We start from the raw sequence: 56,281 nt of genomic DNA, 5'->3' as shown, positions 1-56,281 counted from the left end.
TCCGGATCCTGCGGCTTCTCGAGGAACTCCCTGATCCGCGTGGGCTCCTCCGGGTCGATGTCGATGACGCCGAACTGGTTGGCGAGCGAGATGGGCTGGCGGATGGCCGCGACCGTGGCGTCGGCACCGGACGCGATGTGCGCCTCGATCATCTGGTCGAAGTCCATGCGGTACACGTGGTCGGCGCCGACGACGACGATGTAGTCGGGATGCTCGTCGTACACGAGGTTGAGGCTCTGCAGGATGGCGTCGGCCGACCCCTGGAACCACCTCTTGCCGAGGCGCTGCTGAGCGGGCACGGACGCGATGTACGACCCGAGGAGGCCGTTCATGCGCCACAGCTGCGAGATGTGGCGGTCGAGGCTGTGCGACTTGTACTGCGTGAGCACGACGATCTGACGCAGACCGGAGTTGATGAGGTTCGACAGCGCGAAGTCGATGAGACGGTACTGACCCCCGAACGGCACCGCGGGTTTCGCCCGGTCCTCGGTGAGCGGCATGAGCCGCTTGCCTTCGCCGCCTGCGAGAACGATGCCGAAGATCTTGGCCATGGCCTCAACCTAGTGGGCGCCGCGCCCCAGCGACAGGCTCGAATCGCCGTTCGTCATCCGCAATTCAGGCGCCGATCGCTGAGGGCGTGCTCCGGGCGCTAGGTTGGGCGCATGCGAGTCGATCTCCTCTCCCGCGAGTACCCGCCGGAGGTCTACGGCGGCGCCGGCGTGCACGTCGCCGAGCTGGTCACGGCGCTCCGGCGCGACGTGGACGTCGTCGTGCGCGCGTTCGGCGCGCCCCGCGACGAGCCGGGCGTGATCTCGTACGCCGCGCCGGCCGATCTCGCCGGCGCGAACGGCGCGCTGCAGACCATGGGCACCGACCTCGCGATCGCGCGCGACGTCGCCGGTGCCGATCTCGTGCACTCTCACACCTGGTACGCGAACTTCGCGGGGCGCGTCGCACAGCTGCTGCACGGCATCCCCCACGTCGCGACGGCGCACAGCCTCGAGCCGCTGCGCCCGTGGAAGGCCGAGCAGCTGGGCGGCGGCTACCGGCTGTCGAGCTGGATCGAGAGGGAGGCGCTGACATCGGCCGACGCCGTCGTCGCCGTGAGCGAGGGCATGCGCCGCGACCTGCTGCGCGTGTACCCCGAGCTCGAACCCGACCGCGTCCAGGTCGTCTACAACGGCATCGATCTCGACGGATGGCACCGTGTCGACGACGGCCAGGCGGTGCGCGCCCTCGGCGTCGACCCCGATCGGCCGTCGATCGTCTTCGTCGGCCGCATCACGCGGCAGAAGGGCCTGCCGTATCTGCTGCGCGCGGCACGATCGCTGCCCGCCGGCGTGCAGCTCGTGCTGTGCGCCGGTGCTCCGGACACCCCCGAGATCATGGCCGAGGTCGAGGAGCTCGTCGCCGAGCTGCGCGCGGAGCGCGACGGCGTCGTCTGGATCGACCGGCACCTGCCGCGCCCCGAGCTGTGCGCCCTGCTCAGCGCCGCGACGACGTTCGTCTGCCCATCGGTGTACGAGCCGCTCGGCATCGTCAACCTCGAGGCGATGGCCTGCGGCGCCCCCGTCGTCGGGACCGGCACGGGCGGCATCCCCGAGGTCGTCGCCGACGGCGTGACGGGTGCGATCGTGCCGATCGAGCAGGTCGACGACGGCACGGGCACCCCCCTCGACCCCGACCGGTTCGTCGCCGACCTCGCGGCCGCCCTCACCGAGATGGTGTCGGACCCCGACCGTGCGCGGGCGCTGGGCGCCGCGGGCCGCGCGCGCGCGGAGCGCGAGTTCTCCTGGGGCGCGATCGCCGACCGCACGCGGGCGCTGTACGCCTCGCTGCTCGCCTGAGCCCGTTCCGGCCGCCGCCCGGAACGGGCGAAGCCCCGTCCGGATCGGACGGGGCTTCGAGAGCGGAAATCACGCAATGACTTTCGAACCCACCGTGGGAAACGAAGCGTTTGTTGGACTGGGCTCGCAAACTCACACGTGAGTAGTGGCTGGTCGGTTCCGAGCCAGGCATCGGCGTCCACCCGTCGTTGGAACCGAGCCGGTCCGATTTTGCGCGGACCTTCAGAACCGCTGCGTGCGCCGATTAGTGATCGCCGTTGGCGCGACCTGCCCACTCGATGAACTGATCCAGGAACGCCCGGTACCGGTAGTTCTCCAGGTCAGCGTCGACCATGGTTCGGATTGAGAAGCCTTCCAACTCGAAGAAGTAGACCCCGTCTTCCTTGGTTATGTAGCCCCTTTCGACTGAGAAGTCATGAGCTTTTCGACTCGCGCGTCCCTTAGCGAGAATCGTGTCCATGACATCCGCCGGGTAGTTCGGCGACCCCTTCACCATCGACTTCTTTATGTACCATCGAGCGTTCCCTTGAAACTCCATCGCAGCCTCCCATTGCATCGCACTGACGGACGCGCCAGAAGGTCGAACCGACCTGAATATCGACCATGGATATGCGGTTTCGGAGGTGATCAGCTTCAGCAGTTCGGGTAAGTTTGGTGTAACGCGCCGAGTCACTCCGCTGACGAGGCCAGTCTGGATGAAGGAGGGTCGCTCGTCGAGACCTCGGCGCAGCCGGAGTTCAGGAGACTCCGACGCGAACTCGGCGCAAGTAACGTCCGCAAGCGGGCCCAGAGAGAATTCCTGCGCACCCTCGCCCGCCACCACTCGATGGCTCGGCACGTCGAGCTCGGTGCGTGCGATTCCCTGGAGCAGGTAGATCGACTCGCCACTTATAATTCGAGTTCGCACACCGTGGATTTCCTGCCCACCTTCGATAAGGCGTGCTTTGACTTCGATAGCAGGATCGTCCGAAGGTTCCGCAACCTCCTCGATCTCTAGGAAGACATCCTCCCTGAACTCTGCCGCCTGCGAGGCGACCAAGAGAGTGAGGGCGGTGGAGTTCACCACGTCAAGGCCCATTTCGGCCGAAAGGGCGAGGCGCATCAAGATCGGAGAAGGCGCCACTCTCGGCGCGCACCAGTGGTCTCGGATCACACGCGCGCGCAGATCGTCAGCATCGCTGAGACTGGCAGCAACGACGTAGTCGCGAAAGGCCGAGTTTGTGAACCTGAGAAGCGGGTTGGTTTCGGCCTCCGATCGGCCCACCACGAAAGGATGAACACGGAACTGCTCATGCACTTGCGTCTCAAGTTCATCCCACCAAGTCTCGTCGGCGGGCTCAACCTCGGGCGTCACAGGCATATCCATCGGAGAGTCCGCTAACAGAAGAGCAAGCTGGAGACGTTCGGTGTAGCACTGTCGCCCATACTCGATCTTCGCCTCGTTGCCGCCACCAAAATTGGTGGCGAACTTTTCCGTCTCGCGCCCGAGCACCTCACGAATGATGCGGATTAGCAACCCCCAAACGTGCGCCGTAGTGCCGGAGCTTTCAATGTTTTTCAGGATCGCCATCATGTTGACCGCGGGATCGTAGAAGGTAGCCAAAGCATCCAGCACAGGGGCATAACCAACGAAAGAGTCGGCATCTGACCACTCCTGAGCACCCAACGCTTTCAGCACCACGGCAAAGAACTCTGTCAGAAAGTCATCCAGTTCGCGAGCGGGACCGTTTCCATTCATTTCGAAAGCTTTGAATCGAACGAATTTTCTCGCCTGGTCTTCGCCAAAGAAGGCGACCTCGATGCGAGTCGTACTCATGCCGCGTTGGTTGAGCACACGCGCCGTTTCATCGATTGTGTCCGGCCGCCCGAGTATGACGGCTGCGGGACCACCCTCGGTGCCTACGTCGATGAGGTCCGCGAGATCTTGTACCGCAACCCCGTAGTCCTGAGGACCGTTGCCAACGAGGGCCTCATCGGCGGCATCTATGATCAGGGTTGCCCGGTCTGCTTCGACTTCCCCGATGAGCCCCAGCGCCGCTTGACCGCCCAGCTGACGCGCGAGCCATCCCATGAAGAAGGCTTCTCCTACCCTCCGTCCAGCGAGATCTATTAGCGGATTGCCAGTGCGCCGCGCCAACTCCCGCGCGAGCACTGACTTTCCGACTGCGGCCGGTGCGGAGATGAGGAGAACACCGCCGACGCTGATGTCAGATACCGGCGCGTCCGACAGGAAACTTGGTTCGATGAAGTCCACACGCGCGTTCGTCTCCACCAAGCTCGCGGCCAGCGATGTGGCTCTCTTGCTGGCGGAGCCGACCAGTGCCAGCAGTTGATCGAACGAGATGCCGTAATCCGTCATGGCTTGCGCTCCTTCGAATCCAGATTTCCAGCGATCCGCCCAGCCACCATCCATCCTGTCAGGGCTAGCAGCAAGCCCACTGCGGCCACCACGAGCGCCGCCCACCATGTTTGCAGCGGGATCCCCCTGAAGACGTTAGGCAGCAGATTCATGCCTAGATACGAAAACCAAACTGAAGGCAGGAGTAGAGCCGCACCTATTCTCGCGATCAGGCGGTCGCGTTCTTGAGCACGCGCCGCCTCGGCGGATCGCGCGTCGTTTGAACGCTCAATCTGTTCTCTGAGCTGGACGCTCGCCACTGCTGCGAGCGCGGAAATTGTCGCGTCGGCGCCCGAGATTGCGGACTCCAGCTGAAGTGTGGCATCGTCGCGCACGCTCTCGTGACGAAGGAGAAACAGTGTCCGCTGAAGTCGCACGCGCGCGGCCACAGCATGCCGGAATTTCGCTCCCCGCTCCTCGCGCTGCGCCGCGGAATCTTCCGGATCGACACCCGCAAGAGAATGCACGATGGTGTCCGATGTGGCGTCGATCACGAGTGCGCTGGCGTGTGCCATCTCAGCAATCAGCGCTTCCACAACGCGGGACCAATCTGGGGCGCTGTCGATCAGACGCGCCTGACGTAAGACCATCGAACGAATCGACTCCGGAGCAAGTGTGGGCGCAGAAGGATCCCACGGGGTCGGCAGGCGTCCCACCTTGGACACCACGACGAAGAGAAGCTGGGGACGGTCTACTACATGGATGACGTGCAGGGCATCGCGGGCGGCACCCATAAGTCCGAGCATCGAAACCGTTGTACGGCGACTAGTCGCTGGGCTGAGGCCTAGACGGGACTCCAGAGCTTGCAGATGAGATTCAAGGTCCTGACTGCCCAACGCATTGTCGAAATGCCGCAGCACGATAGCCGACTCATCGGGCAACGGTGACCGCGCGCTGAGGGCATTCGCCGAGACCTCTCGGACGCCACCCTCGGATAGTAGGTAGGTGCTACCAGCAATCATGGCCTAAACCTAGCCGAACTCAGGTCAGCGCGTCGTTCAACGCGATGACTCCGTGAATGTCCGAAGAAGACCCCAAGTAGTCTTGGCCTTGGCCGACCTCCATTACCGGGACCACAGCCCTTCGTCGACCTGGTGTAGCAGCTGAGCCGCCAGGCCCCGCCCGCCGACACATTGCGATCCCGTCCGAAGGTGGGCGCTGCACTCCCTCCGCATCTCGTCGTACTCGTCGTCGGTGATCGAACGAAGCAGGGCAACAGCATCGCCCGACCAGACATGCGTGACGCTCGTACCATGCTTCCAGGCATACTTTGGATCGTCTCGCAGGCGTCGTTTCCAGCAGACAGGCTGATGGTCACGGCTCGTGAGAGTGCGGCCCTTGCGCTTCTTGTTCACCTCCACGAGCAGCTGCGTCATGTTATGCGGATGCGTCTAGTTTGCATCGATCTTCCGTTCGACGACTTTGCCGTCCGCATCGGCAGATGCGACCACGAGATCGGCGCCCGTCAGCTTCTTCACCGATTGCATGTTGACATCGTAGACCGTAGCTACTCGCGCCAGATCACTTCCTGCCGACTCGACCTCATCCATGAGGCCACGTAGACGACCGATGAAGTCGTACACTTCGGCAGCCATGCTCGACTGCGTGTCGACGCGCATGAACTGCACTGCGTCAGCAGGTGCAGTGGCGCCAAGGGGTAGAAGCTGCCAAGAGATCCTCTTCGCTAAGTCCTTCCGGAACATCGCCACCATATAGTCCCGATAGTTCAGAACGTTCTGTTGGAGGAATGGGTAGTTGACCGCACCAAGCCCGGGCGCGTTGTAGAGGTGGATAGCCCGGCCCCTGTATTCCGACAACGATTTGACGTTCGCTGTCACCGCAACGCCATCGATGCCGGCTGGCCAGAGCCCGTTCGCGGCGATACGGCCGATCGCGTCGTCGAGGGTGAGCGAGCGGTAGCGTTCACCCCGCTTCTTGGGATAGTAGATAGATCTGTTCTTTTGCCTCAGAGTGGCCTTTAGCGCCAGCTCCCAAGCGTTGACCACCAAGATCACCGTAACCTCATCGCGATAGGCCATTTGGGGCTTATTGTAGACCTCAATGGCCGGCAGCATTGCTGAGAGCGAGTTCTCGACCATTCTCCTGATCGAAACGTATGGTGCCCCACCCCGACCCCCTCGCTGCCAGCCTCAACAGCAGTATGCCGCCGGAAGGCCAGACTAGATCATGGCTCCGACAACACCGCGGCGAGAGCCCCACGTCGGCGTCAGCTTATGCCGGGCACGTGAGGCGCAAGTTCAAAGAGTCCTTCTGCCAACTTCATGAGCGGCTCGTCAGGAGCATCGTCCGGCGCGAAATCGACCATCCAGAGCTTCGATGTACCAACAAACCTTCGTGCCGAACGGAAACACACCCGCAACGTCACCCGGTGTTGAGAGCTTCGCAGATCGCCCGAACTCGGGTCTGCTGCGCGGGTAGGTGACATCTGGTCTGGCACGATTCGTCCCGCGCTGACCACGAGCTACTCGGTGGGGACTGCTCGCTGTGGTTGCTTCAAAGTGAGGGCTTGGAGCGCCTGCCCGTGGAGTTCTTGGCGAAGCGCAGAACTGCCCCCATTTTGGTATGCGGTCAACGTGCTCTGATCGAGCAGTACGATCTGTATCGCTGTGTTGGCGGCGGCTTGCCGAGCGTAGTCCAACACGGAACGCGCGAAACCGCCGGTACTCACGATGACAACGACCTGCGCCCGAAGGAGCGTCGCCATTCCGACCTCCTTGGCAAGGACTTCCAATCTCACAGGGGAGCCGGTGTTTTTGCACTGGAACAGCCATCGCGAGAAGTGAAGGTGCGCACCCTCGGCCACGAGATCCACTTCGGCCCCACCGGTCGCGATTCCGCGAGCGCGAAGTTCTACTGGGAAGAGACCGCACTCTGCCACGAGGCGCAGCGCAAGCAGTTCCAGCGCGATGCCTTTCGTATGAGTGTCGCTAGAAGGAAGGTCGCGGAAGATATTAGCGAGAGGTGTCGCAAGTTGTTCTCGAAGGTCTGCGGGCAACGGCCCGAACTGTAGGTTTTCGATCTTCTCGACATCGAGCGCAAGGGTCTTCTCTGTAGGGACTATCCGCGCAACGAGACGCGCACGGCCACCGCCGGTTCCCTCCAGGACAATCCATCCCGCGTTCGCGAGCGGGTCGTACACGTCTCTGCGTAGCTGGCCTTCGTCGAACGTCAAACCGCGGAGCCGGAACAGGGCCACTAAGTCACGTGCGGCGATGGGGGTCTGGTCTGACTCGGCGCGAACGCGGAGGGTCGTGAGCACCTGGCGCTGAAGTTGGCTGAGCGCACTCCACCCAGCTATTCCCTCGGCGCTCACACCAGCTAGTTCTTCGAACCGCGTTTCATCAATATTCCAGCTGGAGTCCACCACGCCAGCCGCCGCCAACCAGTCACGTAGACGGCTGTAGTTGACGTTGTTGTTCGCGATGTCAAAGCCGAAAGAACGAAGTTGCTCAACGACGGTGCGCTTCGAGACCACGCCGTCCCGACGACGCACGAACCGAGCAGCTTCTAGTAGTTCGATTCCATACCGCTCTCGTAGAAGATGTGCCGCGAAGGCCTTCAGCGCCGATTCCCGGCCCTCTTCTTCGTCGATGCGCGCAACCTCGTCACCCAGCGCTGATCGAGTCGGAGCACTCGTTGATGTAGTCACCAGCCCCGCCTGGCGCATTCCCGAGATGACGTTCCCAGCTAGCTTTTTCTGCATCGCGATTCGGTTCGACGGCTCAGACGCGAGCGACGAAGCCGCCTCATCAAACCAGCGTGCCCGGATTGACTCGATCAAGGAGGCTCGGTCGAGACCCGCGGCGAGCAGATTTAGCAACTCGAACAGCGAATCAGCACCACCCAACGTCTCCGGATTGAACTCGATTAGAGCCGGGAGCTTCGGAGCGTCTGTCAACTCTGACATTTCTAAGCGGCCATATCCTCTGAGACCGAAATCGCGTCAAGGTGCGATGCCACCGCTCTCCCGAGCGCTTCAGCAAGTACGGGCGGCACGGCGTTACCAATCTGACGCCACTGCTGTTCGACCTTCCCACCCAGGTACCAACCGTCAGGAAACGTCTGCAGCCGCTTGACCTCCTCGATACGCAGAATCCGGTTGCGCCAGTGAAGCGGCCCCATATTGTTCGATCGGCGGGCCTGAATTGTCCACGCGGGCATATCCGGCGACAGCTTCAGGAGAAATGACCAGTATCGACTGCGCCACTCGAACTGCGGGTTCGGATGCCCACGCTTGGCCGTAAAAAAGAGGTAATTATCTCCGGGAGGAATCTGCTCCAGAAGGCTCCGGTGCTTACCGCCCGCGACGTGCCCGGCATCGCTGGCATTCTCTTCTGTGTCCAAATCGCTGAGAACGGAACCGGCAGTTCTCCATGCGGGCAGTCCTCCCTCATCCGCCAACTTCGGATCAGCGTTGGTCGCCGTAGGCCATTCGAACTCGCTGCCGTCCAGCGTCCCAACTATGAAGAATCGCTGACGGATCTGTGGCACGCCATAGTCGGCCGCATTGAGAACGCGAGTAGCCGTCGTGTACCCAAGCGACTTTGCCGTGGCAAGGATGTGATCGAGCGTGTCCTTGTGCACCTTGAAGGCCATGCCTGCCACGTTCTCCAGAACGAAGCTGCGCGGGCGGAGCCAACTGAGCGTGTCGAGGTAGCCGGTTATCGTCACCTCTCCCACCGGGTCATCCATTGCACGCGGCTTATCCGTCAGGTAGAAACGACTCTTCGAGAATGGGGGGCATGGTGGACCGCCCACCAGGAGGTCTACGTCCTCTAGCGCCTCCGCGCCCACTAGGGCGACAGCCTTCTCCCGGGTGAAATCGGCGATGCTGCCGTGGAAGAACTTCGAGCGCGGAAAGTTGACTGCATGACTCTCGGCCGCAAACCGGTCGGTGTCCACGCCCACCAGGATCTCGAACCCGGCGTTCTGAAAACCCAAGTCAAGACCGCCGCATCCAGAAAAGAGACTCACAGCCGTGCGTCGCCCGCCAGTCATGCGGCGACGCTCACAGCACCAAGAGACGCCGTAACCGACTCCACCATGGCCTGACCCATTACAGAAGGCACCGCATTCCCGATCTGCCGAACCTGCTCTCGGCGCGGTCCCGCGAATACATAACCACGAGGAAAACTCTGCAGTGCGGCGAGTTCAGGGACGCGAAGACGGCGCCCCTCCCAGTGGAAAGGACCGGTCCACGGCCCGGGGCTGGCTGGGATCGTCCAGGACGGTCGATCCGGGCTGAGCTTTAGCAGGAAGTTCCAATAACGAGTTTCCGTCTCCCAGGTTGGAGTGGGGTGTCCTGCCCACGCGGTATGGAACTTGTAGTTCATGCCCGGCGGGATTGCGCGAAGGTGCTCAGCCCAACGACCAGATACATGCTCCGCGTCTTCCGGCAGAGACTCCACCCCCTCCAGCGCCTCCCCAGCGGTCACCCAGGGCAAGACCCCAGGGCTCGCAGCTTGGGCATGCGACCGCAACGGCTCCTGAGGCTGGCCGTTGAGCGAGCCAAGGAGGAACACCCTCTGCCGACTCTGCGGCGCACCGTAGTTCGTCGCGGTCGCCACAACCGTCGTGGTTTGGTAGCCCGCCGCCTCCGCGTCGGCTCTCAGCGCCTCGAACACGTGGCGATTGCGCGGATGCAAGATGCTCGGAACATTCTCGAAGACAAACCCCGATGCGTCGCTCTCCAGAACTAGCCGCCAATACTCGTGGACGAGCGTGCGGCGGCTATCTTCACGAGCCTCGATAGGCACGCCTGACCGCTTGGCTTCTTCACCACGCGCTCGCGCACGGCGATAAGAGGCCTCCTCACCAGGGTCGAGCCAGTATGCGGCCTTGCTAAACGGCTGGCAGGGCGCGCCGCCGATCACCACAACATCCTCGCCACGGTGCAGCCCCGCTTCGCGACGAAGATCAGCGCCAGTCAAGGTGGTTACGTCAGCCTCCACGACTCGTCCATCATGCAGTCCGGGATTTGTCCTCAAGGTCTGACAGGAGAAGGAGTCGCTGTCCACCGACAGCCGCAGCTCGCCTCCGGCCTGCATCGCACCGATCCCCAAACCACCAGCACCCGAGAACAAGTCGATGACTGCAAACGAAGACGACATCTGGAACTCCTCCACGATCAGAACGACCCGACGCTACAAGGGGCCTCTGACACCCGGTCTGGTACAGGTTAGGCGCGACCGTAAGCCACCGCGTGAGGCGCGCCCGAACTATCGCTCAAGCGCTCATGAGTCTTGCAGAACAGGCCTGGGCGTGCAGGCAGGCCAGTCGTCGCGGTGAGCCGGGTCTCCTGCACCGGTAGACCCCTGCGGGGCCCCGTACGAACCGTCTCGTTCATGCTTGGGACGTACGCCGGACGGGACTGCTGCACGGAGGGTGACAGGTTGTAGTCACGCCGCCAGTGCGACGGTCGTGTTCATGATGGTCTCGAACTCGATGGGCGTGAAACGGCCTAGGCGGGCCTGACGGCGTCGGCGGTGGTAGGTCCGCTCGATCCAGGTCACGATCGCGATCCGCAGCTGCCCGCGGGTGGTCCAGGAGCGGCGGTCGAGGACGTTCTGCTGCAGCAACGCGAAGAAGCTCTCCATCGCCAGCCGTTCGCGGAGGCGATCCGCCATGTCGTCCGGTCCGACATCGCCTCACCGTTGTCGCGGGCCTCGTCCGTGAGCAGCCGGTGCCCGAATTCGGGGTCGTCCTGGTGCGCGTCGAACAGCACGTTCGCGCGATACGCCTCCACCACCTCACTCGGGGTGATGGGGTTCGCCAGTCACCGGTAGTAGGGCTGGCGGGCGAGCTTGAGCACCCGGCACGTCACCGTCACAGGGATCCCTGCGGCGGCGAGCTCGGTCACGGGCGGGTAGAGCCTTTTCCCGGCAGATTCGCCTGCGACAGATACGCCGCCGCACGACGGAGGACCTCGTTCTCATGCTCGAGAAGCCGGTTCCGCTTCCGCAGCTCGCGGATCTCGGTCGCCTCGGTCCGCGACTGTCCGGGCTTGGCGCCCTCGTCGATATCGGCGCGACGCATCCACTTCTGCAGCGTCATCGGGTGAACACCGTCATCGGGTGAACACCGAAGTCTTTCGCGATCTGCTCGATCGTCACTCCAGGCTCGCGGTTCTGAGCGACGCGCACGACGTCGTCACGGAACTCGCTCGGGTAGGGCTTTGGGCACAGCAACATCCTTCCAGGCCCACCCCTCGGGCAAGCCAGATCAGATGTCACCCACTCATGCAGCAGTCCCGCTGTTCATCGGCGAAGACGGCTCGGTCGAGCACGCCGAGGTACAGGTACTGTTCGCCGGAATCCTGTCGAGAGACGCATCGATCACCACCGAGGTGCGAGAGGTCGCAATGCTCATGCCACCGAAGCAACACGAGGTGTTCGGCGCGCCGCTTGCCGCCACCGGCACCGATGGACACCTCGTTCCCGTCGAAGAGTGGGGCAACCATCCTGAGCGGCGCTGGAACCCTGAGGCCGCGCTGCCGAGCTTCCAGACGCGTCAGAACGGCACATATGTGAGAACCCCGCCCAAACTTTCATCTGGGCGGGGTTCGAATAACACACATGTGGCGGAAGCGACAGGATTTGAACCTGCGATGCGAGTTACCCCGCATACTTGGATTCCAGCCAAGCTCCTTAGGCCTCTCGGACACGCTTCCAGAGGAAGAGCCTAGCACGGGCATCGCGGTCGCCCCGAGCCACCGGGTCCCCTGCGGCTCCGGGATCCGCGCCCGTCGCCGGCATCCCGATACCCGGGGCCGTCCCCGCGGGTCAGGCCGCGCAGGTCGCGCAGATGCCCGTCGCCGGCAGCACCATGAAGCACGTCGGGCAGATCTCGGGCGCCTTCTCCGGGGCGGCGGCGCGGCGCGGCGCGGCGGACCCCGATGCCTTCGCCGTGGACGACCGGCGCGCGGCCGGCGCGGTGCGACGACCCGTCTCGGGGTGCGTGACGCCCCATGCGCCGTGGAAGCGGCGGCTCGGCCAGCGCTCGGCGCCACCCGCGAGCCGGGCGGCATCCGCCTCCGACCGGAATCCGTTCGTGAAGCCGGGGTGCACCTCGAGGGCAGCGCTGCCGCGCCGCTCGATGCGGAAGTACGTGCGGTACCCGACGAAGCCCGTCACGTCGAGCCCGTCGACGATCGCGCGCACGAGGGCCTGGTTGAGCGGCGGGGTGCCGTAGGCGAGGAACGCCTCCTCCAGCGAGTCGAACCGCCTGGCCCGCCCCTCCCTGCCCTGGTCGGCGGTGGTCTCCGGCGTTGCGCCCATGATCGCGTGCTCCTCCGCGCGGCGGATCGGGACGGCCGCGCGGTTCCATTGTCCCCCGGGAGCGCGGATCGCGCCCGCCACACCTTTTGAACTGATCAGTTAACACGATCGTTCGATTGGCGGGCCGATCCGCAACGCCCGGGTAACAGCGCGGGCGCAGAGTGGTCTGCGACAGGAGGAGAACCATGACGCACACCGCCAGCGCCCCATCCCCCATCGACGCGCGATGCTTCCGCGACGCCCTGGGCCACTACGCCTCGGGCATCACGATCGTGACGGGTCACGACGGGGCAGAGCCCATCGGGTTCACGTGCCAGTCGTTCTACAGCGTCTCGGTCGATCCGCCCCTCGTCTCCTTCAGCGTCATGAAGACGTCCACCACGTGGCCCCGCATCCGCGAGACCGGCCGCTTCGCGGTCAACGTCCTCGCCGGTGGGCAGAGCCACGTGTCAGGGCAGTTCGCACGCAAGGGCACGGACAAGTGGGCCGGCATCGACTGGAACGCCGCCGCATCGGGCGACCCCGTCATCGCCGGAACCCTCATGTGGGTCGACTGCGAGACCTGGGCCGAGTACGACGCGGGGGACCACTGGATCGTCGTCGGACACGTCGTCGAGCTCAGCCCGGAAGGGTGGCACACGGGCGAGCCGCTTCTCTTCTTCAAGGGCCGATATCGCGAGCTGCTCGCCATCGACGCCGCCTGATCCCTGCAGATCCGCCATCCCGCCATGGCGGATCTGCTGTACCACCGGGGGAAAGAAGAACGTAACAGGAGTCGCCCGACGGCGACATCCCGGCGAAACAGACCACGCCTAGCGTGGTGAACCAATCGATTCACTCCGAGACGGAGCCTCACGCGTCGCGGCCCCCTGACCAGGAACGCCCATCCAGAGACCGGAGCAGCCCGATGACCCCAGCGCTCACCCTCACCGCCCCCGTCGCCGTCTCCGGCGCGCAGCCTCCCGTCCGTCCCGCTGTCGCGATCGCGGGCGCCGACAAGGTGTTCCCCCTCGGCCGCGGCAAGAGCCTTCAGGCGCTCGCCGCCGTCGACATCGAGATCGCGGAGGGCGAGTTCACCGCCGTGATCGGCCCGTCCGGGTGCGGAAAGTCCACCGTCCTCCGTCTCGCCGCGGGGCTCGACACCCCGACCAACGGCACCGTCGAGGTCTTCGGCGACACCCCGCACGCGCTCGCGGCGCAGCATCGTCTCGGCGTCGCGTTCCAGGAGCACGCCCTGCTCCCCTGGGCCTCCGTCCGTCAGAACATCGCGCTGCCGTTCCGCGTCGCGGGCCGCCCCGTCGACGACGACCGCGTCGACGGGCTCATCGAGCTCGTCGGCCTCGCCGGTTTCGAGAAGGCGCGGCCGAAGCAGCTGTCCGGCGGGATGCGGCAGCGCGTGTCGATCGCCCGCGCACTCGCGCTCAGCCCCGACCTGCTCCTCCTCGACGAGCCGTTCGGAGCCCTCGACGCCGTCACCCGCCGGCGCATGAACGCCGAGCTCGCCCGCATCTGGGCGGAGGAGCGCATCACGACCATCCTCGTCACGCACGACGTCGACGAGGCGCTCATCCTCGCCGACCGCGTGGTCGTGATGACGGGCAGGCCGGGGCACGTCCGCGATGTCGTCGAGGTCGGCTTCCCCCGCCCGCGCGACGCCTCCGTGACCCGCAGCGCCGAGTTCCACGCGCTCGTCGACCGCCTCACCGCCATGCTCGACGGCGCGGACGCGACGTGAACGCCGTCGTCCGCCCCGGCACGCGGGTCGCCTACGCCGCCGCGGGCGCCGTGCTCCTCGTCGTCGCCGCGCAGCTGATCGGGCAGTTCGAGCTCGCGGGCAAGGCGTGGCCGCCGCTCTCGGATGTCGTCGCCTACGTGTCGACGCCCGCCGGGGCGAGCCTCCTCGGGCGGAACCTCGTCGTGACGCTCGCCGCCGCCGCGCAGGGTTTCGCCCTCGGCACGGCCGTCGCGGTGCTCGGCGCCGCGCTCGCCCTCGTCGTGCCCGTGCTGCGGCCCGGCTTCGACCGGTTCGCGGCCATCCTCCACGCCGTCCCGACCATCGCCCTCGCCCCGCTCCTCATCACGACCGTCGGCCGCGAGGGCACCCCGACCGTGATCGCGGCGCTCAGCGTCGGCTTCGTCATGTTCGTCGCCATGACCTCGGGCTTCGCGTCCACGGCCCCCGCGCACCACGACCTCTTCACGGTGCTCGGCTCCGGCCGCGTGCAGCGCCTCGCGCGTCTGGAACTGCCGCGCGCCATCCCCGCCTTCTTCGACGGGCTGACGCTCGCGGCGCCCGCGGCCGTGCTGGGCGCGACGATCGGCGAGTGGTTCGGCGCGCCCATGGGGCTCGGACTGCTCATCGTGAGCGCCATGCAGAACTACCAGATGGCGCTGCTGTGGGCGGCGGCGCTCGCCGCCACCCTCCTCTCGCTCGCGGCGTACGTCGTGCTCGTGCAGCTGCAGCGCCTCGCCGCGAGGCGGTTCGCATGAGCCGCCTGCGCGCCGCGGGCGCGGCCCTGCTCCACCTGTGGCCGGTCGCCGTCGTGCTCATCGCGTGGGATCTCTGGGTCGTCGTCAACGGCTACACGGCGACGGTCGCGCCGCGCCCGTGGGGCGTCATCGCGGACGTCGTGACGGGCTTCTCGTCCTATCTCCCGTCGATCGGCTACACGGTCGGGATGGCCGTGGGCGGGCTCGTCGGCGGCACGCTCATCGGGTTCGCGGGAGCGATCCTGGTGTGGTGGTCTGCGGCGCTCTCGGGAGTCGTCACTCCCGCCGCGCTCGTCATCCGCTCGGTGCCCATCACGGCGATGATCCCGATCATCGCGCGCATCGTCGGCTACGGAGACGCCGCCGTCCTGACGTCGACGGCGCTCATCTGCTTCTTCCCCGCCTTCGTGTTCACCCTCTCGGGCCTGCACGCCATCCCCGACGCCGGCCGCGATCTGTTCCGCGTCCTGGGCGCCGGGCGGCTGCAGGTGCTCGCCCGGCTCGGGATCCTCCACGCCGTGCCGAACCTCATGGTCTCCGTGCGGATCACGGCGCCGAGCGCCGTGCTGGCGGCCATGCTCGCCGAGTTCCTCATGGGCTCCCACGGGCTCGGCGCGCTGTTCTCCGAATCGCGCAGCTACATGGACATGGAACGCGCGTGGGGCACGGCGCTCGTCGCCACCGTCGTCTCCGTCCTCGTCTTCGTCGGCGCCCGCGCGCTCGAGCGCCGCGTCGGCGCCCGCGTCCTCTGACCCTCTCCCCTCCCCGTCCCCTCCCCTCCCCTCCCACCCGAAGGAGCACCATGCCCCGACCCTCCCGCGCCCGCTTCGCGGCCGCCGCCGCCCTCGCCTCCGCCTCCGCCCTCGTCCTCGCCGGGTGCTCCGCCGCCGAGGAGCCCGCCACGGGCGCCGACGGCGAGGAGCTCACGACCATCCGCGTGTCGCTCGGATGGATCTCCAACGTCGAGTGGGCCGGCTTCTGGATCGCCGACGCGAACGGCTACTACGCCGAGGAGGGCCTCGACATCGAATGGATCGGCGGCGGCCCCAACGCGCCGACCACGATGGCCACGGTCGCCGCCGGCGACGCCGATCTCGGCATCGTCCCCGGCACGCAGTCGTGGCTCCAGTCGTTCGCCGACGGCAACGACTGGACGGCCATCGGCGCGCTCTTCCAGGAGAGCCCCGGCGCCCTCGTCTCCCTCGCGAGCGACCCCGTCGAGACGGCGGAGGACCTCGTCGGGAAGACCGTGCTCGGCCAGGAGGGCACCCAGATCAACTACGACGCCATCTTCCAGCTCGCCGGTCTCGAGCCCGACTACGACTTCATCCCCGTCGGCTTCGACATCGCGCCGCTCGTCGAAGGGCAGGGGGTCGCGTACACGGCGTACTCGACGAACCAGCCGATCATGCTCGAGGAGCAGTACGACATGTCGCCCGACGACTACGTCGTGACCATGTACTCCGACCTCGGCATGCCGCTCTACGGCAACGTGGTGTACGGCGACTCCGCCTACGTCGAGGAGAACGGCGACGCCATGGAGGGGTTCCTCCGCGCCTCGATCCGCGGCTGGGAGGAGAACGGCGACGACCCCGCGGTCGGCGCGCAGCTCGCCGTCGAGGAGTACGGCGCCGACCTCGGGCTCGACCTCACCCAGCAGACGCGCGAGAACGAGCTGCAGCAGCCGCTCGTCGTCGGCTCGTACGGCGATCCGCTGTTCTGGATGGACGCCGAGCTCATGACCGACCTCATGTACCCGGGTCTCGAGGCGGCCGGCTACGGCGACGTCCCCGCCCCCGAGGAGTACATCGACATGTCGTACCTCGAGGCCGCGCACGCGAGCCTCGAGGGCTGACCCCCGGCGGGGTCGGCGCACGCCGACCCCGCCGGACCGCATCGACGCCCCGCACGACAGAGAGAAGAGCGACATGACCATCGTCGAGACCGAGCTCGCCGGCGCCGCCCCCGGGGCCCGCGACCTCCGCGCCCTACCCAAGGGCCATCTGCACCTGCACCTCGAGGCGGGCATGCGCCCCGCCACCCTCGCCGCGCTGTGCGGGGAGATCGGCATCGAGCCGCCCGCGACGAGCGGCTTCTCGGGTTTCACCGAGTTCGGACAGTGCTACCGCTCGCTGCTCGCGGTGCTGCGCGAGCCGGCGAATCTCGAGCGCCTGCTCGACGAGGTGCTCGAGGACCAGGCGGCCGACGGCGTCGTCTACGTCGAGCTCGGGGTGAGCCCGACGTTCTACGCCGAGGTCTACGGCGGGCTCGACGCGGCGCTCGCCCAGCTCGTCTCCTACGCCGAGAAGGCGTCGGAGCGGCACGGCGTCGCCGTCGGGCTCATGCCGACCGTCGACCGCACCGCGAGCGCCGAGGAGGCCGTCGCCGTCGCGCGGTCGGCGGCGGCGTTCGCCGGCCGCGGCGTCGTCTCGCTGGGGCTGGCCAACGATGAGCGCGGCTTCCCGTGCCGCGACTTCGCCGAGGCCTTCGCCATCGCCAAGAAGGCCGGGCTGCAGGCGACGCCGCACGCGGGCGAGCTCGTCGGGCCGGAGTCGGTGCGCGAGGCGATCGACGACCTCGCCGCCGACCGCGTGCTGCACGGCGTCCGCGCGATCGAGGACGACGCCCTCGTCGCCGAGCTCGCCGCGCGCGGCATCCCGCTCGACGTGTGCCCGACGTCGAACGTCCTGCTCGACGTCGTCGAGACCCTCGCCGACCATCCCCTGCCGCACCTGCTCGCGGCAGGCGTGCGCTGCTCGATCAACGCCGACGACCCCATCCTCTTCGGCCCGAACATCCTCGCCGAGTACGAGGTGTGCCGCACGGTGCTCGGCCTCGACGACACGCAGCTCGCGGCGTGCGCGTGGACGTCCATCGAGACCACGCTCGCGCCGTCCGCCGTCAAGGCGCGGGCGAAGGAGCGCATCGACGCCTGGCTGGCCTCGTGAAGACGCTGCACTTCGGCGTCTTCGAGGTGATGGGGCCGCAGGTCGGCGGCACGTTCAGCTGGACGCACCCGCTGAGCGCGGGCATCGACTACCTCGACCCCGCGCACTGGATCCGGATGGCGCGGATCGTCGAGGACGCGGGCTTCGACTTCCTCTTCTTCGCGGGCGGCTACGGCTACCCCATCATCGGCGACGACGTCTCGCGTGTGGCCGTGGAGAAGGGCATCAACTTCGCGGGAGCCGACCCCGACTACCTGATCCCGATCCTCGCCCAGCACACCTCGACCCTCGGGTTCGTCGTGACGCAGTCGACGGGCCTCGACCATCCGGCGCAGCTCGCGCGGCGCTTCGCGACGCTCGATCACCTCACGGGCGGCCGCATCGGGTGGAACATCGTCACGGGGGCGTCGCAGAACGCCGTCGCCGAGGTGTTCGGACACGAGCGGATGGTGCCGCACGACACCCGCTACGACATGGCGGCCGAGTACGTCGAGCTGGCATCGCGGCTGTGGGAGGAGGCCTGGGAGGACGACGCGTTCGTCGCCGACCGCGCGACGGGCGTGTTCGCGCGCCCCGATGGCGTGCACCGCGTGGTCTACGACGGCGAGCACTACCGCGCCCGCGGGTACTTCGGGACACCGCCGTCACCGCAGCGCACCCCCGTGCTGTTCCAGGCCGGCACGTCGCCGAAGGGACGCGCGTTCGCCGCGGGGCACGCCGAGTGCGTCTTCGTGCAGGGCACGACGCCCGCACGCACGGCCGCGGCCGTGGCGGACATCCGCCGGCTGGCCGCAGACCGCGGTCGGGACCCCGAGCTGCTGCGCCTCATGGCGGGGATGACCGTCTTCGTCGCCGAGACGGAGGAAGGCGCGCGGGCGCTCGAGTCGGAGTTCGACGCGCTGCAGACCGACGAGATCGTCGCGGCGCTCTACGCCGGCAACACCGGCATCGACCTGCTCGCGCTCGATCCCGATCGGACGCTGCACCAGGTGCTCGACGCGGGCGGGCCGGTGGGGCAGATGGGCACGAGCAACATCGAGCGCTTCCTGGGCGACGACGCGCCCACGGTGCGCGAGATCCTCGACCAGCTGCGGGGCCTCGGCACGCGCGGGTTCCGCGTCGTGGGCGACCCCGTGCAGGTCGCCGACCGCATCGAGCAGCTGGCCGCGGAGACCGGGCTCGACGGATTCCTCATCGAGCCGGCGTTCGAGCCGGCCGACCTGCAGGCCTTCGGCGACCTCGTCATGCCGATCCTGCGCGAGCGGGGCCGCATCGCGGCCGGCGTGCCGGGCGGGACCCTGCGCGCGCGGGTGACCGAGCGCGCCGGCGGCGACCGCCTGGGCGACGCGCACCCCGTGCTCAGGGCGAGCCGCGTCGCCGTCTGACACGGCGCGCCGTCGCCCCTGCGCGGGCGGCGGCGCGCCGTTCCGCGAGAATGGACGCGATCGGCGACCATCCGGGCGGCGGGATCGGGAGGCAGGAATGGGCGAGTCGGCCGCACAGCGGACGCGCGACCAGCGCGAGGCCGACGCCGCGAGCGTCAGCACGAGCCCCGAGCGCGAGCGGCTCCTCGGACTCGTCACCGACCTCATCCTCCGCGACGGCGTCATCGACCTCAGTCTCAGCGCGATCGGCCGCGGCATCGGCTCGAACAACCGCATGCTGCTCTACTACTTCGGCTCCAAGGAGAAGCTGCTCCACGAGGCGTCGCTCGTCGCGTTCGAGCGGTTCCCTCGGCTGGGCAGCATGTTCGCGCGGCTCGCCGCCCCCGGCGAGCTCGCCGACAGGCTCGACGCCGCCTGGGAGGACCTCGCCGCGGAGGAGAACCGCCCTTACATCGCGCTGTTCTTCCAGCGGTTCGGCATCGCCATGCGCGACCGCGAGCAGTGGCACGCCTACGTCGACAGGTCGACGCACTACTGGGCGGAGGACCTCGCCGACATCCTGCGCGACGAGGGCTCCTCCCCCGGCGACGCGCTGGCGCTGGCGACCCAGATCGTCGCGCTCTGGCGCGGGCTGCAGCTCGCGCTCCTCGCGGATGGCGACGAGGCGCTGCTGCGGACGGCCTACCGAGCCGGCGTGCGCGCCCTGCTCGCAGGAGATTTCTCCCGACGGTGACACCGCCGAAACACGGGGCCCGTAGCGTGTGAACCGTTCAGTTCACCACGCGGCACGGAGGTCGTCATGGCATCACCCTGGAAGATCGGCATGTTCCAGTGCATCGGGCTCATGGGGGCGTGGAAGCTCCCCGACAACACGTCGACCGACTTCCTCGACCTCGACCACTGGCTCACGATGGCGCGCCGGTGCGAGCAGGCCGGCGTCGACTTCCTCTTCTTCGCCGACGACTACGGCTACCCGGTCGTCGACGACGCCATCCCGGCCGGCGCCCTCCGCGGCGGCATCCAGTTCCCCAAGGGCGACCCGCTCGCCGTGCTCCCCGCGCTCGCCGCCGTCACCGAGCGGCTCGGGCTCGTGACGACCCTGTCGACGACGGTCGAGAAGCCGCCCATGGTCGCCCGCAAGATGGCCACGCTCGACCACATGACGAAGGGCCGCATCGGCTGGAACATCGTCACGGGGGCGGGGCAGAACGCGTCGGCGAGGCTCTTCGGCGTGCCCATGACGGAGCACGACAAGCGGTACGAGATCGCGGCCGACCACGTCGACCTCACCCTCACGCTGTGGGAGGGCTGCTGGGACGAGGGCGGGCTCGTCGAGGATCGGGAGACGGGCGTGTACGCCGATCCCGACCGGGTGCGCGAGATCGAGCACCACGGCCCCCACTTCGACGCCAAGGGCATCCTCACGGTGCCGCCGGGGCCCCAGCGCACGCCCGTTCTCTTCCAGGCCGGCGCGTCGGCTCCCGGGCGCGACCTCGCCGCGCGCTACGCCGAGGCGGTCTTCCTCGCCGCGGAGGTGCCGGCGCTCGCGGAGCAGATCGCCGACATCCGCCGCCGTGCCGCCGCCTACGGCCGCGACCCGCGGTCCATCAAGTGCCTCATCGCCGGCACGTTCTACGTCGCCGGGACCGAGGCGGAGGCCCATGCCATCCGCGAGCGCCAGCTCGCCACCCGTTCGTTCGAGGACGGCGCCGCCGCCTACGCCTTCTTCACGGGGCTCGACCTCTCGAGCATGGACCCCGACAAGCCGCTCGACCCGTCGGCGGGGCTCACGCAGACGGGCCGCACGAACGTCGAGCGGTTCCTCGGACCGGATGCGCCGACCGTGCGCGAGATCATCGAGGAGTTCCAGCGCAACAGCGTCATGGGCACGCCGATCATCGGCGACGTCGGGCAGGTCGCCGACGAGGCGGAGCGGGTCATCTCGGCCACCGACGCCGACGGCTTCCTCGTGCAGCCCGACCACACCGGCACGTTCGACAGCTTCCTCGACCTGCTCATGCCCGAGCTCGTCCGGCGCGGGCTCGTCGCCGCCGAGCCCGCGCCGATGACGCTGCGCGAACGACTCACGGAGTCGGGATCGCCGCACCTCCCCGAGACGCACCCGGGCGCCGCGCACCGTCGCGCGCGGGCGGCGGTCTGATGGGCGACGCGACGAAGAAGCTCGCCATCGGGATGTTCCAGACCGGAGGCGTGCGGCCGACCTGGCGGATGCCCGGCCGCGAGCACGAGCGGAACTCCACCGACCTCGGCTACTGGATCGACCTCGCCCGCGCGTGCGAGGACGCGGGTGCGGACTTCCTGTTCCTCGCCGACTCGTACGGGTACCCCACCCTCCACGACGAGGTGATCCCGACCGCCGTCGAGCGCAACGTGCAGTTCTCGACGGTCGACCCGCAGATGCTCGTGTCCGCGATCGCCGCGGCGACGGAGCGGCTGGGGATCGTCACGACCGTGTCGACGCAGGTCGAGCCGCCGCCCGTCGTGACCCGGCAGTACCGCTCCCTCGACCACTTCACGGGCGGCCGGATCGGCTGGAACATCGTGACGGGATCGGCGCAGGCGGCCTCGGCGCTGCTGTTCGGCGAGCCGCTCCTCGCCCACGACGAGCGCTACGAGAAGGCCGCTGAGCACGTCGACCTGTCGCTGCGGTTCTGGGAGGGGTGCTGGGAGGACGACGCGCTCGTGCGCGACGCGGCGACCGGCGTCTGGGCCGATCCCGCCAGGGTGCACGAGATCGTCCACGACGGCACGCACTTCCGGTCTCGGGGCGTGCTCGTGACCCCGCCCGGCCCCCAGGTGACGCCGACCCTGTTCCAGGCAGGTGCCTCGACCGCGGGACGCGACCTCGCCGCGCGCTACGCCGAGGCCGTCTTCCTCGCGGCGGAGGCGCCCGCTCTCGCCCGGCAGATCGCCGACATCCGCTCGCGTGCCGTCGGGTACGGTCGATCGCCTGACGCCGTGAAGTGCCTCGTCGCCGGCACCTTCCGCGTCGCGGACAGCAGGGCGCAGGCGGAGGACGAGCACGCGGCCGCCATCGCGCGCATCAGCCTCGCGCACGCCGCGACCCTGTACGCCTACTTCACGGGGATCGATCTGCTCTCGCTCGACCTCGACCGTCCGATCCCCGCCGACGCCGCCGGCGGCGACAACGGCCGCACGAACATCGAGCGGTTCCTCGGTGACGACGCGCCCACCGTGCGCGAGGTGCTCGAGGAGTTCCGCGCCAACGGCGTCATGGGCCGTCCCTTCCTCGGAACCCCCGCGGAGGTCGTGGATCAGGCCGAGGCGCTGGCCGACGAGACCGACGCCGACGGGTTCCTCGTCCAGCCCGACCCTGACGGCGGCCACGACCGGTTCATCCGCCTGGTCATGCCCGAACTGCGGCGGCGGGGCCGGCTGAAGGACGAGCTCCCCGGCACGACGCTGCGCGAGCACCTCTTCGGCGACGGCCGTCGACGGCTGCCGGACGACCATCCCGGCGCGACCCACCGGCGCACCCGGGCCACGGCCTGAGTGGCCCTCCGGCGCCTTCTCTCCCCCACCCGCCCCCGCCGCCGCCGCTTCGCCAGTGCGGATGTCGACCTCGCGCCGCTTCGCCAGTGCGGATGTACGTCAAGAGCGCCCCCGCGCCCGACATCCGCACTGGCGAAGCGCAGGATGGCACCGCCCGGCACCCGCACCCGCGGCGCGAAGCACCCGCCAACCGCCTCACGACACGCCCTTCCGCGATGTCCGACCCCTGTGGTTCGCTGAGCGCATGATCCACTCCGCCGACGGCACATCGCTCGCCTCCTCCGTCACGGGCGCCGGCCCCACGGTCGTCATCGTCGGAGGGGCGCTCTCGACCGCCGCCGACGCCGCCCCGCTCGCCGAGGCGCTCGTCGCGGCCGGTCTGCGCGTCGTGACCTGGGACCGGCGCGCCCGCGGCGAGAGCGGCGACGCGGCCGGCACGTCGCCCGACCGCGAGGCGGAGGACCTCGCCGCCGTCATCGACGGAGCAGGGGGCGCCCATTCCGTGCTCGGCCATTCGTCGGGTGCCGTGCTCGCACTCCACGCGGCATCGCTCGGCGTGCCGACGGGGCACCTGTTCCTCTCCGAGCCTCCTGTGCACGGCGGGGCGCCGACGGCGCCGTCGGATCTGCCCGAGCGCCTGCAGCGCCTCGTCGACGCCGGCGAGCGCGAGGAGGCCGTCGCGACGTTTCAGCTCGAGGGGGTCGGGCTGCCGCAGGAGATGGTCGACGGCTTTCGCGCCGCCGGCCAGCTCGCGGCGCTGGCCCCGCTCGCGCAGTCGACCGTCTACGACGCGCGGCTCGTCCGCGACGTGGGCGGTCCGACGGCCGCCATGCGCGCCGTCGGCGTGCCCGTGACCATCCTGCGCGGCGCCCGCACGTTCCCCGTGCTCGTCGCGGCCGCCGACCGGCTCGCCGCCGCGATGCCCGCAGCCGAGCTGGTCATCGTGCCGGAGTCGGTCATGCACCGCCCCGATCCCGCGGCCACGGCGCGCGAGGTCGCGCAGCGGATGGCCGGCGTCAGGCCGCCGGCATGACGCGCAGCGTCGCGGTGCGGGCCTCCTCCGTGAGGAGCGGCGCGACGTAGGACGGGAAGCGGGCGTACTTCTCCGCGAACGCGGCGTCGAGCGCGGCATGGCGCGCATCGTCGTCGGCGAGCCGCTCGAAGGCCACATCGGCGCCCGCGCCGTCCGCCTCGACGCGACCCGTCCCGGCCTGCGTCGCGCGTCGGAACCAGCCGTTGCCCGGTCCGTACGCCGAGCGCACGTACAGCGCGCCGTCGACGGCGACGTGCCAGATCGGGATGGCGGGCCGGAGGGAGCCGTCCACACGGTGCGAGGAGATGCGCAGCTCCTCCGCTGTGCCGATGCGGTCGAGGTCCGAGGGGTCCCAGTCGGTCATCCACCGAGGCTACGCCGCCGCCGCGCGACGAGCCAGGCACCGCCAGGGCACCCCTCCTGTGGGAGGCTGGCGGGATGGCCCAGGTGTTCCGCGACGCGCTCGGCGTGCCGCACATCCGCGCGCACGATGTGCACGACCTCGCCGACGCGCAGGGCGAGGTCACGGCGCGCGATCGGGGCTGGCAGATCGAGGTCGACCGGCTCCGCGCCGCTGGCCGGCTCTCCGAGCTCATCGGCCGCGCCGGCGTCGCGTGGGACGTGTTCGCCCGCCGCGCGCGGCTCGACGACACGGCGCGCCGTGCGTTCTCGGCCCTCGACGACGAGACGCGGACGTTCATCGCCGCCTACGCACGCGGGGTGCGGCGCGGGATGTCCGCAGCCGGCGCGCACGCGGAGGAGTTCGCCGCGCTCGACCGCGCCTTCGGCACCGATCGCCTGCTCGAGCCGTGGCACGACCACGATCCGCTCGGCGTGCTGCACGTCGCGCACGCCCTCTTCTCCCCCTTCCCCTCCCTGCTCTGGCGCGAGCACGTCGCCGCGACGCTCGGCGACGCCTGGGTCGACGTGCTCTCCGGCGACGAGGGCGACGAGACGGAGCCGACCTCCGGCAGCAACGCCTGGGCGCTCGCCGGCACGCGCACGGCGTCGGGGCGCCCGGTCGTCGCTGGCGACCCGCACCGCCTCTTCGAGCTGCCGGGCGTCTACCAGCAGGTGCGCCTCGCGTGCGACCACGACGGCATCGACGTCGTGGGCCTCGCGTTCCCCGGCGTGCCGGGAGCGCCCCACTTCGCCCACACGGGAGGTGCCGCGTGGGGCATCACGAACGCCGTCGCGCACAGCGTCGAGGTCTTCCGCGAGCAGCTGCGGCGGGCGGGCGACGGATACGAGGCGCTCGGGCCGGACGGATGGTCGCCCGCCGATGTGCGCCGTTCGACCGTGCACGTGCGCGGCGGCGACGACGTCGCGGTGACGGCGATCGAGACGCCGCGCGGCTGCATCGTCACCGATCTGCGGCCCGACGGCGATGCGCTCGTCGGGTGGAGCGTCCGCCATCCCGCCCGCACCCGCTCCGATCTCGGCGCCCGCGCGCTGCTGCCGCTCCTGCGGGCCCGCACGGCATCCGACGTCGTCTCGGCGTTCGAGAGCTGGGTCGACCCCGTGAACCGCGTGCTCGCGGCCGACCGCGACGGCGCCGTGCTGTCGGCCACGGCGGGGCTCGTGCCCGACCGCCCGCGCTCGGAGCGCCGTCGGGCGCTCGACGGCGCCTCGAACGCCCCAGCGCGCGACCGGCGCCCGCCCGCGGCGACGCGCGTGGCCGAGGTCGCGGTCGACGCGAACGAGCGGCCGGCGGAGCCCGCGGTCGACCTCGGCTGGGCATACGCGTCGCCGCACCGCGCCCGCCGCATCTCGCGCCTCCTCGCGGAGCTCCGTCCCGACGGCGTGGAAGGGTTCGCCGCCATCTGGGGCGACGTCGACAGCGGGCAGCGGCACGCGCTCCTCCCTCTCCTTCCCGACGGCCCCCTTTCCGGATCCGCCGCGAGGGCGCGCGAGGCCCTGCGGTCCTGGGACGGGCGGATGGACGCCGGCTCGCGCGCCGCCGGCGTGTTCGCGGCGTGGCGCGGGGCGCTCGTCCGGGCGCTCGTCGACCATCCCGCCCTCGCCGCTCTGAGCGCTCCCCACGGGTTCGGCGCCGTCTTCGATCCCTGGATGGCCGTGGCCGGGCGCGTCGCCGGCGCGCTCCCCCGGCTCCTGCGCCATCCTGCGATCGCCGACCGCGCGCTCGTCGTCGACGCGCTCGCAGCGGCTGCCGACGCGCCGCCGTGGGGCGACGTGCACACCATGCTGCCCCTCCACGTCCTCGACGACGTCGCCGAGCTCGCGGGAGGGGCCTCCCGCGGCGCGGCGTTCGCGACGCCGCTCTCCGGCGACGGCGACACGGTGCGCTGCACGGGGTCGACGCCGGGCGCCGTCGACCGCGCCTGGCGGGGATCGGTCGCGCGCTGGGCTTGGGACCTCGACGACCGCTCGCGGAGCCTCTGGAGCGTGCCCTTCGGCACCTCCGGCGACGCCTCATCCCCTCATGCGGGCGATCAGCACGCGGCGTGGGTCCATGTGCGACCCACGCGCATCACCACGGACTGGCGCTTCCTGCGCCCCGATCTTTCGACAGGAGACGCATGAGCGCCCACGACGACCCCCGCCTCGTGAGCGGCCCCGCCGGCGCCGTCGTCCACGCCGTCGACTCGCCCGCGCTCGGACGCGTGACGTTCCAGGTGCTCGACCCCGACGCGCACCTCGACCTCCTGCACGAGTGGGTGACGCGGCCGACCTCGGCCTTCTGGGGCATGGCGGGGCACTCGCGCGAGCAGGTGCGAGACGTCTACCGCTACGTCGACGGACTCCCGACGCACCACGCGTTCCTCGTCCGCCGCGACGGCCTCCCGATCGTGCTGCTGCAGACCTACGAGCCCGACGCCGATCCCGTCGGAGAGGTCTACGACGCCCTGCCGGGCGATGCGGGCCTCCATTTCCTCCTCGGCGACCGCGGGCCGCGCGTCGCGCGCTTCACGAGCCACGTGGGCGACGCCGTGTTCGCGTTCCTCTTCAGCCGTCCGTCGGTCGACCGCCTCGTCATCGAGCCGGATGCCGACAACGAGCGCGCCGTCGACCGGGCCCGCAAGTCGGGCTTCGAGCTCGGCCCGCACGTCGAGCTCCCGGGCAAGACGGGCCGGCTGGCGTTCCTCACGCGCGCACGGTGGGAGGCGTCGCGCGCCTGAGGGGACTCACTCGGCGACGACCTCCCCGCCCGTGATGCGCAGCTCGTCGAGATCGAGGCGCGCCTGGATGCGCAGCACGACGGCGTCGTCGACCGTGCCGTCGCGGCGCAGCCCGAACAGCACCTCGCGCTTGCGGGCGAGCAGGGAGAGCTTCAGCCGCGTGTACTCCTCGTGCCGCCCGATCGGGGAGAGCGTGAGCACCTCGATCGCGGCCGCCTCGGCGTCGCGCTCGCCGGCCGCGGCGGGGTCGGGCTCGGCGAGAGCGGCATCGAGCGCGCGCACCTCGCGGTCGACCGCCTCCTGCTCGCGTGCCTGCCGCTGGGCGTTCTGCAGCTCGAGCATCTCGTAGGCGTCGGCGCGGATGCGGTCCCTGACGTCGTCGCTCACGCCGTGCTCCGCCGCGAGGTCGTCGAGCGCCGACAGCGCGGCGCCCGTGATCGCCCGCTGGGCGAGCGCGAGCTCCTCCTCGCCGGAGGTGTCCTCGGGCAGTCGCGCCCACCTCACGACGAGCGGCAGCAGGGGCCCCTGCACCAGGAGGGTGAGGACGATGACGCCCGCCGTCACGAACACGATCTCGTCGCGGCCCCCGAGTGCCGACCCGTCGTCCATCGTGAGCGGCACGGACAGTGCGATGGCGAGCGATACGGCGCCGCGGAAGCCCGCGACGGTGCTCACGACGCGCGCCCGGTTGCTCATCCGCCGCGCCCGCTGCGAGGGGCGCCGGTCGAGCATCCGGATGGCCGACACGGTCGTCATCTGGAAGGCGAAGCGGACGACGAGCGTCGTGACCCACACCGCGACGGTCACGCCCAGGAGCCATCCGATCTGGCGCGCATCGATCTCGTGCGCGACGAGCTGCACCTCGAGCCCGATCAGGACGAAGAGCGATCCGTTCAGGAGGAAGGTGCCGAGCGGCCATGCCGCCTCGGTCTGCCGCCGCGATGCCGCCGTCGTCGTGCGCGGCGACGTCCAGGCCGTGATGAGGCCCGCCACGACCACCGCGAGCACACCCGAGGCGTGGATGGTCTCGGCGAGGAGGTACGCGGCGAACGGCACCAGGAGGAGCGCGATGTTGATCGTGAGCGCGTCGGCGAGACGGCGCAGGAGCAGCACGGCGAGCGCCGCGACGACGATGCCGACGACCGCTCCCCCTCCGTACGACAGCAGGACGAGCCCCGAGATCGACAGCGGCGTGTACTGGCCGCCCACGGCGAGGCCCACGGCCACGGAGTAGATGACGAGCGCCGTGCCGTCGTTCGTGAGGCTCTCCGCTTTGAGCGCCATGAAGTTGCGCCGCGGCAGCGTGCGGCCGAGCGCGGCGACCGCCGTCGCGTCGGGCGGGGCGACGGCCGCCCCGAGGATGAGCGCGACCTCCCACGGCAGCCCGAGGAGGTGGGCGACGCCCGCGACGGCGAACGCGGTCGCGACGACGAGCAGCGTGCTCATCAGCACGATGCCGCGGAGGTCGCGCCGGATGGCCCGCAGCGAGGTCGTGAGACTCTCCCAGAAGAGCATGACGGGCAGGAAGAGCAGCAGCACCGTCTCGGGCGGCAGCTGCACCTCGCGCAGCTCCGGCACGAAGCCGAGGAGCAGCCCGAAGACGAGCAGCAGCAGCGGCACCGCGATCCGCAGACGCGGGGCGAGCAGCGCGCCGACGAGCACGCTCGCTCCGAGCAGGACCGTGACCTCGAGACCGTCCATCGCGCACCCTCCGTGACCGCCGCCGACGAAGAGGCCAACCCTGCGCGCTCCGCGCGCATTCCGGCCGAGGGGTGCCGCGGGTGCCCCTCAGCGCCTGGTCACATCATCCCGCGGTCCCGGGATCGCGTCGAGCAGCGCACGCGTGTAGGCGTGCTGCGGCGCGTCGAAGATCTCCTGCGTGCGTCCCGCCTCGACCGCGCGCCCTCCCTGCACGACGAGGACCTCGTCGGACACCAGCCGCACGACGGCGAGATCGTGGGAGATGAACACCGAGGTGAGACCGAGCTCCTCCTGCACCGAGACGAGCAGCCGCAGCACTTGCTCCTGCACCGAGACGTCGAGCGCCGACACCGGCTCGTCGAGGATGAGCAGCCTCGGCTCGAGCGCGAGCGCCCGCGCGATCGCGACACGCTGCCGCTGCCCGCCGGAGAGCGCCACGGGCGTGCGGCGCGCGACGTCGGAGGGCAGCGCGACGAGATCGAGCAGCTCCGCGACGCGCCGCCGTCGGGTGGCGCGGTCGCCGACCCGGAAGGCCGTGAGGGGCTCTGCGATCACGCGCTCGACCGTGAAGCGCGGGTCGAGGGAGGCGAACGGGTTCTGGTAGACGTACTGCACCTGCCGACGCAGCTCGCGTCGCTCGCGGCGCCCGGCCCCCGCGACGTCGCGGCCGTCGAGCCGCACGGTCCCCTCCGTGGGCTCCGTGAGGCCGGCGAGGATGCGCGCGAGCGTCGACTTGCCCGATCCCGACTCGCCGACGATGCCGAGGGTGCGCCCGCGGCCGACGGCGAGCGAGATGTCGTCGACCGCGACCAGGTCGCGGGCCCCGCGTGCGCCGCTGAGCCGGAACGTCTTGCGGATCCCCTCCGCGCGCAGCACGGGCTCCGCTGGCGGGTCCTCCCGCGCGGGCGGGCGCAGCACGGGGTGGGCGAGCGTGGGCACGGCGGCGATGAGCCGCCGGGTGTACGGATGGGCGGGGCTCCGGAAGACGCCGGCTGCCGGCCCCTCCTCGACGATCCGCCCCTTCTGCATGACGACGATCCGCTGGGACCGGTCGTGGGCGACGCCGAGATCGTGCGTGACGAGGACGACGGCGACGCCCTCGTCGCGGGCGAGCGCGACGAGCTCGTCGAGCACCGTCTTCTGCACCGTCACGTCGAGCCCGGATGTCGGCTCGTCCGCCACGATGAGGCGCGGACGCCCCGCGAGCGCGATCCCGATGAGCACGCGCTGGCGCATGCCGCCCGAGAGCTCGTGCGGGTACTGGCCGTGACGCACCTCGGGACGGTCGATGCCGACGCGGCGGAGGATGGCGATGGAGGCGTCGCGGATCGCGGAGCGCGGCACCGACCCGTGCAGCCGGAAGACCTCGTCGATCTGCGACCCCACCGTCTGGACGGGGTCGAGGGAGATCGTGGGGTCCTGCGGGACGTAGCCGACGGTTCCGGCGAGGAGCCGCCGGAGCGCCTTCTCGTCGAGGCCGACGACGTCGACGCCGTCGACCTCGATGCTCCCTTCGTGCACGCGCGCGCCTTCGGGCAGCAGCCCGATGAGCGCCGCCACCGTCGTGGACTTCCCCGACCCGGACTCCCCGACGATCGACACGATCTCGCCGGGCGCGACCTCGAGGTCGACGCCGTCGACGGCGTGGTGCGCGCTCGTGCCGTACGCGACCCGGAGCCCGGACACCCGGACGATGGGCGCGGTCATCGGCGGGCCTCCCCGGCGAGACCCTGGCTGATGCGGTTGGCGGCGACGACGACGGCGACGATGACCGCGCCGGGCAGGATGGTCAGCCACCACGCCGTGCCGAGGTAGTTGCGCCCCTCGGCGACGAGGTTGCCCCACTCCGGAGCGGGCAGGGCGACGCCGAAGCCGAGGAAGCTGAGCGCCGCGATGGAGAGGATGGCCGACCCGAACTCGAGGGCGACGAGCGACAGGACGGGTCCCCTCGCATGCGGCAGCACGTGCTGGACGAGGATGGCGGGCCAGCGCACGCCGGAGGCGCGGGCCGCCTCGACGAAGGGCGATGTCGTCACCCTCAGGACCTCCGCCCGCATGACGCGGGAGAAGCTCGCGACGGAGGCGATGCCGACCGCAATGGCGATGTTGAGGGTGCCGAACCCGAGGGCCGTGATGAGGAGCAGCGAGATGAGCAGGTTTGGGATCGCGAGGAAGACGTCGATGACGCGCATGAGCACGGTGTCGACGACCCCGCCCAGGAACCCGGCGAGCAGCCCGATCGCGGCGCTGAGGACGAATGCGAGCGCGAGGGCGACGACCGTCGCCTGCAGCGACAGGGCGCTGCCGTGCACGACGCGGCTGAGGAGGTCGCGGCCGATGTAGTCGGTGCCGAACGGATGCTCCCACGACGGCGGCGACAGCTTCGCCCCCGTGCTCGGCGCGAGCGGGTCGAAGGGGCTGAACGCGCCCGGCGCGACGACGAACGCCGCGACGAGGAGCACCACGGCCCATGCCAGCGCGTAGCCCGGCTCCCTCAGCACGCGCCGTACGACGTTCCCCGCTCGGCGGCGCGGTGGAGCGGCGGCGGGGGCGGCTGCCTCCCGCGCGATCTCGACGTCGAGCTGGGTCATGGCGGTCCTCTCGGTTCGGGCGGCGGATCAGGCGGCCGCGACGCGGCGGATGCGAGGGTCGACGAGCGGGTAGACGAGGTCGACGACGAGGTTGACGATCGCGTACGCGACGGCGGACAGGATGACGAGCGCCTGCACGAGCGGGATGTCCTGCGTGTCGACGGCCCCCTGGAGCAGGCGCCCGACGCCGACGCGCGAGTACACCGTCTCGATGACGACGGCGCCGGAGAAGACGCCGCCGACGAGGAGCGCGAGCACGGTGAGCGACGGGATCGCGGCGTTCTTCAGCACATGGCCGATCTGGATCCCCCAGCGCGATACCCCCTTCGCGCGCAGCACATCGACGAACGGCTCGCGGAGCGTGTCGCGGATGCCCTTGGCGAGCAGCTGGCCGATCGTCGCGCTGATCGCGATGCCGAGCGTGAGTGCGGGCAGCACGAGCGCCGAGGCGTCGTCGTTGCCGCGAGACGGCAGCAGGCGCCAGTGGAAGGCGAACAGCTGCAGCATGAGCAGCGCGATGAGGAACGTCGGGACGGCCGCGACGAACGGCGGCGTCGAGAAGAGCAGGTTCGAGAGCACGCGGCTTCGGATGAGGTTGGCGGCGATCGCGATGACGGCCCCGATGAGCACGCCGAACAGGATGCCGAGCCCGGCGAGCTGAAGGGTGTGCGGCAGGGCCGCGGCGATGTCGGCCGCGACGGGCCGCTCGGTCTGCACCGAGACGCCGAGATCGCCCGTGAGCGCCCGTCCCAGCAGCGTGACGTACTGCACGGGGACGGGCTGGTCGAACCCGAAGCGCGCCTCGATCGCCGCGCGCTCCTCGGGGCTCGTCCGCGTCGCGTCGCCCGTCCCCGCCAGCATGATCGAGACGGGGTCGGCCGGGAGCACGTACAGCAGCACGAACGTGGCGGTGTACGCGGCCCACACGACGAGCAGGGCGTACCCTATGCGCCGGGCGATGTAGGCGATCATCCGCTGTCCTTTCTCAGGCGGGAGGGGAAGGAGGCCGGCGCCGCCCCACCGCGGCGCCGACCCCCTGGTTCATTCGGCGTCGAGCCAGGCCTCGTCGAACACCTGCCAGCCGGTGAGCTGGTTGCCGAGCCCGTGCACGTTGCCGAGCGCGACCGTCGGACGGCCCGACTGGCTGTACGGGAAGCCGTATCCGCGCTCGACGATCAGCCGCTGCGCCTCGGCGAACAGCTCCTGGCGGGCCGCAGGGTCGAGCTCGGTCGTCTGCGCGTCGAGCACCTCGACGAGATCGGGGATGTTCTCGTCCGTGAAACGCGCGTACGTCACGAAGTCGGGGTGGAAGGTGTTGAGGAGCACGTCGGGATCGGCGCGCGTGAAGTTGCCGGCGAGGAGGTCCCACTCGCCCGACTCCTGGAGGGCCGTGCTCTCCGCGAGGGTCACCTGGCGCAGCTGCAGGTCGAAGCCGATCTCGAGGAGCTGCGCCTGCACGAGCTGCCACAGCGGGCGCGAGTTCTCATCGGTGAAGGTGATCTCGGCCTCCAGCCGCTCGCCGTCCTTCTCGCGGATGCCGTCGTCCGCGATCTCCCAGCCGGCGTCTTCGAGGAGCGCGGCCGCGGCGTCCGGGTCGTAGGCGAGGGCGTCGGAGAGGTCGACGTGCCCCGGCACCGTATCGGAGATGACCGAGGTGGGCGCGGGGCTGTACTGGTCGTAGATCGTGTCCTGCAGCTCCTGCCGGTCGAAGCCGACCTGGAACGCCTGCCGCACCGCCTCGTCGTCGAACGGGGCGTGGTCGAGGTTGGGGTAGATCGTGTTGGCGATGCCCGCGGACACGGCGCTGACGACCTGTCCGCCCTCGCCCTCCACGCGCGCGATGTCGGTCGACGAGAGGCTGATCGCCGCGTCGACCTCGCCGCTCAGGAGGCTCTCGGTGAGCACGCCGCCCTCCGGGATCTCGACGAACCGGATGGCGTCGACATAGGCCTCGCCGGGGTTGTCGCTGTTCGGCGATGGCCAGGCGTAGCCGTCTCTGCGGACGACCGTGATGTGGTCGTCGGGCACGTTCTCCTCGATGACGAAGGGCCCCGTGCCGATCGGCCCGGTCTCGCAGCGCTGGTCGTAGTCGAGCGTGAGGCTCCCCGGCCAGATGATGCCGAGCGCCTTCTCCGTGAGGGCCTGGATGAAGCCGGCCTTGGGCTCCTCGAACGTCACGGTCACGGTGTGGTCGTCGACCGCCTCGGAGCCGGAGTAGCCGGAGATGTACGCGGCGGCGACGCCGCGCCCATCGGTCGCGCGGAACTCGATGGCGTTGTCGAGCGTGGCCGTGACGGCGTCCGCCGTGAACGGCTCGCCGTTCGAGAACGTCACGTCGTCGCGGAGCGAGATCGTGTAGGTCAGGCCGTCGTCGGACACCTCGTAGCCCGTCGCGAGCCAGGGCAGGATCTCGCCCGTCTCCTCGTCCTGGTCGAAGAGGTTGTCGACGACGGCGCGGCCCGCGAAGTTGTTGTAGGGCGTGATGGCGGCGTCCAGGCAGGGCGGGATGTCGGTCTGGCCGACGACGAGCTCGCCGCCGACGACGGGCGTCGCGTCGGCATCGGCGTCGGCCGCGTCGGCTCCCGGCGCGGCCGACGCGCACGCCGACAGGGCGACGGCCGTCGCGAGCAGGGCCGCGATGCCGGCGGCGGTGCGGATGGTGGTCACGGTGCTGTTCTCCTCAGGGTGGGCGCGACGGCGGCAGGCACGGGCGGCAGGCCGAAGTGGTCGCGCAGGGTGCTCCCCTCGTACTCCTCGCGGAAGCGCCCCCGCTCGCGCAGGATCGGGACGACCTGCTCGGCGAGGAGGCGGATGGTCTGCCATCCGCCGGAGGGGAAGATCACGAAGCCGTCGGCCGCGCCCGCGTCGGCCCACTGGACGATGCGGTCGGCGGCCTGCTCCGGCGTGCCGACGAAGCGTCCGTGCCCGAAGCCGGCGACGACGGCCTGCAGCACTCGGCGCAGCGTGTAGCCGTGCCGCACGGACAGGTCGATGAAGATCTGCGGGCGGCTCTGACGTCTGGCGAGGGCGGCGGTGTCGGGCCAGCGGTCGTCGGGGACGCGGTCGTCGAGCGCCACGTCGGAGAGGTCGACGCCGCCGAGCAGCTTCTCGAGGCGCTCACGCGCGGCGTCGTAGTCGATGACCTCGAGCTCGCGCTCGTAGAGCTCGAGCGCCTCGGTCTCTGTCTCGGCGAGATACAGGCCGAGCCCCGGCAGGATGCGGGTGGTCCCGGGGTCGCGGCCAGCAGCGGCGACCCGGTCGCGCAGGTCGGCCGCGAACGCGACGCCGTCGGCGAGCTCGCGCTGCGCCGTGAAGATCACCTCGGCGTGCTCCGCCGCGAAGCGGCGCCCCCGTTCCGAGCTGCCGGCCTGGATGAGCACGGGCCGGCCCTGCGGCGAGCGCGCGACGTTGAGCGGCCCCGCGACGCGGAAGTGCGCGCCGTCGTGGTCGATGGCCTGCACGCGGGCGGGGTCGACGAAGGTGCGCGTCGCCCGGTCGACGCGGACGGCGTCCGGCTGCCAGCTCGCCCAGAGCCGCTCGACGACCTCGAGGAACTCGTCGGCGCGCGCGTACCGCTCGTCCTGATCGGGGATGGTCTCGTAGCCGTAGTTGCGCTCCCCGTCCGACGAGGTGACGATGTTCCATCCCGCCCGACCGCCGCTGAGGTGGTCGATCGTCGCGAACTGGCGCGCGAGCGTGAACGGCTCGGAGAAGGTCGTCGACGCGGTGCCGATGAGCCCGATGCGCGACGTGCGCGCCGACAGGGCGGCGAGGAGAGTGAGCAGCTCGAGGGAGCCGGCGTAGGGGCCGTCCGCCTTCAGCACATGGCTCGCGACCCCGTCGCCGCGGATGACGGCGTCGAGCTTCGCGTCCTCGGCGAGGCGGGCGATCTCGGCGTACGGCTCGAGCCCGTTGACCTCCTCGGCGCGGCTGTCGGGGGCCGTCCATCCGGCGGCCGAGAGGTAGGTGAGCCAGAGCCCGAGGTGGATGTGCCGGCGGTCCGACACGGCGCTCACGCGATCGCGAGCGCCGTGCGGCGGCGCTCGGCCTCGATGAGGGGGCGGAACTGACGGTCGGCGGCCTCCGGGGGAAGCCGCCAGGCCTGGGACAGAGCGGCGTCGACGGGCTGCGCCCGCCCTGCGGCCTCGAGGAGGAGCTGCGTGTACGCGGCGCGTTCGACGGAGGCGAACCAGAACGCCGCCTCGGCGATCGTGGCGCCGAAGGCCACGGCGCCGTGGGCGCGCTGGATGAGGATGCGGGCGTCGGCGCCGAGCGCCTCGGCCGCCGGCTGGTCGAACGACGTCCGCACCGCCTGGATGCCCTGCAGCCACGACGAGTCGGTCGTGAGCGGAGCCAGCTCGCCGCCCGCGCTCGACCACGCGAAGATGTGCGTCGCATGCACGTGGAATCCGGCGCGCAGCTCCGGCCGCGCCCGGTGCACCTCGATCTGGCTCTGGAACCCATGCGCCTCGTGGCGTCCTTCCACGACAGAGCCGTCGGGCGCGACGAGCACGAGGTCGTCCTCCTCGACCTCGGAGAACGGGATGCCGGCAGGGTTGACCCAGTACCGTTCGACCTCGCCCGCGTCGCGGACGGTGGCGTGTCCTGCCAGCCCGTACTGGTAGCCGTTCCGCCCGAAGTGGCGCAGCGTCGCGGCGAGGTCCGCCTTCAGCTCGTCCCGGTCGCTTCCCCACGTCATGTCCGTCTCCGTCCCGTCGGGCCGGGCGGATGTCCCGGCGTCGGGGACAGCTTGGGGAGGGCCGGGGCGGGCCGTCCAATCACCGGATCGGATGACGGTCCATCGCAGAAGCCGATCGATCGTCGCGATGTCCCCGCCGCCGCGCGACGGCGGCGGCCGCCGAGACGAGAAGAGGACACGTCGCGATGCCGCGACGTGTCCTCTCGTTGCGCCCTGTGACGCCCGCGGGCGCCGGGTTACGGGGCGGGAGGAGCCTCCGGCGTGGGCCGCGCGGGCTCGGCGGGCGCAGCGGGAGCCGGCGCCTCGTCCTGCCGGCCCGCGGCCATCCCGCGACCGATCGCATGCCCCTGGATCACGGCGGCGAGGTCGACGCCCGTCGCCGCGCGGACGCTGTCGAACATGGAGCGCATGCCGGCGGCGGTCTCGCCCGCCAGGTGGCCGGAGGCGCCGTCTCCGCCGGTGCCGGAGAGCACGGTGACGCTGCCGACGTTTGCGTAGCCCTTGGCGAACTCCGTCATCATCGGCACGAGGGCGTCCAGCGCGCGCTGCGCGAGGAAGGCGTCCTGGTTCTTCGCGAGAGCGGCCGCCTCCGCCTCGATCGCGGACGCCTTCGCCTCGCCCTCGACCCGGATGGCCTCGGCGTCGGCCTCCGCCTTGATGCGGATGGCCCGCGCCTCCTGCTCGGCGATCTGCGCCTCGGCCTCGGCCTCCTTCACGCGCGCGTAGGCGTCGGCGTCCGCCCGCTTCTGGCGCTCGTACAGGGCGGCGTCGGCCACGCGCTTGACGTCGGCGTCGAGCTCGGCCTGCTTGTTCTCGGCCTCCTGCATGAGGACGCCCTGCTGAGCCTTCGCGCGCGCGAGCGCCTCGGCCTGCTCGGCCTCCGCGCGCGCCTGGCCGACGTCGGCCGCGGCCGCGGCCGAGTTGCGGTCGAACGCGGTCTGCTCGATGAGCGTCTCCTCGCTCGTCGCGATCTCGCGCGCCTTGATCTCGCGCTCCGCGTTGATGCGGGCGATCTCGGCCTGCCGCTTGACCTTCGAGACCTCCTCGGCACCGAGCGCCTCGATGTAGCCGTTCTGGTCGGTGATGCCCTGGATCTGGAAGCTGTCGAGCACGAGTCCCTGGTCCTCGAGGTCGCTCTTGATGAGCGCCGCGATCTGATCCGAGAGCTCCTGCCGGTCGCGCATGAGCTGCTCGACCGTGAGCGTCGCGACGACGCCGCGCAGCGCGCCCTCGAGCTGCTCGGTCGTGAACACCTCGATCGCGTCGTCCTGCGAGACGAACCGCTCGGCGGCGCTCGCGATGGCCTCGGGTGTGGAGCCGATCTTGACGAGCGCGACACCCGTGACGTCGACCGTCACGCCCTGGATCGACTGCGCTGTGGGCTTCACCATGATCTGGCGGGCCCGCAGCGAGAGCGTCTCGGAGCGCTGCGTGATCGGGTTGACGACGGCGCCGCCGCCGCGGATGACGGCCACGTTCGACGAGGTGCCGTCCTTGGCCTTCTGCTTCTTGCCGACGATGATGAGCGCCTCGTCCGCGCGCGCCACCTTGTACCAGGCCCGCAGCACGAGCGTGCCGACGAGCGCCGCGACGATGACGACGACGACCACGACGCCGATGACGACCGCGAGCCCCACTCCGCCCGCTGTGGCCAGGATGCCTTCCATGGACTACCCCCTTCGGCCGTCCGCGGCGCGCCGGGTTCCGGCGCGTCGGGCGCGGACGGTCTCCCGTCCACCCTATCGACGGGCTATGCGGACTCCTCCGCGAGATCCGCGGTCGCCGGCCCCTCCAGCACGGTGCCCTCCGGCGAGAACCGCGAAGCGTGCAGGGGGCAGTCCCAGCTGCGTTCCGCGCCGTTCCACCGCAGGACGCCGCCGAGGTGGGTGCACACGGCCGACACGGCGCAGACCCGGCCGTCGACACGAGAGACCCCGACGGGGCGCGCGCCCCGTCTCACGATCCTCCCCTCGCCCTCGGCGAGCTCGGCTCCGTCGTCTCCCGATACGAGGGCGTCGGCCCAGCCGGCCGCCATCGCCCCGGCGGCCTTGGCGTTGGCGCCCACCGCCGTCGCGACGTCGCGCACGCCGATCCTCGGGGCGCGGAGGGCCGCCGCCCACGACGGCTCGTCGCCGGCGATCGCCCCGGCGATCGCGAGCGCCGCCGCGACGGCGTTCGTCATGCCCCACTTGTCGTACCCCGTCGCGGCGTGCACCCGCTCGCCGGGCTCGGCCCCCGCGAACGGCACCCGCGTGACCGTGCGGTAGTCCTGCGCCGCCCACCACGTCACGCGCCGAGCTCCGGGGAAGTGCCGGCGCACCCATCCGTCGAGCTCGTCGAGCACGGGCCCCGACCCGTGCGGCGACCCCGTCCGATACCCGCCGCCGCCCGCGATGAGCAGCGTGCCGCCGCGTCCGTCCTCCGTCGTCCGGAGGGACCGTGCCTGCGGGTCGACCGAGAGGAACATCCCCTGCGGCGGGTCGATCCCCGCGTACGCCGCGGCGATCGACCGGGAGGGCTCGAGCCGTGCGAAGAACCCGGCGCGGTCGATGACGGGAGACCCCGTCGCGACGACGAGATGGGCGGCGTCGATCGCTCCGCGCGTCGTCGAGACCCGGACCCCGGAATCGAGATCGTCGACGCCCACGACGCGGCATCCCTCGACGATGCCGCCGCCCCGTCGGCGGAGCTCCGCGGCGAGCGCGGCGAGGAGACGGAGGGGATGCAGGGCAGCCTGGTCGTCCATCCTCAAGGCGCGCGCGACGGGGAACGGCAGGCCCGCGTCGACCACGGGCTGCCAGGGGGCCGTGACGCCCGCCGCGGCGAGCGCCTCCGCCTCGCGCTCGAGGGCGGCCTCCCCCTCCGGCGTCGTGGCATAGGAGAATGCCGCCTCCCGCCGGAGCGCGTCGGCGGGGGCGTTCTCCCGCACCCAGGCCGCGGCCTCGCGCTGCGCTGCGGCGTAGGCCCTGAGCGCGTCGTCCCCCGCATGCGCCCGGATCTGCCCGTAGACCGAGCCCTGCAGGAGGGAGAGCTTCGCCGTCGTGTTGCCCGTCGCCGCCGCGCCGACGCGGTGCGCCTCGCACACTGCGACGCGGTGCCCCGCCCGCGCGAGCAGCACGGCCGTCGCGAGCCCCGTGAGGCCCGCACCGGCGACGACGACGTCGGGACGGAGGATGTGCTCCTCGTCGACGACGAAGGCGGGCGCCGTCCGCCGCCAGATCGCCTCGGGTCGTTCCGCTGCCTCGCTCATCGTGCTCCTCTCGTCCTGCCCGACCCTGGTCCGGACGAGCCGCGGGCGACAGGCGGTTGACATGCCGCGAGCTCGCCCGTATCGGCCGTACGAGCCGCTCTGTCAACCCCTGGCACGGCACGATCCAGCGGCGCACGCTGGAGGCATCCGAACGCAGAGGAGGAGGACCTCATGGCGAACGTCGAGGGAGTCGATCCCGACATCCAGACCAGGCCCGCTCGCGTGCCGGAGCACAGGGACGTGCCAGACGACGCGACGATCGACGCGCTCGAGGACGAGGTGGATCCCGAGGAGCTGGCCGACGACAGGGGCCCGCTCCCCGACGGCGCGGCGCGTCGTCCCGCGCTGCCCGACGACGAGCGTGCGGCCGACGACGGCTACACGGGCGAAGAGGACGCCCTTCGGGGCGACGACGAGGACGCGCGCTGACGGCGCGCGGACGGGAGGAGAGACGATGACGGAGAGCGAAGCGGGCGGCCCGCCCCTCGAGGACGTGCCGGCGGGTCGCGGGGGCGCGGACAGCGGGTCCGCCGAAGTCGTCGGGGTCGAAGGCGAGGCGCCGGGGTCGCCCGACGAGGGCGAGCAGAACGACGTCGCGGGCGTCGGACCGGCAGAGCCCTCCCCCGGCCGTCAGACGGAGCCCCGCGAGGACGTCCACACGACGACGGACGACGAGCGCCTGCGCGGCATCGTGGCGCAGGTGCAGGGCGATATCGCGATCGGCAACCTGTCCCCCGACGACGCCGTGGGGATGGTCGCCGCACGACTGCGCGACGCGGGCATCGCGGCGGACGGCGACGACCTCGAGCGCATCGCTCGCGAGACGGTCGAGCGCGACGCGCCCACGCTCGTCGACGACGCCGAGCCGGGCGCCGGCGCCTGAGAGCGCGCGGTCGGCCGCCCCGGGTGGGCGGCCGACCGCGCGCCTAGACTGGAGGCCATGCCCGATCCCTCTGCCTCCGCGACCGCCGGCGTCACCCCACGCCGCATCACCGTGCTCGATCTGCTCCGCTTCGCGAGCGAGCTCGTGGCCGTGATCGCCCTGGCCGTGTGGGGGTTCCTCGCCTGGGCGTTCCCCTGGAACGTCGTCGTGGGGATCGGGGCGCCCGTCCTCGCGGCGATCGTGTGGGCGCTGTTCGTCTCTCCGAAGGCCGTCGTCGCCGTGCACCCCTTCGTCCGCGCGGTCGTGGAGCTGTGCATCTTCCTCGCGGCGACGATCGCGCTATGGGGGCTCGGGCAGCCGTGGGCCGGCCTCGTGTTCGCGCTGTTCGCGATCGTCGTGGGCCTCCTCCACAACCGCCGCTCCCTGTCATGACCGACCTGACATGACCGACGTGGTCGCGCGTCTGCGCGCCGCGGTGGGCGACCGCGTCGACACCGGAGCGGCCGCCCGCGAAGCCGCCCGCGCCGACAAGTCGGGCTTCCGCGCCGATGCCCGACCGCTCGCCGTCGTGCATGCCGCGTCGACGGCCGACGTGCAGGCGGTGCTCCGCATCGCGCACGAGACGCGCACTCCCGTCGTCGCACGCGGCGCGGGCACGGGGCTCGCGGGCGGGGCCAACGCGGGCGCGGGCGAGATCGCGCTCTCGCTGCGCGGCATGGACCGGATCCTGGAGGTCTCGCCCGACGACCTCGTCGCGGTCGTCGAGCCCGGTGTCGTCAACGCCGATCTGAACGCCGCGCTCGCGCCGCACGGACTGTGGTGGGCGCCCGACCCCGCCAGCCGTGCGATCTCGACGGTCGGCGGCAACATCGCCACGGGCGCGGGCGGACTCCTGTGCGCGAAGTACGGCGTCGTCCGCGACGCCGTCCTCGGCCTCGACGTCGTGCTCGCCGACGGACGCCTCATCCGCACCGGCCACCGCAGCGTGAAGGGCGTCACGGGGCTCGACCTCACGGCGCTCCTCATCGGCTCCGAGGGCACGCTCGGCATCGTCGTCGGGGCGACCCTCAAGCTGCGACGGCTCGTCCAGGGCGAGGTCTGCACGCTCACCGCGGTGTTCCCCGACGTGCGCGCCGCTGCCGCGGCGTCAGCCGCGGTCACGGCGACGGGTGCGCAGCCGGCCGTCATGGAGCTCCTCGACGCGGCAGCGGTCGCCGCGGTGAGCGCCCACCTCGGGCAGGTCGTCGGGGCGCCCGGATCCGCCCAGCTGACCGTGCAGACCGACGGCCCGGCGGCGGCGGCCGAGGCGGAGGCGATCGCGGCCGTGCTCGCGCGCGGGGGCGGCGACGTCTCCCTCACCCGCGACAGGGAGGAGGGCGAGCGCCTGCTCGCGTTCCGCCGCGCCATGCACCCCGCCATCGAGGCGCGGGGGACGGCGCTCATCGAGGACGTCTCCGTGCCGCGCAGCCGGCTGCCCGAGATGTTCGACGAGATCGCGCGCGTCGAACGGCAGCACGGCGTCGCCATCCCCACTGTCGCGCACGCGGGCGACGGCAACCTGCATCCCAACTTCGTCTTCGACGGCGCAGAGGTGCCGCAGCGCATCTGGGACGCCGCGGACGACCTCTTCCGCGCAGCGCTCCGGCTCGGCGGCACGCTCACGGGCGAGCACGGCGTCGGCGTCCTGAAGCGACGCTGGCTCGCCGACGAGCTCGGTGACGACCAGTGGCGCCTGCAGCGCGACATCGCGCGCGTGTTCGACCCCCACGGCATCCTCAATCCCGGCAAGGTGTTCGCGCCGGAGTCATGAGCCCTCCCCCGCACGAGGGAACCCCCGGTCACGCCGCGTCATATCGAAGGTTGTGCGTGCGCTGAACGTTGCCTATGATTCCCCGAGGACGCGACTCGCGCGTCCGAACGGCCGTCGCGCCATCGTTCCACCGGGGGATCACCGCATGAAGAAGACCGTCCTCGCCGCCGCATCCGCGGCGTCGATCGCCCTGCTCGCCGTCGGCGCCGCGCCGGCGTCTGCCTCCGAGGGCCAGACCGCAGAAGACCTCACGACGCTCACCGCCGAGCAGCTCGTCGCCGCTCTCGTGGGCGACGACACCCCCGTCAGCAACATCGTGTACACCGGCGCGCCTGAGGCCGCCGGCCGCGTGGACGGCCTCGGCCCGGCGCTCGAGGTCAACGCCGGCATCGCGCTCTCGACGGGTGCGCTCGTCGCGACGGACTACGACGACTCGTCGATCCTCGGCCCGAACAACACCGCCTCCGCATCGGCGTCGAACGGAGCAGAGGGCGACGCGGACCTCGACGCGATCGTCGCGCCGACCACGACGCAGGACGCCGCGGTGCTGGAGTTCGACTTCGTCCCGGCCTCCTCGAACGTCACCTTCACGTACGTGTTCGGCTCCGAGGAGTACCTCGACTACGTCGGCTCGGACTACAACGACGTCTTCGCCTTCTACGTGAACGGCGAGAACCACGCCCTCATCGACAGCGGGCAGCCCGAGCTGTTCCCGATCTCGGTGAACACGATCAACCCCGACATCAACTACCACCTCTTCCGCGACAACACGGTCGAGCCGGCGCCGTATGACACCCAGTTCAACGGCTTCACCGTGCCGCTGACGTTCGAGGCGCCCGTGAACGCGGGCCAGACGAACCACATCAAGCTCGCGATCGCCGACGCGGGCGACGGGATCTACGACTCGTCGGTCGTCATCGAGTCGGGCTCCTTCGCCTCCATCGCCGCACCCGTCGCCGAGGCGCAGACGGTCTCCACGACCGTGAACACGCCGCTCGACATCGTGCTGTCGGCCACCGACGCCGACACCGCGGCCGACGCGCTCTCGTACGAGATCGTCGACCAGGTCGCCGCCGAGCACGGAACCCTGTCGGAGCTCTCGGGCGCCGCGTTGCAGTTCACGCCCGCGGAGGGCTTCCTCGGGCAGACCAGCTTCACGTTCCGCGCCTTCGACGGTGCGCTGTGGTCGGAGCCGGCGACCGTGACGATCGACGTCGTCGAGCCCGCCGCCCCCGGCACACCGGAGCCCACCGAGCCCGCCCCGACGGAGCCGGCACCCACCGAGCCCGCGCCGACCGAGCCCGCCCCGAGCGAGCCCGCGCCGACGCCGACCGAGAGCGCTCCGGCGCCCGCCGAGACGCCCGCCCCCTCGTCGCCGGCCCCTGCGCCGTCGAACCCCGCGCCGTCGAACCCCGACAAGCCTTTGGCCCCCACGGGCGGCGAGACCACGACGGTGCTCGCGGTCTCCGCGCTCGGACTCGGGCTCGCCGGCACGTTCGCGCTGATGCTGCGCCGCCGCCGCGCCTGACGCGCGCATGACGGCGAGAGGGCCGGAGGCACACGCCTCCGGCCCTCTCGCCGTGTTCGGCCCTCTCGCCGTCGCTGCAGGGCCCTCGGCCCTGCAGCTCAGCTCGCGAGCGCAAGGCGGATGGCCAGGGCGGCATCCTCGTCGGCCGTCTCGTAGGCGACGCCGCCCGCGCCCGACGCGGAGCCCAGGCCGATCGGCACGTCGTCGACCACGACGCGCTTCGCCGACGCGTGCACCGCGTCGACGCCCGCGGCTGCGACGCGCCGCGCCGTGACGGCGTCCACTCCTCCGCCCGCCATGATCTGCACGCAACCGGCCGCGCGCTCGACGAGCGCGCGCAGCTCCGCCAGGGCGTCGACGGCGCGCGAGGCGCCGCCCGAGGTGAGCACCCTCGTGATGCCGAGCTCCGCGAGCGCGTCGAGTGCGGCCATCCGGTCGGAGACGGTGTCGAACGCGCGGTGGAAGGTCACCTCGCGCCCGTCCGCCGCGTCGATGCACGCGCGCACGAGGTCGGCGTCGGCCGTTCCGGCCGCCGTGCCTCCCACGACGACGCCCGCGGCGCCCTCCCGTACCGCCCACCGCACGTCGGCGACCATGAGCGCACGGTCGTCCGGATCGTAGGCGAACCCGCCTGCGCGAGGGCGCACGAGCACGTGCACGGGCGTGCCGGAGCCGACGGCCCGCTCGAGCACGGCGGGGGACGGCGTCAATCCGCCGAGGGCGAGCGCGGAGGCGAGCTCGACGCGGTCGGCGCCGACACGCGCGGCCACGGCGATGCCGGCCGCATCCTGGACGGCCAGCTCGAAGGCGGTCATCCTCAGATGCCCTGCCAGCCGGGCTTGTGCTCCCACGCGTACCGGTAGTAGTCGGCGTCTCGGAGGGCGGAGGCGGCCGCCTCGTCGACGACGACCGTGACGTGCGGATGGAGCTGGACCGCGGAGCCGGGGAGGGAGGCGGTGACCGGCCCCTCGACGGCGCCCGCGACGGCGTCGGCCTTGCCCGCCCCGAAGGCGAGCAGCACGAGGTGCCGCGCGGCGAGGATGGTCCCGAGCCCCTGCGTGATGCAGTGCATCGGCACGTCGTCGATCGTGTCGAAGAAGCGCGCGTTGTCCTCGCGCGTCTGCCGCGTGAGGGTCTTCACGCGCGTGCGCGAGGCGAAGGACGATCCCGGCTCGTTGAAGCCGATGTGCCCGTCCGTGCCGATGCCCAGGATCTGCAGGTCGACGCCGCCCGCCGCCGCGATGGCCGCCTCGTACTCCTCCCCTGCGTGCGCGATGCCGTCGAGCGAGCCGGAGGGCGTGCGGACGAGTGCGGGGTCGAGACCCAGCGGCTCGACGACCTCGCGCGTGATGACGGAGCGGTACGACTCGGGATGGGCGGGGTCGAGGCCGACGTACTCGTCGAGCGCGAAGCCCCGCACGCGCGACACGTTGACTCCGGCGAGGCGCGGCGGGAGCGCCTCGTAGACCGGCAGCGGCGTCGAGCCGGTGGCGAGCCCCAGCACGGCGTCTGGCCGCGTGCGGATGAGCCGCGCGATCTCGTCGGCGACGAGACCGCCGGCCGCTGCGGCGTCGGGGACGATGATGATCTCGGCCATGGGGCCAGCCTTTCAGACGAGGACGCGGGCGTCGAGGAGTGCGGCGCCGAGCGCCGCGGCGGGGGACGCGGAGGGAAGCATCTCGACGCGGGTGTCGAGATGCAGCGAACGGAGGAACGGCGACGTCGCGGACGATCGCCTGAGCTCGTCGGCGATCGCGGAGCGCAGCCGTTCGCCGAGGCCGGCGACCCCGCCCGTGACGACGAGGCGATCGGGGTCGACCGCGAGGGCGAGCAGGCGGATGGCGGCGGCGGCCCCGCGTGCGACATCGCCGCGCAGGCGGATGGCCGAGGGATCTCCGGCATCGGCCGCGTCGAAGATCTCGCGCACGGTGTCGCCGGGGCGCCCCCATCGGGCGGACACCGCCGCGCCGCCGGCGAGCGTCTCGATGCAGCCGGTCTGACCGCACCGGCACGACGGCCCCGCGGGGTCGACGGCGACGTGCCCGATCTCGCCCGCGGCGCCGTGACGACCGCACAGCAGCGCCCCGTCCGCGACGATGCCCGCCGCGACGCCCGTGCCCAGGTTGAGGAGCGCGAGCGAGCCAGTGCCGTCGCCAAGCGCGTGGGCGCCGAGCGCGGCCGCCTTGACGTCGTTCTCGACCGCGACCGGGACGTCGAACAGCGTCGAGACGGCGTCGGCGAGGGCGAGCTCCTCGACGCCGAGGTTGACGGCGTGGCGGACGACCCCGCCGTGCGCCTGTCCGGGCACGCCGATCCCGATGGCGGCGACCGCGGCGCCGCCGCGGTCGAGGCGGAGGATCGCGTCGCGGATCGAGTCGACGACGCCGTCTGCTCCGCCGCGCGTCGCGGAGCGGCGGCGCGCCACCACGGCACCCGCGTCGTCGAGGGCGACGGCGTCGATCTTCGTGCCGCCCACATCGAGCCCGATGCGGACGGCCGTCGGCGCGGCGGTCATCCCTTGACCGCCCCCGCGACCATGCCCTGGGCCATGCGGCCCTGCACGACGAGGAAGAAGATCACGACGGGGATCGCGCAGAGCGTCGAGCCCGCCATGATCGCCGCCCAGTCGGTCTCCTTCGTCGCCTGGACGAATGCGCGCAGCCACACCGGGAGGGTCCGCGCCTCCGGGCGCGTCATGAGGACGAGCGCGTAGATGAACTCGTTCCACGCCTGGATGAAGGCGAACACCCCGGTCGCGGCGAGACCGGGCCCGAGCAGCGGGAACGTGACGCGCCAGAAGGCGCCCATGCGAGTGCATCCGTCGACCATCGCGGCCTCCTCCAGCTCGGCCGGGACCCCGTTCACGAAGCCCCGCAGCGTCCAGATCGTGAACGGGAGCACCATGGCGACGTACACGAGGACGAGACCGACGGCCGAGTTCAGCAGCTGCCAGCCGTCGAGCACCCGGTAGGTGGAGATGATGAGCGCCTCGACGGGGATCATCTGGATCACGAGGACGCCGACGATGAGTCCGCGGCGGCTGCGGAAGCGGAAGCGGCTGAGCGCGAGCGCGGCGAGGAACGCGAACAGCAGCGCGAACGCGACGGCCGCGAGGGTGACGAGCACGCTCATCCCGAGCGCGGGCAGGAAAGCGATGCTGCCGGAGGGCTCCGTGACGACGCCGACGTAGTTCTCGATCGTGAAGAGGTCGGGCCACCAGTGCGGCGTCGACGAGCTCACCGCCGATGCGGGCAGGAGCGAGGAGTTGACCATCCAGTACACGGGGAAGACGCTCGCGGCGAACACGACGACCGCCGCCGCGTTGAGGGCGAGGCGCGCGACGGCGCGACGCGGCCGGGTCATGCGCGGGCCTCCTCGTCGCGGAGCGTCTGGACGACGTAGTACCCCGACACCGCCATCATGAGCACGACCAGGATGACCGAGATCGCGCCTGCCGCCCCCTGGTCGCCGCCCGCCGTGGCGGTGGCGTAGATGTAGACGCCGATCGTGTTGGTCTCCTCGCGGAGTCCGCCGATCGTCTGCAGCGCGTAGATCTGCGTGAAGACGCGCATGTCCCAGATGACCTGCAGGATGAGCAGGACGACGAGCACGCCGCGCACGTACGGCACCGTCACGAGCCGGAAGCGCTGCCATCCCGTCGCCCCGTCGAGCGCCGCCGCCTCGAGCACCTCGCCGGGCACCTGGGTGAGGGCGGCGAACGTCGTGAAGGCGACGAAGGGCACCGCCATCCACGTCACGATGATCGTGGCGACGAAGAAGAACCCGAGCGGATCGACGAGCCATGAGTGGCCCGTGAGGTCCCACGGGGTGAGCGCCGTGACGACGTGGTTCACGAGCCCCGCGCGGGTGTCGAAGATCCAGCCCCACACCGTCGTCGCCGAGATGGGCGGCATCGCCCACGCGAGGAGGAGGCCGATGGAGACGAGGCCCTTCATGCCGCGGCCGAGCCGCGTCATGAGCACCGCGACGCCCACGCCGAGCGCCATCGTGAGGGCGACGTTCACCAGGCAGAAGGCCACGCTGCGAGAGAGCACCGCCCAGAACTGTGGGTCGGCGAGCACCGCGACGTAGTTGTCGAGCCCGACGAACGCGGGCGGCGCGCCGAAGATCTGCGCGCGTCCGAACTCCTGGAAGGACATGACGACGAGCTGGACGAGCGGCCATCCGGTCAGCGCCGCGACGACGACGCCGGCGGGCAGGAGGAGGAGAGCGGGTCCGCGGAGGAACGGCGTACGCCGCGGACGACGCGGCGGGCGGACGGGAGAGGGGGCCGCGGAGGGCGCCGCCTCGGCGAGGAGCGACATGGAGTGCCTTTCGGGGGCCGTGCGCGGCGCGGCGAGCGCCGCGCACGGCCGAGGGGTCAGCCGTTGAGGATGGCCTCGATGTCGGCGTCGAGCTCGGCGGCGAGGGAGGGGATGTCGCCGCCCGACGCGATCTGGACGAAGAAGTCCTGCAGCAGCTGGGCGGCCTCCACGTCGGCCCACTTGGGCGAGGCGGGGGTGAGCTTCGCGTTCGCCGCCGCCTCCGCGACGACGGCCGCGAGCTCGGGCGTGGCCGCGGCGACCTCGCCGCCGAGCGACTGCAGCGCGGGCACGAGGCCCGCACCGGCGAGGATCGACTGGTACTCCTCGCTCAGCATGATCTCGACGGCGCTGCGGGCGAGCTCCTGGTTCTGCGAGGCGGCAGGGATGGCGATGTTCGAGCCGCCCGCGAACACCTGCGCCGCCCCGCCGTCCGCACCGGGGAGCGCGAAGGAGCCGAGCGACTCCGACAGTGCGGTCTCCGCCTGATCCTCGTCGGCGACGATCGACCAGTACGCCCAGCTCGGCGCCGACAGGGTCGCGGCCTGCTCCTCGCGGAACGGCACCCACGCCTCGGTCTCGTCGCCGTCCTTGGGCGCCTGCGACGACGCCATGAGCGTCGCCACCTGCTCGAGCCCGGCGATCGACTCCGGGCTCGACAGCTGCGCGTCCCACTCGTCGCCGTCGAGGACGGCGACCTCGCCGCCGTTCTCCCAGATGAACGGGAGCGCGTTGTACCAGTCCTTGCCGGGGTACCACACGCCGGAGACGCCCGTCGCCTCGGCGAGCGCCGTCGCGTTCGCGACGTACTCGTCGAGCGTTTTGGGGACCTCGACGCCCGCCTCGGCGTACATGCCCGTGTTGTAGAACACGACGCGGGAGCCCGAGTAGTACGGGGCCGCGTAGAAGGCGCCGTCGTAGCTGCCCGCCTCGACGAAGCCGGGCAGCAGGTCGTCCCCGCCGAGCGTCTCGTAGAGGTCGGAGAGGTCGGAGAACGCGCCGGCCGAGGTGAATGCGGCCGCCTGCGTGTTGCCCACCTCGACGACGTCGGGGCTCTCCGATCCCGACATCGCCGTCGTCAGGAGGTCGACGAGGCCCGTCCACTGCTGCTCCTCGATGACGAGGGCGGCACCCTCGTTCTCCGCTTCGAAGGTGTCGACGAGGTAGTCGCGCGCCTCCTGCGGGGTGTCGGTTCCGACGAGCCAGACGCGCAGCTCGGCGCCGTCGGCACCGGCGCCGTCGTCGCTCGAGGGGGTGCCGCCCGCGCATCCGGCGAGCGCGAGAGCCGAGGCGCCGAGGAGGGCGCCGATCAGCTTCCTGTTCTTCATGGGAGGGTTCCAATCTCGGGAGGGAGGGAGGGAGGGAGGGAGGGAGGGAGGGAGGGAGGGAGGGAGGCTCAGCGGATGCCGAGCCGTGCGTCGAGCACCATGGCGAACGCCCCGCGCAGCACGACGACGTCGTCGCCGTGCGCCGAGAGGCGGACGCGGACGGGGTCCGCGAACGGGGAGAGCGTGCGCGCGCGCAGCGTCGCGACGGCGGCGTCGAGGAACGTCCCGTCGAGGAGGTCGACGGGGCCCGAGAGCACGATGTCGTCGATGTCGAGGGTGCCGACGACGGGGGCGAGCGCGATGCCGAGCCGTTCGCCCGCGTCGCGCAGGACGGACTCGGAGTCATCGGCGGCGGCCATCCGCTCGCGCAGGGCGGGTACGGCGAGCCATGCCTCCAGACAGCCCTCTCGGCCGCAGGCGCACCGTGGTCCGCCATCCGTTCCGACCGTGACGTGTCCGATCTCGCCCGCGGCGTCCCGACCTCCGCGGGTGAGCTCGCCGCGCACCAGGAGGCCCGATCCGACGCCTCGCCCGATCTTCACGAGGACGAGGTCGCCGCTCGATCCGCCGAGGGTGTACTCGGCGAGCGCCGCCGCATTGGCGTCGTTCGCGACGACGACGGGGGCGGAGATCTGCTCCTCCAGCAGCGAGCGCAGCGGCACCCCGTGCCATCCGACGTTGGGAGCGGTGAGCACGACGCCGTCGCGCGAGATCACGCCGGGGGCGGCGACGCCCACGCCGAGCACGCGGGCCGTCGCGCGGGAGGCGGTGTCGGCCGCGAGCGCCAGCACCCCTTCGCGCGCCGCGTCGCTGTCGCCGTCGGCCGGGCGCGGGACGGCGACGCGGGCGCGCACGGCGCCCGTGAGGTCGAGGACGGCGCCGACATGCTCGGTCGCCCCCGAGAGGTCGAGGGCGACGACCTGCAGCCCCTCCCGGTCGATGTCGACGAGGATGGCGGGCTTGCCCGGCCCCGTCTGCGCGCGCACGCCCTGCTCGACGACGATCCCGTCGGCGAGGAGCTCGCCCACGAGGTCGGAGGTGGTCACGCGCGTGAGCCCAGTCTCCCTGGCGAGGTCGGCCCGGCTCATGGCGCCCTCGTGGAAGAGCGTCTGGAGCACGAGAGCGCGGTTGTGCGCGCGGGCGTGCTCGGGCAGCACCTTCGCTCGCGGGATGCGTCGCGGCGCCGTAGGGAGATCGGTCATGTTTGTAAGTTCTATTTACGAAATGGCGGGGGCACAAGACCCCCGCTCGGATTAGGAAGGGATGTTTACAAACTCGTTACACGACTGGTAGCTTCCCTCGCATGACCCTTCCGCTCGTGCCGTGGCCCGCGTCCGTCCGCCCGCGCGAAGGAGCCCCCCTGCACCTCGCGCCCGGCACGGCGGCGCGCGCGGAGGCGGAGGCCGCCGCCTCCGCCGTGACCTCGGAGCACCACGACGCCGCTCTCCCCGACGAGGGGTACCGGCTCGACGTCGACGCGGCGGGGATCGTCGTCGCGGCATCCGCGCCCGCCGGCGCACGCCATGCGCGCGCCACCCTCGCGCAGCTCGTCGAGCAGGGGCCGGAGGGATGGGTCATCCGCCCCGTCTCGATCGCCGACGCGCCCCGGTACCCCCATCGCGGGCTCATGCTCGACGTCGCGCGCCACTTCCATCCCGTGTCGACCGTCGCGTGGCTGCTCGACCGGATGGCCGAGCTCAAGCTCACGCACCTCCATCTGCACCTGACGGACGACCAGGGCTGGCGCCTCGACATGCGCTCGCGCCCCGCGCTCGCCGAACGCGCGTCTGGCACGTCCGTCGGCGGCGGCCCCGGCGGGTTCTACACGCGGGCCGACTGGGACGACCTCCTCTCCCACGCGGAGCGCCGAGGGGTGCAGCTCGTGCCCGAGATCGACCTCCCGGGCCATACGCACGCCGTGGGGCTCGCGCATCCCGAGCTCTGCGCGCCGCCCGTCGTGACGGACGAGGTGCGGCGCGTCGCCGCCGAGCACGGCGGCGGGCTGCCCCGCGCGGGCGTGCCGTACACGGGGCTCGCGGTGGGGTTCTCGTCGCTGCGGGTCGGCGAGCCCGCCGTCGAGGAGTTCCTGCACGATGTGCTGGGCGAGGTCTGCGCGCTCACGCCCGGCGATCTCGTCCACATCGGCGGCGACGAGGCGCTCGGCACCGACCCCGACGACTACGCCTCCCTCGTGGGGCTGGCGGCCGAGATCGTCGTCGCGCACGGGAAGACCCCCGTCGCCTGGCACGAGGCGGGGCGCGCCCCTCTCCCCCGCGGCGCGGTCGGGCAGTTCTGGGGCTTCCGGACGCCGTCGGCCGAGCACGCCGAGGCCGCGCGGGCATTCGTCGCGCGCGGCGGCACGCTCGTCATGTCGCCGTCGGACGCCGTCTACCTCGACATGAAGTACGACCCGTCCACGCCCCTCGGTCTCACCTGGGCCGACGGTCCGACGAGCGTGGAGCGATCATACGAGTGGGACCCCGACGACATCATCCCCGGGCTGCCCGACGGAGCCGTCCGCGGCGTCGAGGCGGCGCTGTGGACGGAGACGATCCGCGATCGCGCCGGCGTCGAGCGGATGGCCTTCCCCCGGCTCGCGTCGGCGGCCGAGATCGCCTGGTCGCCCCGGAGCGGACGGGAACGGGCATGGCCCGCGTTCCGCGCCCGCCTCGCGGAGCGCGTGCGGCGCTGGCGCGAGGACGGCGTCGACGCACAGGAGATCGTGCTCACATCGTGATTCCCTCGCGGCCTGCGGTAAGGTGCGCCGATCTACGATGATCTGTGGGACACGCCGACCGCTTCGGCGCGCATCTGGGGGTAGACGATGACCGATCTCGCGACCAAGCCCGCGCCCGGTTCGGACGGCGACTCGGCTGGACCGGCCGTGGAGTGGGCGCCCGCCGAGCCCGAACCCCGCAAGCGGCACCTGGGGCTGTGGCTCGGCATCCCGGGCGGCCTCATCGCGGCGGGCGCAGCGGCGTGCTCGCTCATCCTCATCGCCCCCGGCGTGGCCGCAGCGGGAGTCGACGTCGGCTGGCAGACGCAGGGCGCCGCCGCCGAGACGATCGCGGCCGGCATCGACGACGTCGACGTCACGATCGCGACGCCCTCGGGCGAGGTCGTCGTCTCGGGAGCCGATCTCGGCGCCTCCGTCGACGCAGCGGCCGCCGCCGAGCAGGCGTTCGCGGACAGCCCGCTCTGGAACGTCGGCACGTGGGGATCGGGCGCCATCCCCGTCGAGGTGACGCTCGACGCCGACACGGCCCTCGCCGCGCTCGAGGAGAGCGCACCCGAGCTCTTCACCGCCCCCGTCGACGCGCAGGTGTCCTACGACGCCGAGGCGGCCTCGTACACGGTCGCCGAGGCGCAGGAGGGCACCGGGATCGACCTCGACGCACTCGCCGCAGGCATCGCCGACGACCTCTCGGCCGGCGATCCCGTCTACGTCGAGACCACCGCGACGCCCGTCGCCGCCGCCGTGTCGACCGCCGACGCGCAGGCGGAGGCCGAGGCGCTGGACGCCCTCGTGGCGGGCGCCGGCTTCTACGTCGACGGCGAGAAGGTCGCGGGCATCGACGCCGCGCAGGCCGCGTCGTGGGTCGAGGTGACGACGGCGGACGGCGCCTTCCAGCTGCAGGTCGACGAGGCCGCCGTCGCCGCAGCGGTCGCCGACACCGTCGCGGGCCTGCCCGAGAAGGTCAACCGCGACGTCGTGGACGAGCAGATCGTCACGAACTCGGCCGGCGAGCACCTGCGGACCATCCAGGAGGGCCAGAACGGCTGGGGCCTGCAGTCGACCGACGGCATCGCAGAGGACTTCGCCGCGCAGCTCGCGTCCGGCGACGGCGCGTTCGAGCTCCCCGTCGACGAGATCGACTACGAGACCGACCTGCTGTACCGCCGCCTCGAGGTCGACAAGAGCGAGGGGACCACGACGCTGTTCGAGACCGTCAACGACGGAGACGAGCAGGTCGTCGACACGTACGCGATCGCTCTCGGCAAGCCCGGGTACGACACCCAGGAGGGCCACTTCACGGTCTACGGGCAGCTCACCATCCAGGACATGGGCTCGTGCGACGACGCCGGCAACTACGTGCCGGGCGGCTCGTTCGACTACTGCACGGCCGATGTGCCGTGGGTGACGTACTTCAACGGCGACCAGGGGTTCCACGGCACGTACTGGCACAGCAACTTCGGCGCCGGCGCGTACATGAGCCACGGCTGCGTCAATATGACCCAGGCGGCCGCGGAGCGCGTGTACTACTTCGCGCAGACGGGCACCGAGGTCTGGGTGCACGCCTGATCACCCGCTAGCCTGTCGATATGACGGAACTGCGCCTCGTCGAGCTGTCGGCGAACACCATCGTCCAGGTCAACACGCTGTCGCTGCGCCCTGGCCAGGAGCAGTTCCTGGCCCCCGTCTCCTACGGCATCGCCGCGTCCGTCCTGAACCCCAAGACGACCTGGCAGCGCGTCGTGCTCGACGGCGACGACGTCGTCGGCTTCGTCAGCGCGAACTTCGACCGCGAGGCCCGGCCCGACTACTTCCAGTCGGTGCTGTGGCGCATCAACGTCGACGCGGACGACCAGCGGCGCGGCGTCGGCCGGTTCGCGGTGGCCGGTCTCCTCGACGAGGCGCGCGAGCGCTCCTTCGACCACCTCAGCGTCATCTACGAGGCCGGAGAGGGAGGGCCCGAGGCCTTCTTCCACCGTGTCGGTTTCTCGCCGGTCAGCGAGACCGAGTACGGTGAGATCATCGCGGAGATCCGGCTCTGACGGACCTCCCGCGGCGCGAACCGCACATCCCCCGATTCCTCAGCCCGCGCGCACGTCGCGCGCGCTGACCCGCGACCGGCGGCGGGGCCTCGAATACCCCTCCCCCATCGAGACCCCGTCGCCCTCCTCGACGCCCCGGGCATCCGACGGATGCCCGGGGCGGTGCGCGTCACACGAGCGAGTCCCGCCAGGCGGCGTGCAGCTGGGCGAACCTGCCCGTTCCGGCCGTGAGCTCCGCGGGACTGCCGTCCTCGACGATGCGGCCGTGCTCCATGACGAGCACGCGATCCGCGATCGCCACCGTCGAGAGGCGGTGGGCGATGATGATCGCCGTGCGATCGGCGAGGAGGGTCTGCAGCGCCTCCTGGATCATCCGCTCTGAGGGGATGTCGAGCGACGCCGTCGCCTCGTCGAGGATGAGCACGGCGGGGTCCGCGAGGAACGCGCGTGCGAACGAGACGAGCTGCCGCTGGCCCGCGGACACGCGCCCGCCGCGCTTGTTCACGTCGGTGTCATAGCCGTCGGGGAGCGAGCGGATGAAGGCGTCCGCCCCGACCGCCTCCGCTGCGGCGCGGATCTCCTCGATCGTCGCGTCGGGCTTCCCGAGCGCGATGTTGTCGGCCACGGTGCCGCTGAAGAGGTAGGCCTCCTGCGTGACCATGACGATCGCCCGCCGGAGGTCGCGTCCGTCGAGGTCGCGCAGATCCACGCCGTCGAGCGTCACCCTGCCGTCGCTCGGATCATAGAACCGCGAGAGCAGCTTGGCGAGCGTCGACTTCCCGGCCCCCGTCGTGCCGACGAGCGCGACCGTCTGCCCGGCGGGGATGTCGAGATCGAACGAGGGCAGGATGGTCCTGCCCTCGCCGTACCCGAAGGTCACGTCGTCGAAGCGCAGCGCTCCGCGCGCGTGCGGCAGCGGCACGGGCCGGATCGGATCCGGGACGGTGAGGTCCTCCTCGAGCACGCCCGAGACCTTCTCGAGTGCGGCGGCGGCCGCCTGGAAGGAGTTCAGGAACATGGCCACCTCCTGCAGCGGGCTGAAGAAGTTGCGCACGTACAGCACGGCCGTGAGGAGGAGCCCCGCCGAGAACGCCCCCTCCGCGACGCGGATGCCGCCCCACAGCACGACGGCGCCGATGGCCGTGGCGGAGATCGCCATGAGGCCGGGCTCGAACGTGCCGAACAGTCGGATCGAGCGCATGTTCACGCGCCGGTACTCCGCGGCGAGCCCCCCGAACTCGACCTCGTTGCGCGGCTCGGTGCGGAACGCCTTGCCCGCTCGGATGCCCGTCATCGTCTCGACGAACTTGACGATGAGCTTCGCGCTGACGACGCGCGAGACGCGGTACGCCCGCTGCGAGTTGACGTAGAACCACCGCATCAGGATCGACAGCGGCACGAACGCCGCGACGAGGACGAGCGAGGAGCGCCAGTCGACGACGGCGAGCGCGACGAACGTGAAGACGCCGTAGAGCACTCCGTGGACGAGCTGGTTGAGGCCGCCGTTGAGGAGCTCGCGGATGGTGTCGAGGTCGCTCGTCTGCCGGGAGATGATGCGTCCGGACGTGTAGGTCTCGTGGAACTCGAGGCTCAGACGCTGCGTGTGGCGGAACACGCGCGTGCGCAGGTCGAGCAGCACGTTCTGCGTGACGCGGGCGGCCAGCACGTCGTACCACGCCAGGAGCGCCGCACCGCCGAGCGCGGTGGCGACGTAGGCCGCTCCGACGAACCACGCGGGACCCCAGTCGGCCCGCTCGACGACCCCGGGGAGCGCCTGGTCGATGCCGAGGCCGATGAGCGCGGGGCCGAGCACGCGCACGCCGGTCTGCGCGACGACGACGGCGGCGACGAGCGCCACCTGCCGCCGGATGGGAGCGAGCAGCGAGATGAGCAGGCGCCACGAGCGCCTGCGGATGGCGCGGTTCTCCTCGCGCGTGTAGTCCGACCGGTCCTCGCCGGCGGTTCCGTGCACGGTGCCGCTCATCGCGTGCCCTCCTCGTCCTCGTCGGCCAGGCCCCGCACGACGGGGATGGCCCCCGTCACGACGTCCATGCCGTGCTCCGGGTCCATGCGCCGGGCACTGTCGTCGGCGCCCTCCTTCTCGAAGCTCGAGATGACGCTGCGGTAGTGCGCCGACGTCGCCATCAGCTCGCTGTGGGTTCCGACGGCCGTGATGCGGCCGCCTTCGAGCAGCGCGACGCGGTCGGCGAGGGCGACGGTCGACGGCCGGTGCGCGACGACGAGCGCCGTCGTGCCCTCCAGCACCCGGCGGAGCCCCACCTGCACGCGCTCCTCCGTGTCGACGTCGAGCGCCGACAGCG

At 71.1% G+C, this 56,281-nt stretch carries 51 protein-coding genes, 1 tRNA gene and 1 pseudogene (2 of these 53 only partly in view); 22 read left to right on the top strand and 31 right to left on the bottom strand.

The annotated features are described in order from the left end of the window. Positions 1-551 carry the 5' end (the start) of a glucose-1-phosphate adenylyltransferase gene (gene glgC / locus ABD998_RS16825; protein ID WP_345441878.1) on the bottom strand. Its footprint begins 688 nt before the window's first position, so the window shows 551 of its 1,239 coding nt (coding positions 1-551); the start codon lies at positions 549-551; its stop codon lies off the left edge, out of view. A gap of 111 nt (positions 552-662) precedes the next feature. Here glgC and glgA point away from each other — a divergent pair, with 111 nt between their 5' ends. Continuing rightward, positions 663-1,847, top strand: coding sequence for a glycogen synthase (gene glgA, locus ABD998_RS16820; protein WP_345441876.1), 1,185 nt, complete (start codon positions 663-665; stop codon positions 1,845-1,847). Between the two features lie 244 nt (positions 1,848-2,091). Here the strand turns inward: glgA and ABD998_RS16815 are convergent, their stop codons facing one another. From ABD998_RS16815 to ABD998_RS16775, 11 genes and pseudogenes are all read right to left on the bottom strand, one after another. Next, positions 2,092-4,206: a hypothetical protein gene (locus tag ABD998_RS16815; RefSeq protein ID WP_345441873.1), complete on the bottom strand. Its 2,115-nt coding sequence runs from the start codon at positions 4,204-4,206 to the stop codon at positions 2,092-2,094. Continuing rightward, complete coding sequence (locus ABD998_RS16810) at positions 4,203-4,979, bottom strand: hypothetical protein (protein ID WP_345441870.1); 777 nt, start codon at positions 4,977-4,979, stop codon at positions 4,203-4,205. The genes ABD998_RS16815 and ABD998_RS16810 overlap by 4 nt, the downstream gene beginning before the upstream one ends. Before the next feature lie 330 nt (positions 4,980-5,309). Further along, positions 5,310-5,621, bottom strand: coding sequence for a hypothetical protein (locus ABD998_RS17815; protein ID WP_425563000.1), 312 nt, complete (start codon positions 5,619-5,621; stop codon positions 5,310-5,312). A gap of 15 nt (positions 5,622-5,636) precedes the next feature. Beyond that, positions 5,637-6,344, bottom strand: a complete 708-nt coding sequence (locus ABD998_RS16805) for a DUF3644 domain-containing protein (RefSeq protein WP_345441867.1) — start codon at positions 6,342-6,344, stop codon at positions 5,637-5,639. 383 nt (positions 6,345-6,727) lie between these two features. Then, positions 6,728-8,173 (bottom strand): restriction endonuclease, encoded by a 1,446-nt coding sequence (locus ABD998_RS16800; RefSeq protein ID WP_345441864.1) that lies wholly within the window; start codon positions 8,171-8,173, stop codon positions 6,728-6,730. A 2-nt stretch (positions 8,174-8,175) separates the two neighbouring features. Beyond that, positions 8,176-9,264, bottom strand: a complete 1,089-nt coding sequence (locus ABD998_RS16795; protein WP_345441861.1) for a DNA cytosine methyltransferase — start codon at positions 9,262-9,264, stop codon at positions 8,176-8,178. Then, a complete protein-coding gene (locus tag ABD998_RS16790; protein WP_345441859.1) occupies positions 9,261-10,376 on the bottom strand; it encodes a DNA cytosine methyltransferase in 1,116 nt (371 codons plus the stop codon). The genes ABD998_RS16795 and ABD998_RS16790 overlap by 4 nt, the downstream gene beginning before the upstream one ends. Positions 10,377-10,664: 288 nt before the next feature. Then, positions 10,665-10,874: pseudogene (locus tag ABD998_RS17810) on the bottom strand (IS3 family transposase); the annotation flags it as partial. A gap of 247 nt (positions 10,875-11,121) precedes the next feature. After that, positions 11,122-11,319 carry a transposase gene (locus tag ABD998_RS17805; protein ID WP_425562999.1) on the bottom strand — a complete coding sequence of 66 codons (198 nt, stop codon included), beginning with the start codon at positions 11,317-11,319 and terminating at the stop codon, positions 11,122-11,124. Positions 11,320-11,843: 524 nt separating this feature from the next. Further along, positions 11,844-11,935: transfer RNA gene (locus ABD998_RS16780), tRNA-Ser, on the bottom strand. A 112-nt stretch (positions 11,936-12,047) separates the two neighbouring features. After that, entirely contained in the window at positions 12,048-12,542 is a 495-nt protein-coding gene (locus ABD998_RS16775; protein WP_345441857.1) for a hypothetical protein, read from the bottom strand. 185 nt (positions 12,543-12,727) lie between these two features. On the opposite strand from ABD998_RS16775, the gene ABD998_RS16770 reads away from it, so the two are divergent. The 11 genes from ABD998_RS16770 to ABD998_RS16720 all read left to right on the top strand — a co-directional run bounded on the left by ABD998_RS16770 (position 12,728) and on the right by ABD998_RS16720 (position 23,932). Beyond that, positions 12,728-13,246 (top strand): flavin reductase family protein, encoded by a 519-nt coding sequence (locus ABD998_RS16770; RefSeq protein ID WP_345441855.1) that lies wholly within the window; start codon positions 12,728-12,730, stop codon positions 13,244-13,246. Positions 13,247-13,449: 203 nt separating this feature from the next. After that, a complete protein-coding gene (locus ABD998_RS16765) occupies positions 13,450-14,277 on the top strand; it encodes an ABC transporter ATP-binding protein (RefSeq protein ID WP_345441852.1) in 828 nt (275 codons plus the stop codon). Next, positions 14,274-15,032: an ABC transporter permease gene (locus tag ABD998_RS16760; RefSeq protein WP_345441849.1), complete on the top strand. Its 759-nt coding sequence runs from the start codon at positions 14,274-14,276 to the stop codon at positions 15,030-15,032. Before ABD998_RS16765 ends, ABD998_RS16760 begins: the two co-directional genes overlap by 4 nt. Further along, entirely contained in the window at positions 15,029-15,784 is a 756-nt protein-coding gene (locus ABD998_RS16755) for an ABC transporter permease (protein WP_345441846.1), read from the top strand. The genes ABD998_RS16760 and ABD998_RS16755 overlap by 4 nt, the downstream gene beginning before the upstream one ends. Positions 15,785-15,834: 50 nt before the next feature. Continuing rightward, positions 15,835-16,887 (top strand): ABC transporter substrate-binding protein, encoded by a 1,053-nt coding sequence (locus ABD998_RS16750; protein WP_345441843.1) that lies wholly within the window; start codon positions 15,835-15,837, stop codon positions 16,885-16,887. 73 nt (positions 16,888-16,960) lie between these two features. After that, positions 16,961-17,980 carry an adenosine deaminase gene (gene add, locus ABD998_RS16745; RefSeq protein WP_345441840.1) on the top strand — a complete coding sequence of 340 codons (1,020 nt, stop codon included), beginning with the start codon at positions 16,961-16,963 and terminating at the stop codon, positions 17,978-17,980. Further along, positions 17,977-19,365 carry an NtaA/DmoA family FMN-dependent monooxygenase gene (locus tag ABD998_RS16740; RefSeq protein ID WP_345441837.1) on the top strand — a complete coding sequence of 463 codons (1,389 nt, stop codon included), beginning with the start codon at positions 17,977-17,979 and terminating at the stop codon, positions 19,363-19,365. The genes add and ABD998_RS16740 overlap by 4 nt, the downstream gene beginning before the upstream one ends. Positions 19,366-19,462: 97 nt before the next feature. Continuing rightward, positions 19,463-20,098 (top strand): TetR/AcrR family transcriptional regulator, encoded by a 636-nt coding sequence (locus tag ABD998_RS16735; protein WP_345441834.1) that lies wholly within the window; start codon positions 19,463-19,465, stop codon positions 20,096-20,098. A 66-nt stretch (positions 20,099-20,164) separates the two neighbouring features. After that, positions 20,165-21,526, top strand: a complete 1,362-nt coding sequence (locus ABD998_RS16730; protein WP_345441832.1) for an NtaA/DmoA family FMN-dependent monooxygenase — start codon at positions 20,165-20,167, stop codon at positions 21,524-21,526. Next, a complete protein-coding gene (locus tag ABD998_RS16725) occupies positions 21,526-22,899 on the top strand; it encodes an NtaA/DmoA family FMN-dependent monooxygenase (protein ID WP_345441830.1) in 1,374 nt (457 codons plus the stop codon). The genes ABD998_RS16730 and ABD998_RS16725 overlap by 1 nt, the downstream gene beginning before the upstream one ends. Positions 22,900-23,143: 244 nt before the next feature. Then, on the top strand, positions 23,144-23,932 hold the full coding sequence (locus ABD998_RS16720) for an alpha/beta fold hydrolase (protein WP_345441827.1): 789 nt from the start codon (positions 23,144-23,146) through the stop codon (positions 23,930-23,932). Here the strand turns inward: ABD998_RS16720 and ABD998_RS16715 are convergent. Then, complete coding sequence (locus ABD998_RS16715) at positions 23,916-24,296, bottom strand: DUF2255 family protein (protein ID WP_345441824.1); 381 nt, start codon at positions 24,294-24,296, stop codon at positions 23,916-23,918. The two genes, ABD998_RS16720 and ABD998_RS16715, sit on opposite strands and share 17 nt — an antisense overlap. A 74-nt stretch (positions 24,297-24,370) precedes the next feature. Here ABD998_RS16715 and ABD998_RS16710 point away from each other — a divergent pair, with 74 nt between their 5' ends. Together ABD998_RS16710 and ABD998_RS16705 are read left to right on the top strand one after the other, a co-directional pair. After that, positions 24,371-26,476, top strand: a complete 2,106-nt coding sequence (locus tag ABD998_RS16710; protein ID WP_345441821.1) for a penicillin acylase family protein — start codon at positions 24,371-24,373, stop codon at positions 26,474-26,476. Next, positions 26,473-27,072 (top strand): GNAT family N-acetyltransferase, encoded by a 600-nt coding sequence (locus ABD998_RS16705; protein ID WP_345441818.1) that lies wholly within the window; start codon positions 26,473-26,475, stop codon positions 27,070-27,072. The genes ABD998_RS16710 and ABD998_RS16705 overlap by 4 nt, the downstream gene beginning before the upstream one ends. 6 nt (positions 27,073-27,078) lie before the next feature. Here the strand turns inward: ABD998_RS16705 and ABD998_RS16700 are convergent, their stop codons facing one another. The 9 genes from ABD998_RS16700 to ABD998_RS16660 form a co-directional block, all read right to left on the bottom strand. Beyond that, positions 27,079-28,773 (bottom strand): Na+/H+ antiporter, encoded by a 1,695-nt coding sequence (locus tag ABD998_RS16700; RefSeq protein WP_345441815.1) that lies wholly within the window; start codon positions 28,771-28,773, stop codon positions 27,079-27,081. Between the two features lie 87 nt (positions 28,774-28,860). Continuing rightward, positions 28,861-30,480, bottom strand: coding sequence for an ABC transporter ATP-binding protein (locus tag ABD998_RS16695; protein ID WP_345441813.1), 1,620 nt, complete (start codon positions 30,478-30,480; stop codon positions 28,861-28,863). Further along, positions 30,477-31,364, bottom strand: coding sequence for an ABC transporter permease (locus ABD998_RS16690; RefSeq protein WP_345441810.1), 888 nt, complete (start codon positions 31,362-31,364; stop codon positions 30,477-30,479). The genes ABD998_RS16695 and ABD998_RS16690 overlap by 4 nt, the downstream gene beginning before the upstream one ends. 27 nt (positions 31,365-31,391) lie before the next feature. Continuing rightward, on the bottom strand, positions 31,392-32,336 hold the full coding sequence (locus ABD998_RS16685) for an ABC transporter permease (protein WP_345441807.1): 945 nt from the start codon (positions 32,334-32,336) through the stop codon (positions 31,392-31,394). A 69-nt stretch (positions 32,337-32,405) separates the two neighbouring features. Further along, positions 32,406-34,031, bottom strand: a complete 1,626-nt coding sequence (locus ABD998_RS16680; protein WP_345441804.1) for an ABC transporter substrate-binding protein — start codon at positions 34,029-34,031, stop codon at positions 32,406-32,408. Beyond that, positions 34,028-35,380 (bottom strand): NtaA/DmoA family FMN-dependent monooxygenase, encoded by a 1,353-nt coding sequence (locus ABD998_RS16675; protein WP_345441801.1) that lies wholly within the window; start codon positions 35,378-35,380, stop codon positions 34,028-34,030. Before ABD998_RS16675 ends, ABD998_RS16680 begins: the two co-directional genes overlap by 4 nt. Then, a complete protein-coding gene (locus tag ABD998_RS16670; protein ID WP_345441798.1) occupies positions 35,377-36,063 on the bottom strand; it encodes a class II aldolase/adducin family protein in 687 nt (228 codons plus the stop codon). The genes ABD998_RS16675 and ABD998_RS16670 overlap by 4 nt, the downstream gene beginning before the upstream one ends. Before the next feature lie 236 nt (positions 36,064-36,299). Then, on the bottom strand, positions 36,300-37,730 hold the full coding sequence (locus ABD998_RS16665) for an SPFH domain-containing protein (RefSeq protein WP_345441795.1): 1,431 nt from the start codon (positions 37,728-37,730) through the stop codon (positions 36,300-36,302). Between the two features lie 83 nt (positions 37,731-37,813). Then, complete coding sequence (locus ABD998_RS16660; RefSeq protein WP_345441792.1) at positions 37,814-39,313, bottom strand: FAD-dependent oxidoreductase; 1,500 nt, start codon at positions 39,311-39,313, stop codon at positions 37,814-37,816. 171 nt (positions 39,314-39,484) lie between these two features. Here ABD998_RS16660 and ABD998_RS16655 point away from each other — a divergent pair, with 171 nt between their 5' ends. From ABD998_RS16655 to ABD998_RS16635, 5 genes are all read left to right on the top strand, one after another. Continuing rightward, positions 39,485-39,742: a hypothetical protein gene (locus tag ABD998_RS16655; protein ID WP_345441789.1), complete on the top strand. Its 258-nt coding sequence runs from the start codon at positions 39,485-39,487 to the stop codon at positions 39,740-39,742. A 25-nt stretch (positions 39,743-39,767) separates the two neighbouring features. Continuing rightward, on the top strand, positions 39,768-40,196 hold the full coding sequence (locus tag ABD998_RS16650) for a hypothetical protein (RefSeq protein ID WP_345441786.1): 429 nt from the start codon (positions 39,768-39,770) through the stop codon (positions 40,194-40,196). 57 nt (positions 40,197-40,253) lie between these two features. Beyond that, positions 40,254-40,628 carry a YrdB family protein gene (locus ABD998_RS16645; protein ID WP_345441783.1) on the top strand — a complete coding sequence of 125 codons (375 nt, stop codon included), beginning with the start codon at positions 40,254-40,256 and terminating at the stop codon, positions 40,626-40,628. 10 nt (positions 40,629-40,638) lie between these two features. Continuing rightward, positions 40,639-42,006, top strand: a complete 1,368-nt coding sequence (locus tag ABD998_RS16640; protein ID WP_345441781.1) for an FAD-binding oxidoreductase — start codon at positions 40,639-40,641, stop codon at positions 42,004-42,006. A gap of 145 nt (positions 42,007-42,151) precedes the next feature. Beyond that, on the top strand, positions 42,152-43,534 hold the full coding sequence (locus tag ABD998_RS16635) for a choice-of-anchor L domain-containing protein (protein ID WP_345441779.1): 1,383 nt from the start codon (positions 42,152-42,154) through the stop codon (positions 43,532-43,534). A gap of 98 nt (positions 43,535-43,632) precedes the next feature. On the opposite strand, the gene ABD998_RS16630 is transcribed toward ABD998_RS16635, so the two are convergent. From ABD998_RS16630 to ABD998_RS16600, 7 genes are all read right to left on the bottom strand, one after another. Beyond that, on the bottom strand, positions 43,633-44,349 hold the full coding sequence (locus ABD998_RS16630) for a copper homeostasis protein CutC (RefSeq protein WP_345441777.1): 717 nt from the start codon (positions 44,347-44,349) through the stop codon (positions 43,633-43,635). Between the two features lie 2 nt (positions 44,350-44,351). After that, positions 44,352-45,131, bottom strand: a complete 780-nt coding sequence (locus ABD998_RS16625; RefSeq protein WP_345441774.1) for a glucosamine-6-phosphate deaminase — start codon at positions 45,129-45,131, stop codon at positions 44,352-44,354. Positions 45,132-45,143: 12 nt separating this feature from the next. Further along, a complete protein-coding gene (locus tag ABD998_RS16620; protein WP_345441771.1) occupies positions 45,144-46,049 on the bottom strand; it encodes an ROK family protein in 906 nt (301 codons plus the stop codon). Beyond that, complete coding sequence (locus ABD998_RS16615; RefSeq protein WP_345441768.1) at positions 46,046-46,897, bottom strand: carbohydrate ABC transporter permease; 852 nt, start codon at positions 46,895-46,897, stop codon at positions 46,046-46,048. The genes ABD998_RS16620 and ABD998_RS16615 overlap by 4 nt, the downstream gene beginning before the upstream one ends. After that, the gene (locus ABD998_RS16610; protein ID WP_345441765.1) at positions 46,894-47,859 is read right to left on the bottom strand and encodes a carbohydrate ABC transporter permease; all 966 of its coding nucleotides are present in this window, start codon (positions 47,857-47,859) and stop codon (positions 46,894-46,896) included. Before ABD998_RS16610 ends, ABD998_RS16615 begins: the two co-directional genes overlap by 4 nt. Before the next feature lie 56 nt (positions 47,860-47,915). Next, entirely contained in the window at positions 47,916-49,184 is a 1,269-nt protein-coding gene (locus ABD998_RS16605; protein WP_345441761.1) for an extracellular solute-binding protein, read from the bottom strand. Between the two features lie 68 nt (positions 49,185-49,252). Then, positions 49,253-50,386, bottom strand: coding sequence for an ROK family transcriptional regulator (locus ABD998_RS16600; RefSeq protein ID WP_345441758.1), 1,134 nt, complete (start codon positions 50,384-50,386; stop codon positions 49,253-49,255). A 101-nt stretch (positions 50,387-50,487) separates the two neighbouring features. Between ABD998_RS16600 and ABD998_RS16595 the strand changes: the two genes are divergently transcribed. The 3 genes from ABD998_RS16595 to ABD998_RS16585 all read left to right on the top strand — a co-directional run bounded on the left by ABD998_RS16595 (position 50,488) and on the right by ABD998_RS16585 (position 53,960). After that, complete coding sequence (locus ABD998_RS16595; protein WP_345441755.1) at positions 50,488-51,921, top strand: family 20 glycosylhydrolase; 1,434 nt, start codon at positions 50,488-50,490, stop codon at positions 51,919-51,921. 87 nt (positions 51,922-52,008) lie between these two features. Beyond that, a complete protein-coding gene (locus ABD998_RS16590) occupies positions 52,009-53,487 on the top strand; it encodes a L,D-transpeptidase family protein (RefSeq protein WP_345441752.1) in 1,479 nt (492 codons plus the stop codon). Between the two features lie 20 nt (positions 53,488-53,507). After that, a complete protein-coding gene (locus ABD998_RS16585) occupies positions 53,508-53,960 on the top strand; it encodes a GNAT family N-acetyltransferase (RefSeq protein WP_345441749.1) in 453 nt (150 codons plus the stop codon). A gap of 169 nt (positions 53,961-54,129) precedes the next feature. Here the strand turns inward: ABD998_RS16585 and ABD998_RS16580 are convergent, their stop codons facing one another. Next, on the bottom strand, positions 54,130-55,944 hold the full coding sequence (locus ABD998_RS16580) for an ABC transporter ATP-binding protein (RefSeq protein WP_345441747.1): 1,815 nt from the start codon (positions 55,942-55,944) through the stop codon (positions 54,130-54,132). Further along, positions 55,941-56,281 carry the final stretch of an ABC transporter ATP-binding protein gene (locus ABD998_RS16575; RefSeq protein ID WP_345441745.1) on the bottom strand. It continues 1,555 nt past the right edge of the window, so only the last 341 of its 1,896 coding nucleotides appear in the window; the start codon falls outside the window, past its right edge — the gene reads right to left on this strand; its stop codon occupies positions 55,941-55,943. Before ABD998_RS16575 ends, ABD998_RS16580 begins: the two co-directional genes overlap by 4 nt.

Origin of the sequence: Microbacterium gilvum (assembly GCF_039543865.1) — a bacterium.
GTDB classification, from domain to species: domain Bacteria; phylum Actinomycetota; class Actinomycetes; order Actinomycetales; family Microbacteriaceae; genus Microbacterium; species Microbacterium gilvum.
This window is presented reverse-complemented; position numbering and strand designations above follow the sequence as displayed.

What these genes read in the sequence shown, in the direction of transcription:
- ABD998_RS16695 (WP_345441813.1), bottom strand. Translation starts at nt 30,480, where the DNA reads ATGACCGCGCCCATCGTCCGGGTGTCCGGGCTCCGGGTCGCGTACGGC.
- ABD998_RS16640 (WP_345441781.1), top strand. Translation starts at nt 40,639, where the DNA reads ATGACCGACGTGGTCGCGCGTCTGCGCGCCGCGGTGGGCGACCGCGTC.
- ABD998_RS16715 (WP_345441824.1), bottom strand. Translation starts at nt 24,296, where the DNA reads ATGACCGACTGGGACCCCTCGGACCTCGACCGCATCGGCACAGCGGAG.
- ABD998_RS16750 (WP_345441843.1), top strand. Translation starts at nt 15,835, where the DNA reads ATGCCCCGACCCTCCCGCGCCCGCTTCGCGGCCGCCGCCGCCCTCGCC.
- ABD998_RS16635 (WP_345441779.1), top strand. Translation starts at nt 42,152, where the DNA reads ATGAAGAAGACCGTCCTCGCCGCCGCATCCGCGGCGTCGATCGCCCTG.
- glgA (WP_345441876.1), top strand. Translation starts at nt 663, where the DNA reads ATGCGAGTCGATCTCCTCTCCCGCGAGTACCCGCCGGAGGTCTACGGC.
- ABD998_RS16730 (WP_345441832.1), top strand. Translation starts at nt 20,165, where the DNA reads ATGGCATCACCCTGGAAGATCGGCATGTTCCAGTGCATCGGGCTCATG.
- ABD998_RS17815 (WP_425563000.1), bottom strand. Translation starts at nt 5,621, where the DNA reads ATGACGCAGCTGCTCGTGGAGGTGAACAAGAAGCGCAAGGGCCGCACT.
- ABD998_RS16615 (WP_345441768.1), bottom strand. Translation starts at nt 46,897, where the DNA reads ATGACCCGGCCGCGTCGCGCCGTCGCGCGCCTCGCCCTCAACGCGGCG.
- ABD998_RS16660 (WP_345441792.1), bottom strand. Translation starts at nt 39,313, where the DNA reads ATGAGCGAGGCAGCGGAACGACCCGAGGCGATCTGGCGGCGGACGGCG.
- ABD998_RS16765 (WP_345441852.1), top strand. Translation starts at nt 13,450, where the DNA reads ATGACCCCAGCGCTCACCCTCACCGCCCCCGTCGCCGTCTCCGGCGCG.
- ABD998_RS16590 (WP_345441752.1), top strand. Translation starts at nt 52,009, where the DNA reads ATGACCGATCTCGCGACCAAGCCCGCGCCCGGTTCGGACGGCGACTCG.
- ABD998_RS16610 (WP_345441765.1), bottom strand. Translation starts at nt 47,859, where the DNA reads ATGTCGCTCCTCGCCGAGGCGGCGCCCTCCGCGGCCCCCTCTCCCGTC.
- ABD998_RS16755 (WP_345441846.1), top strand. Translation starts at nt 15,029, where the DNA reads ATGAGCCGCCTGCGCGCCGCGGGCGCGGCCCTGCTCCACCTGTGGCCG.
- ABD998_RS16770 (WP_345441855.1), top strand. Translation starts at nt 12,728, where the DNA reads ATGACGCACACCGCCAGCGCCCCATCCCCCATCGACGCGCGATGCTTC.
- ABD998_RS16720 (WP_345441827.1), top strand. Translation starts at nt 23,144, where the DNA reads ATGATCCACTCCGCCGACGGCACATCGCTCGCCTCCTCCGTCACGGGC.
- ABD998_RS16795 (WP_345441861.1), bottom strand. Translation starts at nt 9,264, where the DNA reads ATGACTGGCGGGCGACGCACGGCTGTGAGTCTCTTTTCTGGATGCGGC.
- ABD998_RS16650 (WP_345441786.1), top strand. Translation starts at nt 39,768, where the DNA reads ATGACGGAGAGCGAAGCGGGCGGCCCGCCCCTCGAGGACGTGCCGGCG.
- ABD998_RS16685 (WP_345441807.1), bottom strand. Translation starts at nt 32,336, where the DNA reads ATGATCGCCTACATCGCCCGGCGCATAGGGTACGCCCTGCTCGTCGTG.
- ABD998_RS16790 (WP_345441859.1), bottom strand. Translation starts at nt 10,376, where the DNA reads ATGTCGTCTTCGTTTGCAGTCATCGACTTGTTCTCGGGTGCTGGTGGT.
- ABD998_RS16735 (WP_345441834.1), top strand. Translation starts at nt 19,463, where the DNA reads ATGGGCGAGTCGGCCGCACAGCGGACGCGCGACCAGCGCGAGGCCGAC.
- ABD998_RS16670 (WP_345441798.1), bottom strand. Translation starts at nt 36,063, where the DNA reads ATGACGTGGGGAAGCGACCGGGACGAGCTGAAGGCGGACCTCGCCGCG.
- add (WP_345441840.1), top strand. Translation starts at nt 16,961, where the DNA reads ATGACCATCGTCGAGACCGAGCTCGCCGGCGCCGCCCCCGGGGCCCGC.
- ABD998_RS16710 (WP_345441821.1), top strand. Translation starts at nt 24,371, where the DNA reads ATGGCCCAGGTGTTCCGCGACGCGCTCGGCGTGCCGCACATCCGCGCG.
- ABD998_RS16595 (WP_345441755.1), top strand. Translation starts at nt 50,488, where the DNA reads ATGACCCTTCCGCTCGTGCCGTGGCCCGCGTCCGTCCGCCCGCGCGAA.
- ABD998_RS16700 (WP_345441815.1), bottom strand. Translation starts at nt 28,773, where the DNA reads ATGGACGGTCTCGAGGTCACGGTCCTGCTCGGAGCGAGCGTGCTCGTC.
- ABD998_RS16800 (WP_345441864.1), bottom strand. Translation starts at nt 8,173, where the DNA reads ATGTCAGAGTTGACAGACGCTCCGAAGCTCCCGGCTCTAATCGAGTTC.
- ABD998_RS16725 (WP_345441830.1), top strand. Translation starts at nt 21,526, where the DNA reads ATGGGCGACGCGACGAAGAAGCTCGCCATCGGGATGTTCCAGACCGGA.
- ABD998_RS16810 (WP_345441870.1), bottom strand. Translation starts at nt 4,979, where the DNA reads ATGGGTGCCGCCCGCGATGCCCTGCACGTCATCCATGTAGTAGACCGT.
- ABD998_RS16585 (WP_345441749.1), top strand. Translation starts at nt 53,508, where the DNA reads ATGACGGAACTGCGCCTCGTCGAGCTGTCGGCGAACACCATCGTCCAG.
- ABD998_RS16775 (WP_345441857.1), bottom strand. Translation starts at nt 12,542, where the DNA reads ATGGGCGCAACGCCGGAGACCACCGCCGACCAGGGCAGGGAGGGGCGG.
- ABD998_RS16620 (WP_345441771.1), bottom strand. Translation starts at nt 46,049, where the DNA reads ATGACCGCCGCGCCGACGGCCGTCCGCATCGGGCTCGATGTGGGCGGC.
- ABD998_RS16655 (WP_345441789.1), top strand. Translation starts at nt 39,485, where the DNA reads ATGGCGAACGTCGAGGGAGTCGATCCCGACATCCAGACCAGGCCCGCT.
- ABD998_RS16645 (WP_345441783.1), top strand. Translation starts at nt 40,254, where the DNA reads ATGCCCGATCCCTCTGCCTCCGCGACCGCCGGCGTCACCCCACGCCGC.
- ABD998_RS16630 (WP_345441777.1), bottom strand. Translation starts at nt 44,349, where the DNA reads ATGACCGCCTTCGAGCTGGCCGTCCAGGATGCGGCCGGCATCGCCGTG.
- ABD998_RS16600 (WP_345441758.1), bottom strand. Translation starts at nt 50,386, where the DNA reads ATGACCGATCTCCCTACGGCGCCGCGACGCATCCCGCGAGCGAAGGTG.
- ABD998_RS16815 (WP_345441873.1), bottom strand. Translation starts at nt 4,206, where the DNA reads ATGACGGATTACGGCATCTCGTTCGATCAACTGCTGGCACTGGTCGGC.
- ABD998_RS16705 (WP_345441818.1), top strand. Translation starts at nt 26,473, where the DNA reads ATGAGCGCCCACGACGACCCCCGCCTCGTGAGCGGCCCCGCCGGCGCC.
- ABD998_RS16580 (WP_345441747.1), bottom strand. Translation starts at nt 55,944, where the DNA reads ATGAGCGGCACCGTGCACGGAACCGCCGGCGAGGACCGGTCGGACTAC.
- ABD998_RS16665 (WP_345441795.1), bottom strand. Translation starts at nt 37,730, where the DNA reads ATGGAAGGCATCCTGGCCACAGCGGGCGGAGTGGGGCTCGCGGTCGTC.
- ABD998_RS16625 (WP_345441774.1), bottom strand. Translation starts at nt 45,131, where the DNA reads ATGGCCGAGATCATCATCGTCCCCGACGCCGCAGCGGCCGGCGGTCTC.
- ABD998_RS16605 (WP_345441761.1), bottom strand. Translation starts at nt 49,184, where the DNA reads ATGAAGAACAGGAAGCTGATCGGCGCCCTCCTCGGCGCCTCGGCTCTC.
- ABD998_RS16805 (WP_345441867.1), bottom strand. Translation starts at nt 6,344, where the DNA reads ATGGTCGAGAACTCGCTCTCAGCAATGCTGCCGGCCATTGAGGTCTAC.
- ABD998_RS16690 (WP_345441810.1), bottom strand. Translation starts at nt 31,364, where the DNA reads ATGACCCAGCTCGACGTCGAGATCGCGCGGGAGGCAGCCGCCCCCGCC.
- ABD998_RS17805 (WP_425562999.1), bottom strand. Translation starts at nt 11,319, where the DNA reads ATGACGCTGCAGAAGTGGATGCGTCGCGCCGATATCGACGAGGGCGCC.